Genomic DNA, 47,380 nt, shown 5'->3' on the forward strand with positions numbered 1-47,380 from the left:
CCTCGCTTGCGGTATCTGTGAAGTCAGAATCCCTGAGATCCCACACATCAAATGGGCTTTTGCCTTGACACAGTTTCACAAGAGCGGTATTCTGGGTTGAATTCGACAAACCAAATGTGACGAAGGGCACAGAAATCACCGTAGGAATGGCACTATGGAGCAGATTTCGGAATACTTCTCAAAATATATCTCAATAATGACTGCATTGGTCACACCAATTATCGGAGCAATAGTGGCTTACATTGCGTATCAGCAATATCGAATCAGGCGTTATGAAGTTCGCATGTCGATGTATGACAAACGCTATGCAGTGTTTGAAACTGTGATGGAATATCTCGCTAGCGTAGTTGAGCACGGCAAGGCCGATGCTGATAAGGCAAGGCTCCTTCTCCGATCTGCCGCAGAGGCGCAATTTCTATTTGATGAAGAGATTGAAAAGTTCATAAAGGACGTATACCATCATGCGCTTGAAGATAACACGCTTCAATGGCGCTTTGATAAGGCACAGACTCCAGAGCTGAGAGATCCCATAATCGAAAAGCAGAATCAAGTTCTCGATTGGTTCGAATGTGAACTACACCACGCCAAGTTGCTTTTCGATCCATATCTCAAACTGGGGAGATTCTGAGTCATCCCAAGCTGTAGCGGAGGTTCATTGTATAATGCTTGATTTCTTCAAGAGAAGACTGTTCCGAAAGATGATTACATACGTAGATGCGGTGAAAGTCGCAATCTATGCGAAGCTGAGGTCAGAGCTTGAAAGTCAATATGATGGAGAACAAGCAGGAAGACTCTCGGCTGCTGTTGTAAACCGGCTGTTTGCGAGCGACAGATCGCCCGTGCATGCAGATTTATCTGCAACGCAGATTGAGAAACTCGCGATGGACTTCCTTTGCAACGAAACAGACAAGGATATACATTGTAGTATCGTGATGTCACTGCGGACTCTCATGACTATCGAAACCGATGCCGGCAATACAGAGGCAACAGACAGAATAACAAATGCCGTGCAGTGGATAAAGACAATAAGACCCCTTCCCCCTGAAGCTCCTAACCCCAAAATGATGGCAGATTTGGCCACATTGCTGCAGGCACGATATTGTGAATAGTCAGCGTGAGCCGTCACGCTCTCCGACCACGGTTCGACGAAAGCAGTGTAGGTCAAGGCCCAGAGCGAGGGCGCCTGGCCGCGATCACTGATCGCGGTTCGATGAAGTCGATTCAGTTTAGATGCCGAAATCACAATGGTTTGACCTGCAAAGCCCCTAACACCACCATAACGGCGTATCCTGCGGTCGTTATTGGACTTATCCGCTTTCCCCATCGCTTCATCCATCGTGTAGCACACTTACATCCTCTCAATGTGGCCTCCCAACGCCCCATTGTAAGCTTACATTGCTGTAATGTAAGTTAGCATTGCTGCGATGTAAGTTAGCATTGCCGCGATGTATATTCGCACTGTCACGGTGTAGACTGACATTCCCCCAATGTAAGCTTGCGCTGCGTCGATGCTAATTTACATTGTCCAGCCGCGTGCCCGTGATCTCTGATCGCGGTTCTGCGATGTCGACTGCGGCGTGGGAACCAAGCTGTCAGGAAAGGATTCCTGACAGCGCGAGAAGCAGGTCCTACCACGGCGGATTGCAGCAGTCTGCTGTCGGGGCAGCACCGTTCGTAAAGATATAAAACAGCACGTACACTACATCATCAATATCAGTGCCCCCGCTGCCGTCCGCATCGCCGATACATGCCCCGGGATACAGTGCGTCGCCTCCGGTGAATATGTAGGCGATGAGATAGACCACGTCATCGATGTCGACCTGCCATGAATAATCGGCGTCACCGCAGCGATGGTTATGCCTAATCATGAGCGGATACGGATCAGAGTTGTCGCCTCCGGGAATACTATATGGCACATCGCCGATACCGTCGTCGTCGCCGTCTTCGCCTGTATAGCCAAGCCAGTAGTTGCCGCCGCTCGGATACCCGTCATCCCATGTATTGTCGCCTTCATCAATCGCCGACTCTCCGTTGGAGAGGAAATCATTATGGAAGATCTGGTTATCGGTTGCCTCCGGCATCACATGCAAACCGTAGACGGATGCAAATGAGATTGTATTTTCCGTGATGCTGTTGCTGACAGCATATGGCTCAATGACTATTCCGTAGTCGCACATTTCTATCGAGTTGCTGTTGATAACATTCCCCGAGCTGCCGCCTCCGAGGAAAATGCCGACATCGTTATATGACAGCATATTTCTCTGGATGTAGTTCGAGGATCCATCGAGACAGATGCCACGGGTGTTCTGCAGAAATTCGTTATCTTTAATCGTGTCACTTATTGCACAATCTACTCCGCAGAAAGCATTCCTGATAATGAAACCTGTCACTGTCACGCCTTGAGATGCAATGTTGATGACATATAGTCCTCCGCTCCCGTCAATGGTAGGGCGGCGCCATCCTCCATCTCCAACGAGCCAGATCGCTTTGTCTATGACGATGTTTTCGTAGTACGTGTCCCAGCCTACATGAACTTCATCACCCGGCTGAGCGACGTTGATCGCCTTTTGGATGGTCGGGTAGTCAGTGGGCACCACGATAACGTCGGCTGAGCACACTTGCACAGCAGCCAGCAATGCGAAAAGCACAAAGACTGTTTTCATCGCTCTCCTCCTGGCAGACGATCTGCAGTTCATTCTATTTACCACGGCGGATTGCAGCAGTCAATCACCGGCACGGGTCCCTGAATAAAGATGTACTCGATAAGGTACACGACGTCATCGATGTCGACGCCGAAACTGCCGTCAGCGTCCATGTGGCAAATTAGTCCCGGACCGGGGCCGGTGAATATGTAAGCTATGAGATACACAACGTCATCTATGTCAACCTGACCACTGACGTCAGCGTCTCCACAGACAGGGTTGTAGCGACTCATCAGAGGATAGTGATCCTGGCTTGTGCCGCCGGGGATGTCGTATGGCGTGTCGCCAATCCCATCACTGTCGCCATCGGTACCAGTGTAGTCGCTCCAGTAGTTGCCGCCGGGGGGGTAGCCGTCATCCCAGATGGACGCGGAAGCGTCGATCTCCAGTGCGTTTCTCAAGCTGTTAACAAAGTCATTGTGATAGACTACATGCGGCTCCATTCCCAATGACTGGGAGATTTCGATACCCCTGGAGTTGCCCGCAATCATATTGTCTGTTATCTGTGTACTTTCGCTGTAATCGGCATTTATGCCCAGCATATTGTTGGTGATCACATTACCGGAGATCGTATTATTTCGAATGAAGAGCGACATACCGAACAGCCAGATTCCGGTGCCATTCCCTCTGATTATGTTTTCCGAAATCGCATTGCATTCTGTGTATGGATCGCCTGCAGCAGCACCTCTGGCTCCGCGAGACGATAGGGGGGGTTCTGCCGAGTCCTTATCAAAGTCCTCATAGAATACGCCGACTATGAGACCGGTGCCGCAGTCGTGCAGAATATTGCGTGAGACATCACAATTCGATACCGAGGTCATCCACAAGGCTATTGTAGAGCCCTTGAGATCGAATCCGCGTACTGTGACCCAATCGGCGTCAATCTTCACAGCAGACCAATCATCGCCGCGTACTATCGCTCTCATCTCCTGCACCGCTAAGAGCGAAATGCTCTTGCCGATGACTACGCTTTCATAGTATGTGCCCGAAGAAACTTGAACCGAGTCCCCGATTGCCGCCGCATCGACCGCTTCCTGAATCGTGGGATAATCTGCCGGTACTTCAATGGTCCCGCCTATTCCGACCGATACGACCAGGCTGGTTACCAATGCTACAAGGACTGTTCTCATCGCTCACCTCTCGTTTTGTGGCGCGAGTACAAAATCTCTCTCCTCAATAGGAGGCTGAATCATTCACGATGTACTAAGAAAGGGGCTATTGTTAGTTTAAGGATATAGCAGAAGTTTGTCAAGGCATAAATTGAGCAGTCCATCTATCTTCAGACAGGTCGGGTGGAGCACCGAAGTTACCTTGCGAGTGCTTCAGGGTTGAGTGCATAACGCGGAAGCTCACCTCGCAAACCCGCCAGGAGACTCTCAGCAGCCATCACAGACATCCTATCCCGCGTCGCGACAGTCGCGCTGCCGATGTGCGGCACTATGATGCAATTGTCAAGCGTCAGGAGCTTGTGGTCGGGCGGAACCGGCTCCGGGTCGCAGACGTCGAGAGCCGCATAGGCAATCTCGCCATCTCTCAGGGCGTCATACAATGCGTCGGTGTCGACCACCTGCCCGCGTGCGGTGTTGATCAAAATAGCAGTTCTCTTCATTTTGCGGAACGCACTCGCATCTATCAACTTATCCGTCTCAGATGTAAGTGGCACATGAATGCTGATGAAATCGGATTCCGCAAGCAAGGCATCGAACGTTTCGATTCTGCGAGCACCGGCAGACTCAATATTTTCCTGAGATGCATGCGGATCATAGCAGATTACATTCATGCTAAAACCGCTGGCGCGTCTCGCGACCGCACCGCCGATCCGTCCCATGCCGATCAGCCCGAGAGTCGCACGGTGGACATCGTGACCGAGCAGCAGCATCGGCCCCCATGTTTTCCATTTGCCGCCGCGAACAAAATCGACACCTTCGTTCAGCCGTCTTGCAGCCGCAAGCAACAAAGCGAATGCCAGGTCGGCCGTCGTTTCAGTCAACACATCGGGCGTATTGCAAACGAGAATGCCGCGCTCGGTGGCGGCGGCCAGATCGACATTATCGAAACCGACGGCGTAGTTGCTGATGACCTTGAGTTGTGGACCGGCAATATCCATCAGCGGGGCATCTATACGATCGCTCAGCAGGCTGAGCACCCCATCAGCACCGCGAATCTTCTCCTCCAGAATCTCACGCGGGACTGCGCGATCGTCCGACCAGACTTCCGCATCGCAGGCGTCGAGAATCATGTTCATGCCCGATTCGGGAATCAGCCGAGTTATGTATACTTTTGGTTTGCTCATTCTTCCTCACCTCGATCTTTATCGACGCCAGCGTTCAGGATTATGGTTGAAGTATCACTCAAAGCAGTCTTAGGGATCAGGCCCGAAATTCGTACTGATTCGCAGGAGCATAGCTCCTGAGTACGCATGTAAACTTGCAGGCTATTCGACCCTGCTCTTCAACTCCTCGATCTGGCCGAGAAGCTTCTTGTAACCATCCGGATCCCATTCAGGCATCTGTTCCGCTTTCAGCTTATCCTCTGCAATGACAAGATGTTCCAAGGCTGACTTGAAGTTCTTGTTTATGATGTCAATCTCTCCGAGCTCTTTATGCGACCAGCCGACAAACTCTGCATTTTCAATCCGTTCGCACCAAGCAAGCACCGGACGGAGCCACTTTGCGGCTTCATCATAATTGCCAGCCAAACGGTAAGCATGCCCTACCGCCCAGTCGGCAATCATCTTGTTAGTCTCGGTACCATATTGCCAGTGGTATTCACGCGCCTTAATGTATGCGTTTAATGCATCATCGTAACGCATTAAAGTTTCATAGGTTGCCCCGAGATTATTCCAGAGCGGACCGAGCCATCCGGTGACATTGCCAGCCTCAGCCTCTTTGATTCCTTTCAGCCCCCATTCGACCTGCTGTTCCGGCGATCCGGTGATAGCGACCATGTGCGCCGCATCGATCGCGCGGTCATGCAGCTTTTGTCCGGAGCAATATTCGTACATCTCTTTGAACGTGGCGGTAGCCTTTTCGAGCTCTTCATCCTGCCACTCGAACCGCCCCCTGACGCCGAGATAGCGAGACCATCCGAGAGGTTCATCAGGAGTGGCGATCTCGGCGGCTTTGGTGATCCATACACGCCCCTCTTCCTTCTTGTCGGTGATCAGATAACAGCGGGCGATCTGTGAGTAGCTTTCGGTTAGCTCAGAGTTCTGCCCATCCTCCGTCGCCTTCTCCATTGCTTTCATGTAGATCTCGCGCGACTTATCATACTCGCGGGACTTGAACAGCTTGTCAGCTTCTGTGATATAGTCATTAGCCATAATCTTGAACTCTACTTTGTAAGCCACCCAGCATTCCACTGGACGCTCTCTGAGAATCGCAGGAGACCATCTCCCCCAATACGCTGCTTGGATAGCAGCATCTTCAAATCCGGCTCCCTGGCCTGATTCCTTTTCTATAACTGCATCTACTACTTGACCTGACGTATCAATCATCACCCTCAGCCAGACAGTTCCTTCGATTCCCGCCAGCAATGCGCTATGAGGATATTCAGGTTCCGGTATATGAATGGGATCCGGCACCTCCTCTACAGCTACGAAATCATCAGCTCTGAGAGATGGGACTGCGGACTGTTTATCGCCAGCGTCCGACTGTGCCAGCGTTATTGCGTCGAGAGATGTGACGTTCTTGGCGGCCTGGTCAGCAAGTGAGTTCTGAAAGAGCAAACTGGCGAAAAGGCCGGCGAGCAGCACCAGGGCTGGAACTACTGCATTAGATACTCCTCTCATCATGCAACCTCCTACCATCGTCATTCTGATACCTATCGCATGAACAAAGCCCCTGCGTTCTATCGGGGACTCTGTCTATTATGAACGAGTCCACCTGCATTGTCAAGCGGAATATTGACCGAATAGGTACTCAATCGACAAGCCCACCACTATAACGGGCGTGTTAGCGGTGAGAGAGCTTATGAGAGGCTCACATTCGAGCCGAATATTATCTACTTCAATCGAGACTGAAGACAACCGTATACGACACCCAGCACATGACCGGATTGTCATTGACCAGCGCGGGAGTCCATTTTCCCTTGAGGGCTGCGTCAATCGCAGCTTGCTCGAAACCAACATTTGTTGATGACGATTTCATAATGACGGCTTTGATAGGATTGCCTTCGACATCCACCAGAACTCGTATTACAAGTGTTGCCTCAAATCCCGCTCTCCGCGCCATCTCAGGATAAACCGGCGTCTCAAGATAGATGTGCTCAGGGTCCCTGTCCACGTAGAAGAAGCTGTCAATCGGAGGTGCCAGCCCAACTCCAGGTATGCGAACGTCAATTGACCCATAACCGCTGCCACCGTCACCGCCCGGTCCGACAATGATTCTGTCAAAGATCTGAATATCGGCAGATCTGGCAAGAGCCCCGGGGTCCACCGCGTCGCCGTCGAAGTCATCGACCGGTTCAGGTATGCCGATCAGCGGTATCGTAGGACGCGCAATTTCAATCGGCCCGATAATTGGATCAGACGGCGCAGTTGGAAATGTCGGCAGATCAACTGGACCAACGTGGATGACAGGTCCACCAACAGGAGGCGCGACGACCTCCATACCTGACAAGAACAAGTATGAGCCCAGTGCCGACAGATGGAGCGTGACACCGACCAGCAGCGCGATCACCATGTTCTTCTGGTACGATTGCTTTAGATACAGCGTACCCTGAATCGCCGAGTAATTCATATTGCTAACCATGACGCTCCTCCTCTCCAGGTGCGAGACTGCACAATTCCGGACGGTTGGCAGAACCACTACGCTACGGGATTCTGCTCTGCCTCCTACTTCAATACAACGCAGAGGCTCTGATATTCCATGATGTCGAAACCACAGGGGTTTCAACCTACGGTTCCAAGCGGGGATGGTTGACTTTGGCGGTTGCGACGTGCCTCAGAGTGTCAAAACCGCAGGGTCTTTGACCTACGATACGAAGACGGATGAGACTGCGATATGTTCAACTCACGCAATAAGAAACGCCGGGGTGAATACCCCGGCGTGTATATTTCGACTGTCTAAACGACTGCTTAGAAGATAAACTCAACCTTGTAGGACACCCAGCACGGTACCGGCTGGTTGTTCTGCATGGCGGGAGTCCACTTGCCCCCAAGAGCGGCCTTCTTGGCAGCCTCTTCGAATCCGGCGTTCGAGCCTGATTCCTTCTCAATGATAGCGTCGCGCACATTGCCTTCTTTATCGACAAGCACACGAATCCAGACTACGCCCGTGATACCCGCCTTGCGAGCCATCTCAGGAAAGTCCGGCTCAGGGATAAAGATGGCGGACGGAATTTCCTCCACCGCCACGAATTCATCTGAGGCCGGGAAGAAATCTTCATCGCCGATCTCGATCACCATACCGTCTCCGTCAGAGCCATCTCCCGTGCCAACGTCCGGCTGGGAGATATCCGCAAGCTGGTCCTGAGTCGCGAGGACAACGTTTTCCTCGGCTTCCTCATCCGGTACAGGCTCGGGAATACCGATCTTCGGTGCAGCGATTTTTGGAGCGTCGATCTTGACCGCCGGCGGCTTCTTGACAAGCGATGGCGGCGGAGCCAGATCGGAAATGTCCTTTATCCGGATCACGTTTGTGGTCTCCGGCATAGGATCAGTCAGAATCCATTTGACACTAAACCAGGCACCCATCGCGAGCAGATGCAAGCCCGCGCCGAAAAGAATCGCGATTGCCATGTTCCGTTGGTAGGTCTTCTTCAGCTCAAAAGCACCATAGTCAACCTTGATTACGCCAGTTCCCAGCTTCATGAGCCACCCCCTCCCAATAGCGAACCAGACTTAGCCTTCTCTATCTTAGCGTCGTCCTTCGGGTCCCACGGCTTTGTCGAATAGCGATACGAGAACGTTGCGCTCTCAGCCAGCACATCCTTATTCGCCTCCCTATAATACGCGACAAATTCTTCGTCTTCTCGGAGAACATATTCAACAACTTCGATCTCATCGAGAATGTTAACGAAGTCATTGTATTTCGCGTCAGGATGAATGACAATCAGTGTGCTAAGCTTAGGATTATCCTTGTTAGTGGAATAAAACAGCGTACGCAGAGAATCCTCCTTGAACTGAATGGGCCCGTCCTCGCATAATGACCACCAATAACCGTCAGCGCCGTCGACATGAACGATCAGAAGATCACATTTCTTTATCTTGATCGGCTCATCTGAATCCTCCGGCAGATTGATCTCCATCGCCTGCGGTGCAGCGAAGACGGTGGTGACCATATAGAAGATAAGCAGGAGGAACGCGATATCGACCATAGGGGTCATATCGATCCTGATCCCTATCCGTCTTTTTTTCTTTTTTCCTTTTCCACCAGAATCCGCTTTTTGCGGAGTGTCAACTGCTCCCATCTATCTCACCACCTCTCCTAAATATCCGCTTCAGATTCGAATTCAGTCACGATCTGAAATGTCCTGAGGAAGTTCTTCTTGAGAGATTCCATTATCGTTTCCATTGTTCCGTACTTGGTGTTCCTGTCGGCCTTCACAATCAGCATCGCTCCCAGCAACCCCTTCTTTGTACGAACCCACTGCACCGTCTCCCCGACTTGTGAGGCCATAACACTCTCGTCGACGAAGACCGGTATCACTACGGGCTCACCATCGACGATGGTAGTATCCTTCACAACATACTCGAGGAACACCGAATCATCTTCAGTCACGGTGACGAGGATCTTGCCCTTATCCGGCAGATTGACCTGCGAATGCGAAGTCGGCAGTGTGACCTCCTTCTTCTCCGGAGGCTTGAACTGCGTAGTGGCCATGTAGAAAATCAACAGCAGGAACGCGATATCGACCATAGGCGTCATATCGAGTGTGATGTTGACTCTACGTTTCTTCTTAATCTTCATACCTTACTTCACCTCTTTAGCTTTGATAAGCTGCAGAATCTCGTATGAAGCTTCATCGACCGTGTAGTTGAAGCTGTCGACCTTGTTCACGAAAAAGTTGTACGCTACAATACCAACGATGGCGTTGAAGAGACCACCGGCTGTATTGACCAGTGCCTCGGAAATACCGGTAGCAAGACTTGTGGCGTCGATAACACCGCCCGATGCGTGACCGGTGGCGTTGAACGCGCGGATCATACCAATGGTTGTTCCAAGAAGCCCTACCATCGTGGCAATCGATGCAATCGAGGAGAGCACGATCAGGTTACGTTCCAACAGCGGAACTTCAAGAGCGTTTGCCTCTTCGATGGCTCTCTGCGTCTCTTCGAGTTTTTTTTCGGATGTTATACCGGAATCCCTTATCTGGCCATAACGATCGATACCTGCACGGAGAACATTCGCGCAGGATCCTCGCTGCTTGTCGCAGGCCGCGAGCGCGCCACCGAAGTCGCCTTCCTGAACAAGCGTGACCACTTTCTTGAAGAACGATTGAATGGATGCTCTTCCCTTTGCCTTGCGCAGGGATATCAGTCTTTCAGCAATAAACGACAAGAGCATTACTGACAATGCAATCAGGATTGCAACGAGCGGGCCACCCTCCTGCAAATAGGCTGGCAGCTGAGTCCAGATGATAAAGCCTGTTGCGAGCGAGACCACCAAAACGATCGTTACGAATACAGACTGTTTCACGATTTATCTCCTCCAGAAACTACGTGAATTTTATTCCATTACTAAAGCCCACCTCGCCTACAAATCGTTCGACTTGACGCAATTAACAATCAAGCTCGCAAAAGTAAGCCAAAGTGCAGGCTGAGCAAAGGCCCAGAAAGTTACGATGTTGAACCGCGGTCCGAGCCCGCGAACCATATAGATGTTCGAAATCTCCTCTCCAAACGGAATTGTAATGCCCACGATAAGGTAGGCGAAAAGTCCAAACCAGGCTATTAGCGGAAGATACTGCCAACCCAGAACGTGCTTCAAACGAGACAGTCCGGCTTCTCTGTCCTTGGAAGGCATGTACAACATCACAAGTGTCAGAACGCCGAATAGCACGCTCGCTACTGCTAACCCCGTAAATACGTAAACCAGAACTGCGAACATGCCAGAGAAATTAGACAGAACCCCCATCAAATCCGAGATTGCCGAGAAAGTAGTCACCCCCACGATCTTTCTATCTCCGTAGATCGAGCTGACCGAGAACCAGGGCAAAAGGCTCCCGGCTATCAGTCCGAGGGATGTCAGTGTCAGGACAATCTTGTTTGAGGTTGGCAGAAGATTCTTGGCTACTTCGGTGCCACTGCGTATAGACGAGTAATGGGACTTACCGTAGTCCTCCACCGCCTGTTCGTGAAGTTTCTTCTCCTCCTCAGACTTAAAAAACTTCTTGACCTTAGATCCATAGACATCGAACCCGATGTACTTGTACCTGAGATCAGAGCCTTCCGCTGATGATTCCTTTGATTCGTTTTGTACCATAGATGATTCCCAAGTTTCACTTAGTACGCGTCCAGAGCCTCCTGAACGCTTGGTTTTAATTCATTCAGAGTTTTGGAATTGGGATCACAACGCAATCCCTTGTTTATCCAGTTCATTGATTTCTCATATTGTTTGGCTAACGCATATCCCTGCGCGATCCACGTCACCACATCCTTGTCGTCACAGTCCGCCATCTCAAACGCCATCATCTGGTTGTATGACTTCATCAAATGAGTGACGGCACTGTTCCCATCCGGCGGTTTTGATACAAGATATGTGAATCCGATCCACTTCTCAGCTTCGTATGTGGTCGAATCGCAGGCTCCCCACTTCTCGTAAAACTCACGGCTCTCGTCGTACTTCTTCTGCTGCGAAAGACTCGAAGCGATCAGCTTGTTGACATCGCAGTTTTCAGGGTCAAGCGCAGTAACTCTCTTGAGATAGTCCGCCGTCATTCCCCAGTCTTTCATTCGCATGTAACAGTACGCTGCATTAAGCCAGGAGCGGGCATTTGTGGTATCCAGCGCTATTTTCCTCTCGAAAGTCGCGAGCGCAGGCACATAGGCAGTTGAGTCAAACTTGCCGAGATAGTAATAGTTGAATCCGATATCATTCAGCCAGGAAACATCACTGGAATCGAGTGACCAGGCTCTTTCAAAATCTGCCGCAGCCTCAGTCCTCGACAGCGAGTCTGACATTCCGGCATATGCTTTCGCCCTTTCATAAAACATAGCGGCGTCATCCTTGGTCCACTCGTAACCAGGATCCTCAGCGAGCAGGTTCTTTTCATACTCAAGCAGTCTCTCGACAGCCTTGTCAAACTGTCCCGCCTTGGCATACATCTTTCCGACATCCAGAGCGAGGTCGCCACGTACATATCCTGCCGTCATAGCCGATTCGAAATGCTGCACTGCGCTGTCGGCATAGCCGAGCGCCTGGAATGCTTTGGCAATATAATACTCAGCCTCACCAGCTTCATCGGTCAGCCCGATAAACTTCCGGAACATCCAGATTGAACTCGTATACTTCTGAACTGCCGCCTGCTGATCTTTTGAAGACATCGCAGCAAGTATGTATATCTTTCCGGCGAGATTGTATGCTTCCACATATCCTGAATCAAGCCTGATGGCATTGCCCAAATCACCGAGAGCCTTGGTATATTCTCGTTGTGCAACATATGATTTGCCGAGCCGGAAGTAGAGCTTTTCGTTCAGCGAATCGCACTCTGTCAGCACTTTTGTATAGGAAGTGATTGCCAGTGCATATGCGCCTTTCTCGTAGTTTGCATCGCCAAGATGCATCGAGTATTCGCAATTTCCAGGATCGAGAAACTGAGCGGTCCGGAATTTCTTGTCCGCCTGGCTGTAGTCCTTCAAATAGAGGTAATAATATCCGAGCCCGTCCTCGAACATCGCCTTCTCTTCGTCCTTCTTGGCCTTACTCAGCCCTGTTTCGAAGTACCCTTTCGCCTCTTCGAGTCTGGTAGAGTCCTTGACGACGAGCATGCCGAGGTTGTAGAGTGAAGGAAGGTGCTTATCTTTGATCTTAAGTGCCTTCTTGTAGAACTCTTCGGCTTTGGCGTTTTTGAGCATCTTCTCGTAGCAAGTGCCGATGAAGTATGGAAGGTCTGCGTCCCTCTTCTTCTTCTCCATCTGACCGGTTGCTTTCTCGATAGCCTCATTGAGCTTGCCCTGCTCATAAAGCTGGGTCAGCTCTGACGGCACTCCCGCCGACTTAGCAGAAATAGGCAGAAACACCAACAACGCGGTTACAATAGATATTATCCTGAAGGCTCTCATTTGGTTTCCTCTGCTGATCGCTTGCGTCAAGCGGATGTCACACTACACAGAATAATATGTATATGCAAACTGTTCCGCCAAGTCAAGCGTTTTCACAATCCATATATGCTTCCGCAGTTTGTCTAATCCTCGCCTGTGTCCCGATACCTGAGCATCGATCTGGGCTTTGATTTGTGAGTCATTATCTTCACCCTGATAATCACATACAGGGCGATCACGATCCCGATCCCGATCCTCATCTTCAGGTCGAACTCCAGAAAAAGCCCGCTTACTATGGCAATTCCGAAAAGCAGAATGATCGAAATCGCCACGTATGAGATTATACGACCAGGGTCAATCATTTTTCACCTCCTAGGGATTATACACGCCGCATGGCCTGCTATTCCCGGAGCGATGCTCTACTCCATCAACGTTATCCAAAAAACGTGCCGGAAGCCAGCGCCAATTCACTTAGGTTAAGTTATTACAAAACAACATATTACAATATAGCCATGAGGCCAGCCGCAGATTTGCGCAGGATTGCCGCGCAGATCCTGCGTTTGACAGGGAACTTCCACGGCTAAATTCCTCAGGATGCTTAAGATCACCGCGTGTTCCTTGCGCTTCATCAGGTGCCCTGCAGGAAATCGACCGCGTTTTCCACCTCCTCCCAGGATGACGCTATCTCGATCTCGGATGGGACCGAGTTAAGGAATACCTGTCCGAACGAGGATTTCACAAGGCGGTTGTCAGTTACAATAATCACTCCCTGATCAGTGCTGGATCTTATGAGTCGTCCGAAACCCTGTTTGAATCTCAAAACCGCCGATGGAAGGGAGTATGACACAAACGAATTGGCTCCCTTTTTCTCAACGAGTTCCATCCGCGCAGAATCAATCGGATCGCCCGGCACCGAAAATGGTAGCCGCGTGATCACCAGCACTTCAAGTAGCTTGCCGGGAAGATCTACTCCCTGCCAAAAACTTTCGGTACCGAACAGGATCGCCGGTCTGAGCTGCACGAAATCGTGGAGAGCCTTATCAGCCGAATCGGCCCCTTCCTGAACCAGTAGTTTTGGAAATTGGCCAGCCAGATCACGCACGGTCTGCTGCAATGTCTGATAGGAAGTGAACAGCACCAATGTATTCGTCTCGACCTTACGGAATAGAGTTCGGAGAAAGCCGGATAGCTTCTTCTGGTAGTAATCGCTCCGTGGAGAGGGCAGATATGCACTGCACACAAACCTGACCTGTGACCGAAAGTCGTACGAGCTTCCAAACACGGCTGTTCTCTTTGCTTCCGACGGTATCCTGTCAAGGCCGAGACGTTCCTCGATATATTCAAAACTGCGCTCTACCGTCATGGTCGCCGACGTCAATAGGAGTCTCTGATATTTTTCGTAGACCAGTTTGTTCAGCATCTCTCCGATTTCGACAGGCGCAATCTTGACCGAGCACCACCCCGACGGCGTTACCTCCAGCCATCGCACCCATTTATCATCCTCCCGCTCGCGCAGGTTGTCTATGTGAGCGCAGAACCCGCGAACAGACGCAATCACATTCTGAATCGATTCCGCTTCGACTACCTCATCAGTCTCGAGCTCCGATGGATCGAGTTGCTGCAGCAATCTTGTCATTGTCTGCTCCAGATTCCGAAAGACATCGTGGAGCTCTGAGAGAATGGGAATGATCTTGTCGAGAAGCGGGTGCTGTGCGACCAGCCTGTCTCTGCGCGAATACCCGGATGGAATAAGCCTGTAATCAGCTACATACTTATCAATTGTTATGAATAGCGAGTTGATTGCCGAATGAGCTTCAGCAATCAGAGCACTGCAATCGGAGCCTGCTTTCTGAGCCGTCTTGACAGCAGTTTCATCATCAGTCGCGCGGACGATCATGCCCGTCACAGTCTGTAGCCGGTCCGGCATCGCCGGATCGCGCGATTCGAGCGGATCGAATATAGACGATAGTGTCGAGCGGGAGAGTTCTCCCGTGAGGCTGTCCGTGGCAACCCGTTCTATCTGGTGAGCTTCATCGAATACGATCACGCTCGGTTTGCCGAGAATCTCCGATTCAGATAGCAGATCCGAGAAAAAGAGAGCATGGTTAGTGACGATTACGTCAGATTTGGCTGCCGCCTTTCGCGCTCTGAAAAAGAAGCAGTCGCGATAGTGAGCACACATTGGCCCGGGACAGAATCCAGCATCACAATCAACCTCTCTCTTAACCTCGCGCGACAAGCCCCCAAGCTCGGAAAGATCGCCGGACTGCGAAAGGTCCTTCCAGATCAGAACAGACGCCATCTCCAGGAGTTGCCTTGAGTCGAAGAGGCGCGATGCATTCGCCCGCGCAATATGCATCTTGAGAAGGCAAAGGTAGTTCGAGCGACCCTTGAGAAGCAGTGATGAGAAGCTCGTATTGGTCAGTTTCTCTGCCTGCACGAGGTCTTTGTAGTAGAGCTGGTTCTGAAGATTGCGTGTGTGTGTGGAGACCACAACTCCGGCCAAATGTTGCAGACTGTAGAGAAGTGATGGGATGAGGTACGCCAGCGACTTCCCGGTGCCCGTGCCCGCTTCTGCAAGAAAACATTCATCACTGCTGAGCGCGCGAAGGAACTGCCGCGCGAACTTCACCTGTTCGGGACGGCGCTCATAACCGGGGATGATCTCGGCGGCACGCCCCTCTTGCGAGAAAATCGATACGACAGACTTGTCAGAGAAATCTATGGATTGGCCTCCAGCATCTCGATCACCGGTTCTGATATTGTCCGGCAGACGGTAGATCTCATCCGTACGCCGCACCGCAACCCGGCTCAGCTTGCCGAGCCATTCAGTCACCGCGGGCATCTCCATCGACAGTAGCATCGCCACATCCTGTTTCGACTTCAGTTCGAGAGAGGCGACGAATGTCGACAGATCGCGCAGCACTATCGCAGCGGGATCGTCCGTGAAGGAATCGCCGGCAGGGACATAGATACTCAGGAACTCCAGCAGCTCGGTCAGGTTGCGAAATGTCTTTCCCGGAATGAAGAGCCGCACAATTTCCGATATTTCGAGGAGACGCCTTCGGTTGTTTGTGTGATAAGTTTCCAGTATGTCGGTCGGCCAGAACTCTTCGAGCTCCCAAAAGGAGAACATTACCAGTGATCCGTCTCCCACAAGCTCCGTGAATTTATCCCACTGCGGCCTGTTCTTGACACTGTCGCGGCCAGTGAGGCGAGTCAAGGTAAACGACCGCTTCTCTTTCGCTGTCATGTGATGATAGACCGTGCATGTCAGTGTGTAGACTTCCATCCTCACGCCAAGTTCGACACTGCGCTTGAGAGAAGCCGTTACAAGATCGGAATACTGAATACTCATTCGATTTAGAAATCTATTCTGCCCGGCACCGGCATGAAGCTGTAGTCGAGAGTGATCCTGCGATCATCGCCGGTCCCGGAGAAGCCTTTCACAATAATCTTGGCATATTGTCCCGAGGAAGTCTTCAGCAGACAACTTCCTCCCTTTTTCGCTCTGATCTTATCGGCTCCCGGACCTTGAGGTTCTCTTATACGGTCTTTCAGAGACGTAATACTCGATGAGAGAAACTCGACCGAAGGCAGAATCGCATCGATTCGGGATGGTGACACCAGATAGTCCTCACCCTGAATCTGCGTGAAATAAACCTGATTGTCGAGAGCATCGGTCGCCACATATTCCTGCCTCGCGAACGAGTAGCCATCCCGTTCTCCGCTGTAGCTTCTGTTCAGGGTGATCTCTCCATGCGGATGACACACAAACTTGATGGCATTCGATGGCTTGCTCTCCTTGTCGCCCGGGAAGACTATCGTGACAGCGGCGAAATACTTGACGCCATCTTCGAGGTCATTAGCGTCAAATGTTTCGAACTCGATTTCCGCATCGGTATCGCCGGGATACGTGTCTGGATTGAAGGGCACCGCTCCGGCTGCTATCATCGCACTGTCGTCACCGACTGGATTTCCTGATGCGATGTAGATATTGTATCCCCTGATCGGCACGTTGCCGCGGTTTGTTTTCCATGTCAGGAAAGCGTAGTTGTGATTGACATCTACGGTCAGATCAGTTGGAAAAACATCCACGTACTTGGATACGTCAATGTCAATCTGTTTGGATGGAGCGCACGAGAGCAAAGTGATCGTCGCACCAACGAACAGTACGAATACGATTCTTCTATCGACATGCATTACTAACGCACCAAATCCACTGAGAGATGTTCAGGACCGCACCGCAGCCAGGATTACACGTCTCGTCTTTGCGGTCCGGTATATTCGGAATTCGTATCGCCGAGTTTGCGCATCGGGCGCTGGGTTGTCCACTCTTCGAATGCGTGCGCGATCAGGCCTGCGGTTCTGCTCATTATGAAGAAACCCTTTCCGAGTCTGTAGTCGAATCCCATATCCGACACAACCGCAGCAATAGCACCGTCGACATTGATCGGCAACCGTTTGCCGGTCTTAGCTTCCAGTGCATTCTCGATCTCCTTGCACAGGTCAATGTGCCGCCCGCTGAAATCGAGTCGATCAGCCTTCTCGAACAGCTTGATTGTCCGCGGATCAGTCGTATGTAATCGGTGCCCGAACCCGGGCATTCTGACTTTTCTGGCGGAGAGATCCTCCACAAGCTGCGCCGCGAGTTCCGCAGGACTTCCCTCTTTACCGGCCCATTCCTGCATGATCTTTGCCGAACGCTCGATTGCGCCGCCGTGGACATCGCCGATAGAAAGTACTCCCGCGGCGACGGCGGCATTCAACTGATTACCTGCCGAAATACTGTTACGCGCGCCGAGCACCGATGGCGGCGAGACGCCGTGGTCTACAGAAGACACGAGAATCGCCTCGAACATCTCCGCTTCGGCGGGATTCGGAAGTTCGCCCTTGAGCACCAGGAAGATGGTCTCTGCAAAAGTCTTCTTCTCCATCAACTGCTCAATCGGATAACCCCGGACTTCGATCTTGCCCGGTCCGATATTGGTTATACTCGTCGTCCAGCTATTCTCCATCATCTTCCTGCCTCTGCTGTGCTTTGATCAGCGCCGAGTCCGGCTGCGCAAGATATGCAAGCGTCGATTTCCATTCATGCGCCAGTATTTCAAGGCTTCTCTTGGTAGACATCATCATAGCACCGTGCAACGACATATCCCGCTTGAGCAATCCGAGGAGGGGCGCCGAGCCATAGTTCTTTGTCAGAAATCCGATGAACGATGCCGCCTGTTCTCTGCGTTGTTGATACGGCTGCCTTAGGTAGAAATCGTTGTTGACCAGACTGTCGATTTCGAACGCGGTCCCATTCTCGACGTGCTGGAGCACATTTTCATGATAGTTCTCGCCGGAGAAGTCGAGCAGCGTCGGGAATCCCTCATTGACAAAGGCATACTGCGAGCCCTCCGGAGCAACGCGCTTCATCATCAGCTCTGTGATTGGCGCACCGATAGGTGCGAAAATCTCATAGAAGATCGTGTCATTGGAAACAAACGGCACCTGTCGCCCAAACAGTCCTTCAGCCTCGACCTGGTTGTCGAATATCATCATGTAGACGGTCTCAGGAGGTCTCATCCTCAGCATTTGAGACAGCAGAGCCATGATCTGATCGCACTTGTTGCCGATATCAGGGGCCCGTTCTCGAAGATCTTCTCTCGGGGGATACCTGAGCTCGAAAATCTGACTCCTGTACTTCAGCCAATCTGCGAAATACTCGCGGCTGTATGCCTTGGATTGATCAGCGGCACCAGCCTTCTCATCGTTCTTCTCACCACACCCAGTCGACACGGCCAAAACAGCTATCAGGAAAGCACAAATAAGAATAGATGGCAGTGTCGATATGTGGAAGGTTGAAAATCTCTTGAAATTCATAAGTCCTCGCTTATATACGTGTTTACAGATCATTTTAGTTCTCAAACTGTTATAGGTTTCATCTGTTAAATATAATTTTGCTGCGCAGAAGTGTCAACCACTTTGATAGTGACAAATTTCACATAAAACTTGACTTCGATCATCTCATAAATATATTTATGTTTGTTGAGTCTTGTGAAATTGAATGGAGTCCCCTTATGGTTGAAATCATCATCCACGGTCGCGGAGGCCAGGGAGTCGTGATAGCGTCGGAGGTCCTTGCTTCAGCCCTGTTTAAAGAGGGCAAACACGTGCAGGCATTTCCTTCCTTCGGAGCGGAACGACGAGGCGCAGCCGTGGCAGCCTATCTCCGGTTCGATGACGAACCGATACAACTCAGATGTCAAATCTATCATCCCGATCACGTTATCGTACTCGATGAAACCCTGCTCGCAGATCAGGCAACTACCCGCACTTTGAAGGAAGGCGGTTCTGTAGTTGTCAACAGCAGGAGAAACTACGATGACAGCAAGTTGAAGAAGAAGTTTGCTGTGGCGACTGTCGACGCGATCACGATTGCGGTACGACATCGTCTCGGGAGCCCATCCGCACCTATAGTCAACACCGCCATCCTGGGTGCATTCTCAAAGGCAACAGGTTTGGTCAGTCTCGACTCAATCGAGAAGACAATCGAAGAATTCGTTCCGACCAATCAGGCGGATAATGTGGCGGCCACGAGGGCTGCCTTCAACTTGGTCAAGTTTTAGGTAGCATATGTCTAAGAAAATCACATACAAAGGTGAAAAGGAGATGCCGCCATTCGCCATCTCCGAAGGACACATGAACTGGAACAAGACTGGAGCGTGGAGCTATGTCAATCCGATTCATAAAGACAATCTCTCTCCATGCAATTATGCTTGCCCTGCCAGGGAAGACATCCAGGGATATATCCAGCTTGTCCTCAAAGAGAAGTATCGCGAGGCGTGGGAGAAGATCAGGGAGACAAATCCCCTTCCCTCCGTCTGCGGCCGTGTCTGCTATCATCCCTGTGAGCATAACTGCAACAGGAAAGAGTATGACGAGGCGGTGTCCATACACTATATCGAGAGATTCATCGGTGACTGGGGTCTCAAGAACGCGAAGATCAAGCGCCTCAAGACCGACCCATCGAAAGGTGAGGTAGCGGTAATAGGCGCAGGACCAGCCGGACTATCATGTGCATATCACCTTATTCGTGCCGGACACCCGGTTACGATATTCGATTCCATGCCCAAGGCAGGCGGAATGCTCAGAATCGGTATTCCCGAATACCGACTGCCTCGAAAGATTCTCGACGCTGAAATCAAGTCCATCCTCGACCTCGGAATAAAGTTTGTACCCAGGACAGAAATAGGAATCGACCTTCCTTTCTCCGAACTCAACAAATTTGCTGCGACATTCATCGCGGTCGGAGCGCATAAGAGCAAGCGAATGGGCATTCCCGGTGAGGACATATCCGGCATCCTGCCGGGGCTGACATTCCTCCGTGATGTCAACTTTGGTAAGAGGCCAAAACTGCGAGGAAAGGTCGCTGTCATCGGAGGTGGTAACACCGCCATCGATGTTGCACGGTGCGTGCTGCGACTTGGCGGCAAGCCGCTGATACTATACCGGAGATCATACGAGGAAATGCCGGCAATTCGCGAGGAGATCCATGAGGCAGAGCATGAGGGCATCGAGATTCAGTTCCTCACAGCGCCGTTGGAAATTCGCAAACGCGGAAGGATGCTGTCGCTGACCACTCAGAAAATGAAACTCGGCGGAAAGGATTCTTCGGGAAGACGGCGTCCGGTTCCGGTGAAGGGATCGGAGATTACTACTCCGTACAGCATGATTCTTACCGCGATTGGTGAAGACCCGAACATCGCATTCCTGCCGGAGGATCTCCGCCATGAGCGGTGGGGAATTGAGACCGACGAAGCCCAGCGGACATCGATGGATGATGTCTTTGCAGGGGGCGACGCAGGAATCGACAAGCGCGCGGTAACCGACGCCGTCGGTGCGGGACATCGCGCCGCGACCGCAATCAGCCAGCACCTCGCCGGCAGAGATGTCGCAATCCAGGAGATCGATCTGGCCGTGACGCATTTGAACGATCTCCGTCTCGATTACTTCGACACATCGCGTTCGGTCAATAAGAAAAAGATTTCAGACACGGTTCGACCGAAGTCTTTTCGTGAAGTGAATATCGGGCTTGGAGAGCGTGATGCTGAAGCCGAAGCTAATCGCTGTTTCTCCTGCGGAGTCTGCAATAGCTGCGACAACTGCTGGATATACTGCCCCGATATTGCAATTTCGCGCTCCAACGGCAAATACACTGTCAATTATGACTACTGCAAAGGCTGCGGAATCTGCGTCAACGAATGCCCTCGCAGCGCGATACATCTGGAAGTCAAGCAAGCCGATGGCAAGGAAGTCAAATAGCTCAGTGAGGTTAGTATGTACAAAGTAATATCCGGAAGTCACTCGGTGAGCCATGCGGTCAGACTTGCACGCGCCCAGGTCATCACGGCGTATCCTATCACACCGCAGACTTCTGTCGTCGAAAAGCTGTCCGAATTTTGCGCTGACGGTTCGCTTGATGCCAAGTTTATCAAGGTTGAGTCTGAGCATTCGGCAATGGCGTCGTTGATAGGAGCCTCGGCTGTCGGCGCGCGATGTTTCACAGCTACGTCATCGCATGGTCTTGCGCTGATGCACGAGATGCTCCACTGGGCAGCCGGTGACCGTCTTCCGATAGTCATGGCAAACGTCAATCGTGCAATGGGTGCTCCCTGGTCGATATGGGTCGATCATTCGGACAGCCTGTCGCAGCGCGATACCGGCTGGATGCAGCTATATGTCGAATCGAATCAGGAAATCATCGATACGGTTATCCAGGCATTTAAAATAGCCGAAACCGTTCATCTGCCGATTATCGTGAATCTCGATGGGTTCTTCCTTTCGCACACGGTCGAAGAAGTGGACATTCCCGAGCAATCAGATGTTGACTCTTTCCTGCCTCCGTACGAAGCAGAGCACAAGCTTGATGTCAACGATCCGAGATCGATCGGCAATCTAACGACTCCGGACCATTTCTATGAATTCCGTCACATGGCTCATGACGCCGCTCAGCGTGCTTTGAAGTTGATCGAGGAGGTCGGCGCGGAGTACGGCGAGAAATTCGGAAGGCGCTACGGTATCATTGATTCCTACATGATGGATGATGCGGAGATCGCGCTCGTGGCTTACGCGACAGCGGCATCTACGACGCGGGCCACAGTCAAAGAGATGCGTGCCGAAGGCAAAAAAGTTGGCATGGTCAAGATTAGATCGTTCCGTCCATTTCCTGCCGAAGCTCTGATCAGCGCACTCAGAAATGTGCCGAAAATAGCTGTGCTTGACAGAAATGTCAGTATCGGATCAACGGGCATCTTCTGTCAGGAGGTCAAGGCCGCTTTGTACGATGCCAGCCTTCACAACCAGATATTCGGCTTCGTAGTCGGACTGGGTGGCCGCGATATCACTCCGGACGTTGTCAGGAATATCACTGCGCAGGTCGAGGGAAAGCAGGCTCCCGAGTCAGCAATATATTGGGAGGGGTTGAAAGTATGAATACGCAATCATTATTCACAGCACCTGACTGTGAGTTGGTTGAGTGTGGACATCTCGCCTGTTCCGGTTGCGGCGAAGCGCTCGGACTGCGGCTTGTCCTCAAGGTACTCGGCAAGCGCACGGTTATGGTGATACCGGCGTGTTGCGCGACTGTGGTTGACGGTGTGTGGCCGCATTCATCGGTTGATGTTCCACTTCTACACACCGCATTCGAAACCGCGGCAGCGACTGCCGCTGGGGTTCGGGCTGCACTCGATCACAAAGGTGAAAAGGATGTGAACGTACTTGCATGGGCAGGCGACGGCGGAACGTTCGACATCGGCATTCAGGCACTCTCCTCGACAGCGGAGCGTAACGAGAATTACATATACATCTGCTATGACAATGAAGCCTATATGAACACTGGAATCCAGAGGTCTTCCGCGACACCCCTTGGCTCCTGGACCACCACCACACCCGTGAAGAATCCGAAGACTGAGCCGAAGAAAAATATCATAGATATTCTCGCCGCCCATCGCGTACCCTACCTTGCGACAGCGACCGTCGGGCATCCGGACGATCTACTAAACAAGGTGAAGAAGGCGAAGAAAACCAAGGGGTTCCGTTTTATCCATTTTCTGTCACCCTGTCCTCCCGGCTGGAAATCCCCAGCGGACAAATCGATTGAATTGTGCCGTCTCGCAGTCGAGGCGAGAGTTTTTCCACTGATCGAAGTCCACAATGGGCGGAAATACGTGCTGAACTATGAGCCGAAGAAACAGGTGTCTGTGGAGGAATACATCCACCTTCAGGGACGGTTTAAGCACTTGAAAAAGCGTCAGATAGCGACAATCCAGGACAATGTGGATCGCGAATGGGATTTTCTGTTGAAGAGAGTCGAGTTTTCGCGCGGATTATGAGCCACAAAAAAGGCAGAAAAATAGCGGGAAACCAGATAACTTTGGAACAAATTTAGTAGTTGCAGGTTAAAAAGGATGCAAGGCGTTATTCGCTGAGCGATCCTTCTTTTCGTGCGTTTCATGGGCTCCGGGCTTGTTTCAGGCCCGGAGTTAATTTTTGGGGTAATCACACGTTTCCAAATCACACCACAAAATTCTGATCGCAACCACTTCAATTTTCTATCAATCCTCCGAAATACACATTATAGAGAGCCGATCATGCTGTCAGTATAAGTCTCAACACCTTTTCGCACATCGACATCCAATCTGACGGCTGAGAAAGACGCTATCAATAATCTGTATTTTCTAATAACGGAGGAATTATGCTCGCGAGAAATCTCAAAGGTAGGCAAGGTTTCACTCTTATCGAACTGGTCGTAATTATCGTAGTGCTTGGCATCTTGGCGGCGATTGCGATTCCGAAACTGTTCAGCGTGACCGAAGAAGCCGAGAAAGCGACGGTGGCCACAATGGTCGCAAATCTCGAGTCTTCATTGTCGATTTACACTGCCAAGCAATTCGTCAACGGCTCGCCGATTGCAACTCACAATCCATTTGATGATCTTTCAAACGTACCGAGCAATTACAAAGGACCGAACGATCCGGTGACCACTGCAAACACTCCGGATGGAAACTGGTCATGGAGACCGACCGGCAACTGGATCATGTACAATCCGAGAACGAATGTCTCGGGCGGGTGGCTCAACGGCGGCGAAAGATTCATTATCTACCAGGTGCAGGCAGTAGTAGAGGGTACCGACACAGTTGGTCTTCGCCTAACGACGACGCCGGCATACGCGTATACCTGGTAGGTTTGACAAGAATCTGACAGAAATCCTGTGGGGGTAGATGGTCTCAGGACTCCTGAGTTTCGAAGGATCTGTCCCCAACCGCATTCCGATTGAGGGCGATGCATATAGCATCGCCCTTTGCATATTGCACCCATTATCACACCCCCTTGCCGGAAGACATATAAACTTGACATAGTCCCGCCTGGCACGTTTTGTTGATTAATATCTACAATGCGAAAGGCATCACTGTGGGATTCCGGAAGAGACCGTTTCTATTCTCGGCTATTGTCGGACAAGAGAAACTCAAGACGGCATATCTCGCCAATATCGTCAATCCCGGCATCGGCGGCCTTCTGATATCTGGACCAAAGGGCACCGGCAAAAGCACAGTCGTGCATTCAATCACCACGGTATTGCCGGACTATGACGCTGTCGAGGACTGCGATTTCAATTGCGATCCCGACAGACCGGACAGATTCTGCACGCTCTGCCATGAGAGATCAGACGACTGACATGTCAGTAGCCGCCCGCAGATCGATTCTCGCCAGGGAATACTCCTGCCCCGCCAACGCTGTGTTTGCGAACACGAGAGCGATCAGGGACACTATAAGACACAGTACACGTAGGTTCATCTCGAAATCCTCCTAATCATGTCTGGTTAGACCTTGGGCGGTAACGATAGCCAAGCACTCAGAAGTATAAGACGGACAAACTTGTCAATTGTTGCAAGAAAGGCGAGGCAGGCAGGATACTACTTCTGGAATCCACAGTTTACGGACATTGGCCTGAATAGCGGCATAATTGTCTGCGCGGCTTGAGCACCGGTCACGCAGTGGTGAAATGCCTGTGTGGATCACCTTACTGCACAATCCTTGCCTCTTGAATTGTCTGCTAAAGGGCATACATAACCAAGGGAAAGAGCACGAATTGAGTCCATCAGCAATCTCCGGCTCGCCTCGCGCATATCAGAAAAAGTCAAAAAGATCGTTGAGCGACACAGCTGTGCTAACTGCTGATACCAAGACCATGATGATTACAGCTATGTATTCTATGGCTAAATGGACTTCACCAAAAACAAACATCACGAGCTGCTGGACTAAGGGAATGTGGGAGCCTGTCCCATGGAGCAGTCCATAAGTCGCGAGACTGAGAATAATGCCTGAAGCAAGCGGTCCAGCCAGTCCTTTGACGAGGAGCAGTCCTGCAAGAAGCAATCCCGCTGAGAAGAAGTGCCAAAAGTGCCCATTGTCAGAGGAAAGCAGAGCGTACGTAAGGCAGCCCAGGAATGCAACCCCAGCCGATAGGGTCGGTATCGCCATCCTGTCTTTCACTCTGGCTACCATCAGATACCAAATCGCGAGAGTGATAATCACACCGTATCCCAAGATTTCGAGCGCGATTAACATCGCATGGTCTGGACCGATACTTGATCGGAGAATCCACAATATGAATACGTATATAAAATAAGAGGCCGTACTCCACCGCACAGCCAACCTCGCCGCGTTGCTGTCTCCGAGGTTTACATGGCGCATCGCCGCTCTTCGATAAGAATACGGATCCCGTTGTATTGGTAATGTGACTGGAATGTCCTCAAACTTCGGCAAAGGCAAAGAGGGTAAATCAAAGGATGTATCTCTGAATATCGGCAGGGAGGGCAGGGAGGAAGGCACTTTTGGTTTGATGTGAGGTGTCTCCTTGTTTGCTCTCCAGTACTTCAACTCTGAATGCAACCAAATGAGTGGGATAAGCAAGATTACAATCAGGATCACGATCTCCATCTCTGGTGGAGGAGGCGGATACGTTTTTAGCAAACGCACCAGGATGACCACCAGCAGGATTGACAGTAATCTGAGACTCCAGATCCTTGTCCGGTCAGTCATGATTCTTCCAGCCTTTCGCCTCTCTCACGCCCTCAGCTCCTCCACCGGCCCGTTGAAGGCCGCCTACAGCAGAGAATTCGGCGGTCGTTCTCGATCTTCTCCATCTGCCCGCAGTGCCTTCTTGATTCTAGCAATTGAGTTCTGTAGTTTCGACCTGTCTTTCTTCCAGCCAACAAGATTTTCAGCATGTCTGTCAGTCAATAATGATGCCCGGCTGTTCTGCCAGTCAAAAAGATAACCATCCAGGTTCAGGGGAATCATGGCGAGTGTCTTCTGGTTTCGCTCCTTCCATAGTTGCTCTTCTTTCCTTAGCGCTTTGTCGATCTCCGTGTTGACCCAGTAACTTTCCAGTGACGATTTGGAGCAGCAAAGAATCACCTTGTCCCACCTGCTGATGCCCCTATCTATCTGATCTCGAATGTCGTCGCCCGGCAGTATCTGGTGCCTGTCTAGCCAACATCGAATGCCTTCGTTCTGCAGGGCATCAAAGAGATGAGTAGCGAACTCCTTGTCATCGTGACTGTAGCTGATGAAGCAGGAGTAGTACTCGCTGGCCTTGGTGTGCAGGAGTTTGTACCAGTCGATCAGGCTGTCCGGAAGGCCGCAGCCGCGGAGGAACACATCGGGAAGCCCCTTGGACTTGATCAGTGTCTGATAGTCTACAGAGCTCGCTGACATGTGCTTGCACATATCAAGTCCAAATGCATCGGTTAGGTTTACTGACAGGAATCGTGCTTGATAGAGGTAGGCTCCTGTGAAATCTGCTCCAGTTAGATCAGTCGCAGAGAAAATCGTCCCAGTTAAACCGGCCTGTATTAGTACAGCGCCGAACAAGTCGGCTCCTGAGAAATCTGTGAGATAACAGTGTGATTTGATGAGTCGAGCATTCCGGAGATTTGTAGAGTGAAATTCCGCTTCCAACAGAAATGCGCTGGAAAGGTCGGAATTGCTTAGATTCGCCGCCTCGAACTCCGTGCGCCCCTCGACAAAAGTGAGCCTCTTGCCAAAATGCGCAGCAGTCAGTATTGTTGACTTCAAATTCGCGTCAGATAAGTTGATCCCCTGTAGGTTCCTTCCATTTAGATTTGCGCCATGCAATTCGTAATTGTCTGCACCAAAGTCTGGCTTCAGCGTCGGATTCTCCTTCCTCCACTTATTCCAAGCTTCAACGCCCTGCTTCAAGATCTTCACATGCTCTTCATTCGCCATTGTCTGCTATTCCTCCGCTGCCCGCCCCACAAAAAAACTCCCAGCCCGTAATCTCCTCGAGCTTCTCAATTCCGATCTCGTAATCGTAGGGACTGCCCGGCAAAATCTCCGACTGATTCTGAAAACACATTGTACGGTTGTATCGAACGGATCCATGGTCTCCCCTTTAGCTATCATCAACATACACTCAGAGCTACAGTCTGTCAACTGGAAACCCAACCAACTCGGTCGCCGCAACCTTCAGCCGTACCAACGCGCCGAACTTGCCCTCAAGCTGGAAGATGTTTTCAGGGAGAAGGCGAAAGAGAATCAAAAGGTTCATGGCGGGACAGCGCCAGGCCGAACACTTTCGCAGATATCGGCAGAACCGATCGACACACGATCCGAACTCGCCCGAGTCGCTGGCGCATCCCTCACTCAAATCTCTGCAATTACTTTGATATGTCCAAATCAGCAGTCGGGAAATTCATCGCCGTTCGAGTCTCCCGGTGCGGGTCCTCCTGCAAAGATGTATTGAATCAAGTATAGAACGTCATCGACGTCAATCGCGCAAAAACCACTCGTGAAGAGAATTATCTCTTCAAAGACAGATGAACTTTATCCTTGACTAGTCAGCGACTGTACGTTTTCAGACAAAGTGGACATTCTGACTTGAAAGTCAAAACACAGTTTATCTCATGGAAATCAGTCTCCAGCTGTCCCGGCTCCAGAAGAATCCGGCATTGACTGATAGAATGATCCGATCACTACTCAGGGATCACGCCTTCAGTGTATTTGTCTGTGTCACTTTCTGTGTCAGTGCTTTCTCTCGTCAACTTGCGGGATGATGATTGTGAGGCAGCAGGCAGCACATAAACAATCAGGCGGCCGAGAGAACCCGACCGCCTGTGTCGCGAGAAATCTGGGGAGATGATCTATTTCATGAGCACCATCTTTCTGGCGTCAGTGAAGTCGTCCGCCGATATCGTGTAGAAATAGATACCGGATGATACCGGCTCGCCGTCGTCGGTCGTACCATGCCATGTGACATTGTGCTCTCCGGCCTGCATGATGTCGTCGACGAGTGTAGCGACACTCTGGCCCATGATGTTGTAAACTGCGAGCGTGACGCGCGAGTCCTTCGGCAGGCTAAAGCTGATCTGTGTTGTCGGATTGAACGGGTTGGGATAGTTCTGATTGAGTGCGTAACTACCCGGTATCATACGGCCCTCGGTCTGCCTGTTGAGTTGCGTTTCGAGCCTGCCGCCGCCCTCGGCGACAGCGGCCGAATTGACAAGTTCCAACTTACCATCACCTTCGTATGAGATACTGATGATGTCGATCCCACCTGCGGGGATCATGTTCTGACCGTAGATGTCGATCAACCCAACCTTGAACATACCGTCAGTTTCGCTGAAGAAGACGCCAACACCATCGATTAGACTTCTTGCCTCCAGTTTCGAAACATCTCCGGAGGCCGCGAACTCGAACTGGGCAGCCTGCACCTCTCGATCTGCATCCAGCGACAGCGTAAACGAATTTCCGCCGTCGTGGCCATCACTCATGACCACTCCGACGCTGCCAACCACTGTCTTGGGTGGTGCGGACTTGCCACCACCGCAGTCTCCCGGTGCCGGTCCACCGGCGAATATGAACTCGATGAGGTAGACTACGTCATCGATATCGACTGTGCCGGAGCAGTCAGCGTCACCAGCCTCGTAGGGAATTGGCGGCTGGCCGCCTGCGAAGATGTATTCAATCGAGAAGACGACATCGTCGATATCGACAGCACCGTTGCCATCGGCGTCGCCATCCACGTAAGTACCTTCGTATACAGCATCCCAGATCGACTGGCCAATAATCGGAGGAACAGTCGAACCATCCTTGTACGTTATTCCGGCAGGCGTCATGCTTGTCGACGTAACCGGGACGCATGCGGGCGATCTAGTGTATTGATCATAGTTAACACTGACAGACCCCCAGTTGAGATTCCAGCTAGCTGTCAAGTCGATAAGATCGACTGACTGACCCGGTGTCAGATGGAGCGGATCGGCGTTTGATCCGTCAAAAGCGCGAATGAGGAGAATACAATTTTGTTCAACACTCCCTTGAGTCGAGATGTTGCGAACTGTTGTGGACGTTCCGGGAGCAGACAGTCCGTTGCTCCACGTATAGCTGATGGAACCCTGAGATCCCCCGACGATGGGCAGTTCAATCGGGATTGTCACCATCCAGACATACATATCGTCCCAGGTGTTGTTTCTCAGACGAATCGTAACCGTGCTGGAGCCACTTCCTGTCGCCGTTATCGGACTGGGAAACAGGACTTGAAGACCGGATTGACTCGGCACCTCAACCGGATGAGGAACTGTCAGGAGTTGGTCTATTCCCGATAGGAAATAGAGGCTGAATTGTAAAGCATCGCCATAGGTCGGTTGGCAGGAGAAGAAGGGATTCGCCCAGCCGTCATACTCCCAACTGGCTGTAACAGAGGAGGGGACAGGCTGGGGGTTGTTGCTGGTAAGGTAAGATATCATATAGACCAGGTCTGCAACAGACAGCACCAAGCCATCATTGTTCGGATCCCACTTGTGGCCATTGAAGCAACTCGCTTCGCCGTACAAATTCGACATAGTCAACTGGTCAACGAAACTCAGCATTTCACGCTGTCCAATGACGTCCTGAAAATACTCGTACGGAGGCAATACATCAATTGTTGGGAGGCCGTTCTTACTGAATGCGTCATCATTATAGTGCATCACCGACATGAAGTCGTACGGGCCGAACATGAAGCCTACCCATGTCGAGTCGGGCGAGTGAATGTAGAAATTGGATTCTCGACCCGCTTCGATGTTTCCCCAGTTGATCTGCACGAAATCATCGCGATCTTCGCGACTCTGTTCGTGCCAGAGTCCGAGCGCATGTCCGAGCTCATGTGTGATGATGAATTCCCAGGTCCAGTTGAAGATGTTAACAACCTGCTCTCCCCCGATACAACCGACAAATGAGTTGTTACCGGTTGAACTCTGAATATGGATGTAATCGGCCTGTGTAGTTCGAGGAATGAAATCTACTCCAGAGACTTCCTCCCAATTTGACATCGCCTGGAGTGCCCTAGTCCGATTCGTCGAGTTTACATTTGCGTCGAACTCGTAGGGTACCACTCCATTGACCCACAACTCGTTGTACATACAGCCGAGTGTCATCTGATCTTCAAAATCGATGGGAACTATGATGTCCCCTTCTATGATCTTGCATCCCTCAGGGACACCGTCGATTCTCTCGCCGGAACCGGGGGTTCCGCCTGCAAATGCAATGCATGTCAGCAGCGAAATCATTGTCGCAACGACAATCATCTGCCTGGTAGTTGTTGTTACGAAGTTCATTTTTTCTCTCTCCCATTCAAGTCTGTTTTGTGAATTGTCCAGGAACTGTCGCCTGGATTGTCTGTGCGGTAATATATTGCCGCACTGTGCGTTTCCTCTCCATCCTGTCTCCTTCCCTCTTGCTTGATAGTGATTCTCTGTATCCGGGTTTCTCATCTCTAATCTCCACTTTATGTCGTTCACTTATCCCAACGATCGGGGATTGCTTTTTCGGAGATGATGGGGAGAATTTCGTGAGATGTGCACTCAGGATGGGATATTAGTGTAAGCGGGGAGCTTTGTGCAGTATGAGGCTACAACTGGGCACCCGCGCATACAGAAAGGCCCGCATGCAATGCTTGCGAGCCTTTGTATCTTTGTGCCGAAGGGGGGATTTGAACCCCCACGCCCGTAAGGACACTGCGCCCTGAACACAGCGTGTCTACCAGTTCCACCACTTCGGCATCTCAGGTCGTACAATATAATCTGTCGGCACAAAGTCGCAAGATTTTTCTGGATTAAACGCCCCTTTTCGGTTAGCCTTATATCAGGAGTGAAGTCATTCCCTCGACATTCTGTTAAACAGGTGGAGGGTGTAAGCGTCTCTAGTTCGAGATTAATTGCGATCCGAAAAGCTAATAACGGGGGAGGAATGCCGTGAGACTAGTGCACGTGCTGATCATAATCGCTGTCACGGCATCAAACCTCATTGCCGCAGATATCGGCGTGATCGGCGCGAAAACCTGGACGGATGATGCTGACATTGGTGATCCGGAAGGGCTGGGAATTTTCGTCACTGATCGAGTTTCCGAACATTTCAGACTTCAGCTCGAATACCGCTATTTCCGTCATGAAAGGGAGGTCCTGGGATGGATCACCAGCCAGTGGCAACCGGTCTACGGTGATCCAGAGTTGCTTAAGAGCGTCACTACATATAACGCATTCGATGCCGATGTGCTGGTGGAAATTTGGCGGCTCGGCAGATTTGGAATCGAATGCGGACCCGGAATCAGCATGAACAACGTCAGCCTCAAGAGGATAAGCACCGATGTAAATCCTACCAGCGACGATAGGTCAGTAAGCAGGTTGGGTCTATCATTCACGACACGGGTCTCAACGCGACCTGTGAGCACTTCACCATTCCGACTTAATCTGTCTTTCAAAGCCAAGCACATACGCGCGGACAAGACTCAATTGCAGGACTCCTGGACCCCCTACGAAGACGGCCTGGGCATCTATGAGCTAAGCATCGGGCTTGCATACATCTTCGACTGATCCAATCTCAACCGCTCCGAAATACTGAATCACAAAAAAAGCCTCTTCCCTGTCTCAAGGGAAGAGGCTTTGTATCGTCTTTAATACATCCTGCTACTTCATCAACACCATCTTCTTCGTGACTGAGAAGTCACCAGCAGAAACCCGGTAGAAGTATATGCCGGATGCAGCATCGCCACCGGTTTCGTCAAAGCCGTCCCATATCACAGAAACTTCTCCGGCCGCGCTGGATCCCTTGTAAGATCGGACTTTCTGGCCGGCGATGTTGTAAATCGTGACACTCCAATCCGATGCATGCGGCAAGGAGAGGAGTATCTCGGTCACCGGATTAAATGGGTTCGGGAAGTTCTGAGTGACCGTGAATTGGGTCGGCAGCACGATGTCCTTCACCAATACAGTCAGATCATTGCCATAGTAATCGACAACTTCATGGCCGATCAGTTCCATATCACCGTTAGAAGTAACTGTCAGAATCTCATTCTCACCCGCTGCAATCCGGTTGCCTTTGAGGCTGTACACCAGCACTCGAAGCTGACCGTCAACAACGTCTGAAAGCACGGTCATGCCGTCGACATCATCAGCAACCCTCACTTCGACTGCCTCGGCTGGATCATTGAGGTCGAATACGAATCGCGCAGCACCTATATCGACAATCGATTTTGCTGTCAGGCTATACACATCAGCGGATCGGCCAACATTCAACTCAATACCATTCGCATATGGCGTCAACTTGGCAATCGGGAGAGCATCGCCGGTGATGATTCTGATCAGGTAGACCAGGTCTCCTACTGTCAGGATTCTTCCGTCGTTATTAACATCCGATGCAGCTATTTGACCCTCAGGTCTCACCGTGAATACCGAAAGCCCATATATGAAGTAGTTGGTGTAGAGAACACCATCGGCGATTTCGTTGGCAACATCATTGAGGTTAAGGTCACCGCGCGCATCGATCGAATCTGCACAAACGATGTCGATTCCGCCGAATTGGAATTCGAGGAATCGGATCGCGCTCGGCTTTTCCGGATCCGGGTTGAGACAGTAGTCACGAGCGCCCAGTCCGATTGGACGAGCATCTTCCGGGAATTGATCGTCATCATCCTCGTCCCAGATCAGACCAATGTCGTAAGCGTAAATCCTGGAATCGATGTACAGCACATCACCATCAACGCTCGATATCGAGTTATCACCACAGTCGCTCCAATAGAACTTGATCGGAACGTATTGACACTCAAAAGACCGGTCGTTGGTGACATAGAACTTCATCACCACTAATTCATGCGGATCCGTGTCCGGAGGGCCAAAGCAGTCGGGATGATTCGGGCCGTTGTTTGTCTCGGCAAGTGCGACTATGCGCAACAGACCGGATGGGCAGGGACCTTCACAGTTCCCCTGCACGCCGAAACGATATGTGAAGTACTCCCAGCCGCAATCTTCAAGAAGTTGACCCGGCAGCGCTTCCATAGGCGTCAATGCAGAGGCGTCGTACGTAATCAGGAAATCGAACCCACCCATTTGGATCGGGTTGTTTCCCAGAGTTATAGAAACATACTCGTAATGCCCCTGATAGGTGTCATGGGTCTTCTCAATCGTCACTACAGGCGGGATGCAATATATTTCGTCAATAACGAACTCGATCTGGAAGCTCTGCTCACAGGTCTCCCCGCAGGCATCGGTGCACAGCATGGTGACATTCACTGTTTCACTACCTGTTGGAGTGTAGTGCCAGAATCCTCCCACAAGATCGCCCGGGCTCCCCCCCACCAACGCGCATGAGGTAAGGTTGTTGTCCACATCAGTTCCATAGGCCTGCAAACTCACAGGGGTAGGCTCACATTGACCTATCTGCGTGTAGGTCGGCAGATGGCAGACTGGAGCTGAGTTGCGTGTAACTTCTATATTAACGGTGCCGCCGCAAGTCGCACCGCATTCATCCCCACACTCGAATGTACCGGAGTACATGCCTGTTGCTGCGGCTGTGAATGTCCAGGTGGAACCGTCAAACGTACCGGGCCCTGACACCTTCGAACAGCCAACCAGGTTGCCGTCTGGATCGATCGCCGAGATTGGGATATTGAATGTCGTATCACCGCAGATGAAATAGCTGGCGTCATCGGGCAGATCGCACGAAGGTGCAGCATTGTAGTGTACGGTCATGGTCGCCGAACCCGTACACGTCTCACCGCAGGCGTCCACACATTCGAACGTCGCACTGTAGGTGTTCGATTCCGATGTTTCGAATGTCCACGTCGAGCCATCGAATGAGCCGACACCCGACATCATCGCGCAGCCAACAAGATTACCATCTGGATCAACCGCCAAGATGGGAAAGTTGAACGTCGTATCACCACAGACGAGGAATGTCTGATCTCCGGGGATTTCGCAAACAGGAGCGCTATTGAGTTCAACGGCAATAGTAACCGTACTTGTGCAACTGGCGCCGCATTCGTCCGTGCACTCTATGTCGGCGCTATATACACCCGGTCCGATCGTCGTGAATGTCCATTCGCCATCCGCATAAGCACCCGGACCGGAAATCAACTCGCAAGCCGCGAGATTGTCGTCAGCATCAAAGATTGCAACCGGCAAAACAAATGTAGTGTCTGAGCAGATGAATACCGTGCCCAAATCAGAATCAGTGCACAGAGGGGCATCATTCATGTCGAAGATGATTGTGAAAACACCCTCACAGGTGGCACCGCAATCATCGACGCAAACAATCGTCACGGTTACAGTATCATTTCCCGTTGGTGTGTAATTCCAGTTCCCTCCAACAAGATCACCGGGACCGGAGTCTATCGAGCATTCTACAAGGTTATCTTCTGCATCGGTTGCCGAGACCGGCAAAGAGATCGGGGTCGGCACACACTGGAATATTGTCATATCTCCCGGCACACTACAAACTGGGGCGCTGTTGACAGCGACTGTGATAGTCACCGTACCACCGCAGGTTTCGCCACAGGCATCGACACACTCGAATGTACCGGTGTATGTGCCTGTTGCTGTGGCTGTGAATGTCCACGTAGAACCATCGAATGAACCGTCACCTGAAGTCATCGTGCAGCCGACAAGATTAGCGTCAATATCTGTAGCTGAAACCGGGAAAGCGAATGTCGAATCACCACACACGAAGTAACTGCCGTCTGATGGAAAATTGCAGACCGGAGCAGTGTTCTCCTCGACTGTGATAGTCACCGTACCACCGCAGGTTTCACCACAGGCATCGACGCACTCGAATGTACCGGTGTATGTGCCTGTTGCTGTGGCTGTGAATGTCCACGTAGATCCGTCGAATGAGCCATCACCCGAAGTCATCGTGCAACCGACAAGGTTACCATCGACATCTGAAGCAGAAACCGGGAATGCAAATGTCGTGTCACCGCAGGCGAAGTACGAATTATCGCTTGGCAGAGTGCAGACCGGGGCGCTGTTATAGCCAACGGTGATGGTGACCGTCCCGCCGCAGGTCTCTCCACAGGCATCAACACACTCGAATGTTCCGGTATATGTCCCCGGACCGTTGGTGGTAAATGTCCATGTCGAGCCGTCGAACGAACCGTCACCGGAGGTCATCGTGCAGCCGACAAGATTGTCGTCGGTCGCAGAAATCAGATAGCTGAATGTAGTATCGCCACAGACGAAGAAAGATGCATCGTCAGGCAGATTGCAGACCGGAGGCACGTTATAGTCAACCGTAATCGACACTGAACCTGTGCATGTCTCACCGCACTCATCGATACATTCGAAGCTCGCAGAGTATGTTCCCGGACCGGTCGCTGTGAACGTCCAGTTGGAACCATCAAATGAACCGTCACCCGAAGTCTTCGTACAGCCCACTAGATTGCCATCGGAATCTGTAGCCGAGACTGGGAATGTAAAAGTCGAATCTCCACAGAGGAAGTAAGTTGCATCGTCCGGAATGACACAAACAGGGGCGCTGTTCTGTGTTATGGTGATGCTGGTAGTTCCTCCGCAAGTCAGACCATATTCGTCAACGCATTCGAACTCAGCAGTATAAACGCCGGGACCGCTAGTGGTAAACGTCCAGCTGCTGCCATCGAAGGTACCGGGACCGGAAAGCACTGAACATCCAACGAGATTATCATCGGGATCAGTCGCAGAGACCGGGAAAGTGAACGTTGTGTCGCCACAAAGGAAGAACGATGCGTCACCAGGGATGTCGCAAACCGGCGGCAGATTATAGATGACTGCAATATTGACTGTGCAGCTCTTAGTATCCGTTGCACCGCACTCATCAACGCATTCGAATGTAGCCGTATAGACTCCGCCCGGATAGGTCGATGTGAATGTCCATGTGCTGCCATCAAATGTACCGGGACCGGAGAGCATTGTACAACCTACCAGATTGCCATCGATATCGCTAGATATGATAGAGAAGTTAAATGTCGTGTCTGCCCCAATGAAGAATGTGGTATCATTCGGTACTACGCACACCGGAGGAGTATTGTACGTGACAGTCATATCTACCGTGCCGCCACATGTCGCACCACACTCATCGATACACTCGAAGGTCGCCTTATATAGCCCTGGGCCCGATGTTGTGAATATCCACGTCGAGCCGTCGAATGAACCGTCACCTGAAGTCATCGTGCAACCGACAAGATTAGCGTCAATATCTGTAGCTGAAACCGGGAAAGCAAACGTCGAATCACCGCATATGAAATATGAGCCGTCACTCGGCAGATTACAAACCGGCGGAGTGTTCTCCTCGACTGTGATAGTCACCGTACCACCGCAGGTCTCGCCACAGGCATCGACACACTCGAATGTACCGGTGTATGTGCCTGTTGCTGTGGCTGTGAATGTCCACGTAGAACCATCGAATGAACCGTCACCTGAAGTCATCGTGCAGCCGACAAGATTACCGTCAGCATCTGTTGCTGAAACCGGGAATGCGAATGTCGAATCACCACACACGAAGTAGCTGCCATCGGAAGGCAAGCTGCAGACCGGTGCGCTGTTCATTACAATCGTGACGTCAATGCTGCAGGTGTCCGCCTCGCCGCACTCATTCGTGCAAATTAGAGTGATGGTATTCAACCCTGCTGTCGGTGTGAAGCATACAGAATTGCCGTTCAGGTATCCGCCAAGCACAGTAGCCGTATGTGTACAACCGAAACCGGGGAGACATATCTCATTGAGATTGCAGACGAGAATGGTGGTATCATTTGGACAGGTAGCCACTGGCGGGTCACAGCAGTTACCCACCTGAAGCTCCACAGTTTTTTCGCTACAGCAGTAATCGCCAGGGCAGCCAGATTGATCATTGCAGGCGTACAGACTGACTGTGACATATCCGCCGTAGGCAGCGGTGACCGTGTAAGTGATCGAATTCGTTCCCTGACCACTGACGATTGTCCCGCCAGTCACCGTCCAGTCATAGCTGGTGGCGCCGGTATCGGCCTCGCATGTATAAGTTGATCCAGTGCAGACCGTGTCAGATGAGCATGTAATGGCAACGTTGGGTGGCGTGCACAGAGCGGTATTTTGGATGCTCCGATCCATTCCGCCTCCGCCGCCACCATCGAGTTCAAGCGCTCTCATGTGATATGAAGCGCCTCCTATTGAGCCGGAGCCATTGCCTGTTCCCCATGTATCTGAGGTGCTCTCCGCGAGATGGCCACCCCAGAAAAATCCGACGCTGCCAGTGCTTCCGACCGTGAAGTAGACTTTTACGTTGAATTCATAATTGGGATCGCTGCCCGTGAACCAGTAGTCACTCAGTGAATCAATGGTGACATTGTAAGCCTGAAGGTTCATCGGCGTGTCGAGGCCGAAACCCGATTGGAAGAAATTCGCGGGCAAAGCGCCGGTGTAATTGGCTGGATTTGTTGGATCGGGAAAAGCGAATGACTCTGTCGGTGAGGTGCATCCCGGTGGAGGTGAAGTGGAGATTGTGCCACACACGCCTCCGGCACTTGCAATGCCATCCGCTTCGGAAATGTCGTAGTCGGCGAAGTAATCATATGCGTGCAGGCCGTTCTTGGTCCACTCACACTGAATCGTGAAAAAGTGCTCAGTGCTTGCATCCGTGCTTTTGATGAAATAACGGAACGGAACCAGTCTTCCCTCGCTGTAGCATGAATTGGACGAATTGATGTTCCCATTTGACCATGAAGGGCCTGTCGTGCTTGTACCGTTCTGCAGTTGATTTAAATAAGTCTTGAGTCCCAGAGTCACGGTCGTGCTTGGTACCGGTTCCTTGTCTGGCACCACTCCCTCGATCAGCATCGTGTCAGGAATAATGGCGTCTATTGGAATTTCCCACGATGTTGTGAAACTGCCGTATTGATCGGCAGTAACATCCCATGGCTCCAGGTCATGTGCACCAAGCAGAGGCGTGATTTGAATAGTTACAACTTGATCGGGCTGGTATCCGGAGCCCGAAATTAGAGCAGTGTCGCCTGGAGCATAGTAGGAAGTGTCGGTCACCACCTCCGCACCAAATATGGCTGACGTCAATGATGCAAGCAGCAATCCTACGAATCCCATCAACAGTAGAGTGCGTTTCATAGAATCTCCCGGTATACCATGACATGAAATGAATAGTAGAAATTTCTGTTAGTATCGATTCCGAGCGTTACGGAAAGTGCGATCACACCTGGGATGCATCAGATAGAGTACAGCCGATGGCGCCTGGAACAACCGCACAAGTACATCGCTCTCCCCCACAAGAGAGCAATTCAGCCCACGTATAGCTGCCCCGTGTCATACCGAAAAAAACAAATCATGCAGGCATAAAATCCCTGCGTGTTAGATGAGTAAATAATCTATAAGAATGTACCACGTTCACATCCCATTGTCAAGTTGTTTCTCGCGTCGGAAATGACTAAAGTGATTGAACGGGAACACAATAGGCCATGTTTGTCCGGATATTGTGGCCTCACATACCCAATATAAGTGGGTGAGCGAATATTCTGGGAGTTGAGCGGCAAGTTTGTGCTCGGATTCCCAGCCCTCACCATGTTATATTGTGGGATTTTCAAGACTTGAATCGGGAGCGGCGTCACGACTACTTACACCGGAGAACTTGCAGCCCTCTTGACGGCTTTCCTGTGGGCATTCACAGCCATATTTTTCACGAGCGCATCCAAACGCATCGGTTCGTTCATTGTTAATATGATACGCATCCCTATGGCGTTGATAATCATAGCTACCACCCTCGCATTTACGACCGGAAGGTTGTTCCCTCACGTGGACTCATCCGGTCAAATATACTGGCTTGTTGCGAGCGGCATTGTTGGGCTTGTTCTTGGCGATACATTCCTGTTCAGGTCATTCATCATCCTCGGCCCTCGCCTCGGTTCACTCATATTCGCGAGTTGGCCGATAATGACCGCTGTCATGTCCTGGTTCTTCTTAACCGAAATCCTCAGCCCTACTGCAATAGCTGGCATAGCCATCGCATCCGCAGGCATTGTCTGGGTGACAAATGAACGGAAGACAGAGTGGCAAACCGAGATGGTCTCAGCAGATGAAGGCTCCAAGAAACTTGGCGTCATATATGCACTACTCGGTGCGATTGGCCAGTCTTCGGGGCTTGTGATGGCAAAATACGCCATGGGGGAAACTCTTGAACCTCTAGAAGCAAGTTATGTGCGTATGATTGCCGCTTGCATCGCGATATGGATATATGGGGGACTTGCCGGGCATTTGCCTGCAGTCGTGTCGGCAATGAGAAAAGGCAAGGCGATGATGTACGCTCTCGGCGGATCGATCTCCGGCCCGTTTCTCGGAATCTGGATGTCGCTTGTTGCTGTGAAACATGCAGAAACCGGAGTCGCCGCCGCAATAATGGCCTCGGTACCGGTGGTGATAATCCCAGTGACGATTTTTGTCTACAGACAGAAACCCTCAGGGAGGGCAATGGCCGGTGCTATTGTGACAGCAGCTGGAATTGCGCTGCTGTTCATGCGCTGACTCTCTCCTCCGATATCTCCGGAAATGCGGTCAATCATTCAACGCATACAAGCCGTCTGTCAGGATATATTCCGCCCTATGCAGCGTCTGTTCGGCGAATTCAGCCTCCAGACCTCCGCCGTAAACCGCCGCGCCTCTGTCGTTCGGTTCTGACCTCTTGTACTTGTGCCCCACACTGAATGCTACAAGCCCCCCCTCCGGAAATGCCCAGAGAATGCTGTCTACAAGCGCCCTCGCCAGGCGAGCCTGACCGAATTCACTCTTGACAATTTCAGCCTGGGTGGGGTTTGACACAAAGAGAGGTTCGAGCAGGATCGCCTTCATGTCAGTATAGTAGAGATTCCCATCACCCCGGCCTCCTGGCTCCGGTTGCAGCAAGCCGTCATCGCCACCGAGCTTGGTGCCAAACTCGAGGGCTACTCGCTTGGCATACCATCTTCCCCATTCGCAGGATTTCTTCGATGCATTTGATCCCACCACTGCGAGACTATAATCTGCCGACGGGTCCGTCCAACTGTTGAAGTGGTGCTCAACATAGCAGACAGCATGATCGTCATTAGCAGTCTCCTGTCTCTCGCGGTAATCCCCCTTGTAGAATCTAACCTCATATCGGTACATAGCCGCACCTCCTTTGCACAACTGACTCTGTTCGGATCTGAGGACTCTGACTGTATCACAAGGAAGTGGATCCCGACGTATTTGTCAATGCTTTCTGAAGAATCTCAATGTGAATAATGTGTCGCTGCGACACATTAACCGTGCGACAACTTTTTCATTGCAGCATCGCACTGCTGGCGGTATGTTGGATCCGAAGCCGCAACCGGATCGGAGATACAATCGGATGACCCATTTCATAGACCTGTCGCGTGAGTCACAAGAATGCGCCGCGGACGATGCACCGCTTGCCTCCTGCGAAGGGAAATTCGTTCAGATTCGAAATGACGCAGATGAGTACCTGGTTTTTGCTTCGAAAGGGCTCTGCAAGTATCATTCGCACATAGTGGAGACGTTCGCATCTCTTCGGAATATCGACGTCAGAGAGAACAGCAAAGGAGATGCGGTCTACTTCGTCGACCCGATGTGGGAAGTCGTTGGGGGCGGCAAGATGAAAATAGACAGAGACAATCGGTCTGTCGAACTCGCAGGATCGTCTCAGGCTTATGGCCCATTTGATACGGTCGGTTTGAAGTCGAGGCTGACACCATCATTTGACGGCTATACGATAAACGTAGCATGACAATCATCGCGGTGAATTCTGTGAATCGGATTGAGTGCACAGGCGTATCATATGATACAGGATGGGCAACGATCACAACGATATATCGACGAAGTGAACATAAAGGAAGATATCTATGCGGTACATTCTGATGACAATATTCTCTACCATACTCCTCGCAGGCTGCAGCGGAGATGGCAAGCCGTTCTTCATGGAAGGCAGGATGTCCGACTATTTCCCGATGCAAGTCGGAGACACATGGTACTACACTGCTGACGGGGAGACTATAGTCGTCAGAAGAATCGGTGACGAGATAGACCTTTCCGGCATCAATTGCATGCCCGTGCTGACAAGCCTTCCTCCCGTGGTGACAGATACTCTCGAAGAGTGCTGGGGAATCAGCGAAACCGCCTTCTCGCTGTACCTGATCGCATACAGATACTATCCCGACCCACCACTGATCGTGCCATTTGACCTGACTTCAAATTCCCCGTATATGTATGACTCGTTCGCCAAGAAAGACAACAATCCAAACTCGGGATTCCGAATCAAGGGGACGCTATCATTTGAAGGACTTGTGACCAGGACCGTCCCTGCCGGTACATTTAAGAACTGTCTCAAGCTGCGTTACGATGACGGTAGCGAGCCGTATGACGAATACTACGCTCCCGGCGTCGGCCTTCTCGACAACGGCGACATCATCCTCGATTCAGCAGTTGTCGGCGGAGTAAAGTACGGCGGGCAATAGGGATAACGACCCATAGAAAGCACATTGAGTTCATTACCCCACATTAATGATTGACATGGTCTTGCACATCCTGTAGTTTCGATGTGATGACACTGTGTGATCGGGAAGTCACATTGGACTTCCGAGCCAAAGGGGAAAACCATGTTCAAGTTACAGTGCAGGCATCGACGCCAGTTGGACTGGCATGTATTCGAACAAAAGCAATCAGGAGATTGGTTTCTGAGCTTGCTACCCGAGTATGCCGAGCTCTTTGAAAAACTGGAACCCGACCTTATGCGGAAAGCACGTTCGCCCTGGAAAGAATCATCCAGCAGAAAGGCAATGAATCTCGTCCTAAGTGGGCTCACCGATATTGATATCGAAAGAGTTGAGAGTTTCATCGGTGACTTCAAGCGACATGTAGTTCTCGGTGCGAGCAGACACATCGAACCATACTTCACAAACGAAGTAGACTTCTGCCTGGCTCTCGACTTCAATTTCGCATCTGTGGAAGAGGGGCGGTACACAGAGATTGGAAAGCTGGAGTACGTTGCCAAGTACCAAGGTTCGACATCAGCAGGAGATGAGATTGCAGAACGAATGGCATCCGCATTTCACCGAATTCCCGCAGCTGACAAGTCTCTGGACTGTTGTCTGACATATATACCTCCGTCACCCGACAAAGAATACTATCTTCCGAGATACCTGGCGGAAAAAATCATGTCTCATCCGGAAATGGTCTGCCGAATGCGAACGGTGAACCCGCTTGTAAGGGCCGAATTGCGAACGAAGAAACCGAATATCAAAGAGATCAGATTCATGCAGAAGATCAAGAAGTGCGAGAGGATATATTCTGTTGAAAACGTAAGTCTTTCAGCTCCGGTACGAGGGTGCTGTGTGTATGTGATAGATGATCTATATAAGTCGGGCGTATCCATCTGGTCATTTGCGAGATGTCTCAAAGATGCCGGCGCCAAATCAGTCATGTGCCTTGTCTGCGTGAAATCGTGCGGGGACAGGGATTCGTCATGATGCACGGAACTGCATATCTGCAACTGATGCTCGCCTATGGCATTGGACCGAAGGGAATCATGCGTCTGCTGGGCAGACTGCAAAGAGAGGATCGCTCGATCGAAGACTTCATCGATGCGCCGGTATCCGAGTTGACAACTGACTACGGACTCGGCTCAGACACAGCAGCCTCAATCGGTGAAATGCGGCAGGAGTCTGAATTGATCGCGCAGGAACTGGAAAGCAACCAAATTCACACATTGGTTAGAGGACTAGAGGGATACCCAATCAGACTCGAACATGTTCTTGGGCAGGATGCTCCACCAATAATCTTCGCGGCAGGCAATCTGAATATCATGGAGCTGAAGAGTGTCGGAATTTGCGGCGGCAGAAAAGCGACTGACCGAGGCTGCGAAGTCGCAAGGAAATGCGCCGAAGTGTTCTCCCGGGCAGACGTTAATATTGTAAGTGGCAATGCGCCCGGCGTCGACATATCGGCCCATTACGGGGCGCTGGCCGCAGGTGGCACTACGACGTTTGTTCTCGCTACCGGCATACTCCATTTCACAGCGAGGTCAGGATTTGAAGACGTTATCGGTGATGACAACTACTTGGTAATGTCCGAATTCTCGCCTCGAACCGGTTGGCACGCACATAACGCGATGCAGCGAAACAAGACCGTATGTGGGATGTCCAATGCTATTATTCTGGTTGAGCCTGCACTGAAAGGCGGGACTTTCGCCGCCGGGACAGCAGCACTACAACTTCAGCGTCCTCTGTTTGTTGTAGACTACGATGATGCGCGGAGTATCGCCAAAGGGAACATGTACTTTATCGACCGAGGCGCACGCACTCTCGACTCCGACAGAATCGGAAGTGAAGAGCTGGCAATAGTCGTGTCTTCGCTCGATACCAAACTCGATCGGCCGGTGCAGTCATCACTGTTTGACAGTCTTGACTCAAATGATCCTCAGACATGAGCGGATCAGAGAACTAGCTTCAGACCTGCCTCAGTCTTCCATCGTCGAGCGAATACAATTTGTCCGCGACATTCGCTACGAACGACCGATCATGACTGATTAGCAGAAATCCCCCGCGGAAATCCTGCAAGAGCTGCTCAAGGACTTCGATTGACTCGATATCCAAGTGCGATGTCGGTTCATCAAGAAATAGAAACTCCGCCTTCTCCAGAATGCATTTCACGATTGCAGCGCGCATCAACTCGCCATACGAGAAATTTCCGATTGGCTCGCAGACTTTTTCTTTTCGCAATAGCGCAGCACCGAGATACTGCCTGATTGTGGTTTCATCACACCCGCAGCTGTCGAAGTTGTCCAGCAGGTTCTCTTTCTGATAGAAACCAGCCAGCCCCTGCGGAACATAGGCATTCTTCACTCCGCCAGTGAGGCGACATTCCCCACGAGTCGGCTGCAAATCCTGCAAAGCCAGCGCAATCATCGTCGACTTTCCGGAACCATTGGTGCCCATCAGGCAGACTTTGTCCCTTGTTGATGCCGAGATACTTATCTCGTGAAGTAGGAAATCATCTCTGTCATCTTCGCCACTTGCACGAGTCTCATAGCGAAACGAGACATCCCTGAGAGAGAACACTTCACGATTCCGGACATCATACTCCGGAAAGTGGAGATTCAGCACTTTGGGAATGTATGGTCTCGTTTTCTCAAGTTTCTCGATTTGCCCGGTTGCCCGAGCCTGCATCGCTTTGGCGCGTTTGGCCATCTTCGCAGAGAGCCTGCTGATATGCCCTTTTGCACTACCTGCACCGATCTTGGACTTCTCTTTAGCGGCAGCCCAGCCCGCCTTCGCTCGCGCATCATTTTGCAGTTTCCGAATTCTGACTCTGATGTCTTTCGCTTGTCTCCGCCGGGATTCATAATCACCGGTCTTGATAGCCCATGCTGCAGTCGCACCACCTTCTGTATGGAATATCCCGCTCTTTGTAATGAAAACAGTCTGGTCAGCCAGCGTATCGGTCAACGTTCGATCATGCGTGATGAGCAACACCCCCCTGCCCTTCCGCTTCAGCCGTTCGACATGCCGCTCGAATGCGGTTATCCCGGCGATGTCGAGATAATTCGTCGGCTCATCGAACAGATAGAGTTCATGATCTCCAGCCAATGTGGTTATGATCGCTCGTTTCTGCAACTCGCCATCAGACAGCTTGTCCAATGGCCTTTCGAATGGAACGGCGCCGAAGTCACGGCAGAGCCCAGCCATGATCCGACGAGTTTCATCGGAGTTCTGCTTACTATCGAGTAGAATTCCCTCGTTGCCGCGAAGCATCTGAGGAAGATACGCAATATCGATTCCGGGCTGGACGAAGATGTCACCCTTCACCCTGAAATCGGGCAAACCGAAAGGTTCGCGTGTCGCCGACTGCTGATGCAGAATTAGCTTGAGGATCGTAGTCTTGCCGCAGCCGTTAGCGCCTACTAAAGCCAACAGCTTCCCGCCCTGTATCGAGAGAGAAAGTCCTTCGAAGAGCGGATTATCGTGGAGAGTGACTGTAACCTTTTTGAAATTAACCAGCATCCTGGGCATACCGACTCCTGGATTGGGATTGATGAGTTAGCTGCCACAAATATGTCCGCAAGCCGCCCACGTTTCAGGTTGGACAGAGGGCTTTGGTATGGCAACTCTTGTCGGAATTGGATACTGATTTACCTCATCGCGATCTTTCCGCTGAAGGTTTACACTTCTAAGATAATCAGTGAACAGATGTTGTAAACACCTTTTTCTAGTTCGCAGGCAGTCGATCTTATACGCTTGTTGGCGTAGTCCATGATCTCAATTAGTCTTGACACTCAAGAAGGGCAGTGTATATTTCAGGCAGAGAGTACGCCCCACCGCCGGAACGGAGCATTACGATGAAGATCACGTCATTGTGGATCACAGTGTTTGTGGTGGTTTCCTCTTTGGTCTATGCACAGGATACCGGTGTCATAGATACTTGCCGGATGTCATCGGGTGTGTGGGGTCTTGAGATACCCGATGATTCCTCATTCTCAGTTCCGATTCACGTATGGTCAGACGATCAGGTCATTGCGGCGACAATATGCCTCGCGCTCAACACCAGCGGGATGGGCTGGGATCATGCTCTCGATTCGCTGCTGACCGTAGACACGTTCATTGTCGACCCCGGTTTTGATGCCGGAACTTTCATTTTCAGGCGAAGCGTTATCAAGAATGAATTCTACGTCGGGGATCCGAACACGGATTTCAACTTCGGCTTCAACGGCGTATATCTCCTCTTCTTTGGTGGCATTGATCAGCCATCACTCTTCCCTGCCGGCACACCGATAAAAGTCGGTGACCTCGTGCTGAAAGTCAGGCATAGAGAGCGCATCCACTCCAGATTCACTATTGACATCGACAGCATCTTCTATCCTCCAGCAGGTTGGCTCAAATTCTCCGGAACACAGATGTCTCATGTGCCCGTGCTGGTCAAATCTGAGGTGGAAGTCATCAAGTGCACTGGTTTCATGTGCATGGATTCCGATTATGATTGCTATGGAGACCCGGAATTTAGCGAAGGCAATATCTGTGAAACTGATAATTGCCCCCAAGTCTTCAACCCATTTCAGGAAGATTCTGACGGAGATGGGATAGGCGATGCTTGCGATTTTCTGTGCGGCGATGCCGATGCAAGTGGGCATATCGATATTGATGATGTTGTCTTCGCGATAAGTTACATATTTGTCGGAGGTGATCCTCCGGTTCCGATCGCGAGTGGAGACGTCGATTGCTCTGGTGAGATAGACATTGATGATGTTATGTACCTGATCCAGTACATTTTTACTGGGGGGAATCAGCCATGCGACGCCGACAACGACGGCACGCCTGATTGTTGATCGACTGATCGCACAGCACCGTCAGAGATGGGGATTGATTCGGTGACTGACAAGCCATTGCATTGCTGGGAATACAACGATTGCCCTGAATCGCTCTGCGCCGAATGCCCGGTGTTTGTCGACAAGGCAATCAAGTGTTGGGAATACGAAGACACCCGCTGCTCGGCAATTCTCGGTTTTGAACCAGATTGCCGGAAGTGCCGCTATTATCGCGCGGCGGCAGAACCAGTTTCTAGACCAATCCGCAATAGCGCGGAAGACAAAACTGAGCAATAGCTGTTTCCGATATATGCACATGAGCCGGCGCGGAAATCCGCGGAATCAGTCGACACCGGTCATTTGAAGTTGAGGGCATTTCATGGGACACATGGTCGGAAAAGATGCGTTTCGCAAACTTGCGAAGAAAATCGATGGTCTGACAGTCCGGGTTCCATACAATGAAACTCTTCATGCCATACTTGTGGAGTTGTACACTCCCGAAGAGGCTGAACTGCTTGTCAAAATGCCTTACGGCTTGTCTACACTCGATGATATTGAGCGTGTGACAAAACAGGGGCGCGCCGAACTGCAGCGATTGCTGGACAGCCTTTCCTCCAAGGGATTGGTCATGGATCTGAATGTCGGTGGGGAGTATCGCTACATCATATCTCCGCTAGGAGTCTGTCGGAATACCCTACCTGGATTTCGAATTTATGTGGTTTAGATTTGTGATTTTGACTGGATTGTGGGATTTTTCGTTGGGAAGGTAAGTTTCAGCCTGATTGCACTTCGGATGAATCTCTCCCCGGCAGGC

General features: G+C 51.2%; 38 protein-coding genes and 1 tRNA gene. 16 read left to right on the forward strand and 23 right to left on the reverse strand.

Annotated elements, in window-relative coordinates; genetic code table 11:
- Positions 1 to 154 precede the first annotated feature (154 nt).
- Both KKH67_01130 and KKH67_01135 read left to right on the forward strand, forming a co-directional pair.
- On the forward strand, positions 155 to 628 hold the full coding sequence (locus KKH67_01130; protein MBU1317776.1) for a hypothetical protein: 474 nt from the start codon (positions 155 to 157) through the stop codon (positions 626 to 628).
- Between the two features lie 34 nt (positions 629 to 662).
- Entirely contained in the window at positions 663 to 1,109 is a 447-nt protein-coding gene (locus KKH67_01135; protein MBU1317777.1) for a hypothetical protein, read from the forward strand.
- Between the two features lie 519 nt (positions 1,110 to 1,628).
- On the opposite strand, the gene KKH67_01140 is transcribed toward KKH67_01135, so the two are convergent.
- The 16 genes from KKH67_01140 to KKH67_01215 form a co-directional block, all read right to left on the reverse strand.
- A complete protein-coding gene (locus tag KKH67_01140) occupies positions 1,629 to 2,663 on the reverse strand; it encodes a right-handed parallel beta-helix repeat-containing protein (protein ID MBU1317778.1) in 1,035 nt (344 codons plus the stop codon).
- Between the two features lie 38 nt (positions 2,664 to 2,701).
- Positions 2,702 to 3,832 carry a right-handed parallel beta-helix repeat-containing protein gene (locus tag KKH67_01145; GenBank protein ID MBU1317779.1) on the reverse strand — a complete coding sequence of 377 codons (1,131 nt, stop codon included), beginning with the start codon at positions 3,830 to 3,832 and terminating at the stop codon, positions 2,702 to 2,704.
- A 176-nt stretch (positions 3,833 to 4,008) separates the two neighbouring features.
- Positions 4,009 to 4,995, reverse strand: coding sequence for a D-glycerate dehydrogenase (locus KKH67_01150; protein MBU1317780.1), 987 nt, complete (start codon positions 4,993 to 4,995; stop codon positions 4,009 to 4,011).
- A gap of 141 nt (positions 4,996 to 5,136) precedes the next feature.
- Positions 5,137 to 6,495 (reverse strand): TonB family protein, encoded by a 1,359-nt coding sequence (locus tag KKH67_01155; GenBank protein MBU1317781.1) that lies wholly within the window; start codon positions 6,493 to 6,495, stop codon positions 5,137 to 5,139.
- A gap of 214 nt (positions 6,496 to 6,709) precedes the next feature.
- The gene (locus KKH67_01160; protein MBU1317782.1) at positions 6,710 to 7,453 is read right to left on the reverse strand and encodes an energy transducer TonB; all 744 of its coding nucleotides are present in this window, start codon (positions 7,451 to 7,453) and stop codon (positions 6,710 to 6,712) included.
- A 326-nt stretch (positions 7,454 to 7,779) separates the two neighbouring features.
- Complete coding sequence (locus KKH67_01165) at positions 7,780 to 8,514, reverse strand: TonB family protein (protein ID MBU1317783.1); 735 nt, start codon at positions 8,512 to 8,514, stop codon at positions 7,780 to 7,782.
- The gene (locus tag KKH67_01170; protein ID MBU1317784.1) at positions 8,511 to 9,113 is read right to left on the reverse strand and encodes a biopolymer transporter ExbD; all 603 of its coding nucleotides are present in this window, start codon (positions 9,111 to 9,113) and stop codon (positions 8,511 to 8,513) included. Before KKH67_01170 ends, KKH67_01165 begins: the two co-directional genes overlap by 4 nt.
- Before the next feature lie 17 nt (positions 9,114 to 9,130).
- The gene (locus tag KKH67_01175; GenBank protein MBU1317785.1) at positions 9,131 to 9,613 is read right to left on the reverse strand and encodes a biopolymer transporter ExbD; all 483 of its coding nucleotides are present in this window, start codon (positions 9,611 to 9,613) and stop codon (positions 9,131 to 9,133) included.
- A 3-nt stretch (positions 9,614 to 9,616) separates the two neighbouring features.
- On the reverse strand, positions 9,617 to 10,342 hold the full coding sequence (locus KKH67_01180; protein MBU1317786.1) for a MotA/TolQ/ExbB proton channel family protein: 726 nt from the start codon (positions 10,340 to 10,342) through the stop codon (positions 9,617 to 9,619).
- Between the two features lie 57 nt (positions 10,343 to 10,399).
- Positions 10,400 to 11,128, reverse strand: coding sequence for a hypothetical protein (locus KKH67_01185; GenBank protein MBU1317787.1), 729 nt, complete (start codon positions 11,126 to 11,128; stop codon positions 10,400 to 10,402).
- A 20-nt stretch (positions 11,129 to 11,148) separates the two neighbouring features.
- A complete protein-coding gene (locus KKH67_01190) occupies positions 11,149 to 12,927 on the reverse strand; it encodes a tetratricopeptide repeat protein (protein ID MBU1317788.1) in 1,779 nt (592 codons plus the stop codon).
- A gap of 122 nt (positions 12,928 to 13,049) precedes the next feature.
- Positions 13,050 to 13,268 carry a hypothetical protein gene (locus tag KKH67_01195; GenBank protein MBU1317789.1) on the reverse strand — a complete coding sequence of 73 codons (219 nt, stop codon included), beginning with the start codon at positions 13,266 to 13,268 and terminating at the stop codon, positions 13,050 to 13,052.
- A 266-nt stretch (positions 13,269 to 13,534) separates the two neighbouring features.
- Positions 13,535 to 16,264, reverse strand: a complete 2,730-nt coding sequence (locus KKH67_01200; protein MBU1317790.1) for a hypothetical protein — start codon at positions 16,262 to 16,264, stop codon at positions 13,535 to 13,537.
- Positions 16,265 to 16,269: 5 nt separating this feature from the next.
- Positions 16,270 to 17,109: a hypothetical protein gene (locus KKH67_01205; protein ID MBU1317791.1), complete on the reverse strand. Its 840-nt coding sequence runs from the start codon at positions 17,107 to 17,109 to the stop codon at positions 16,270 to 16,272.
- Positions 17,110 to 17,162: 53 nt separating this feature from the next.
- Positions 17,163 to 17,927 carry a citryl-CoA lyase gene (locus KKH67_01210; protein MBU1317792.1) on the reverse strand — a complete coding sequence of 255 codons (765 nt, stop codon included), beginning with the start codon at positions 17,925 to 17,927 and terminating at the stop codon, positions 17,163 to 17,165.
- Entirely contained in the window at positions 17,914 to 18,774 is an 861-nt protein-coding gene (locus tag KKH67_01215) for a hypothetical protein (protein MBU1317793.1), read from the reverse strand. Before KKH67_01215 ends, KKH67_01210 begins: the two co-directional genes overlap by 14 nt.
- A 197-nt stretch (positions 18,775 to 18,971) precedes the next feature.
- Here KKH67_01215 and KKH67_01220 point away from each other — a divergent pair, with 197 nt between their 5' ends.
- The 6 genes from KKH67_01220 to KKH67_01245 all read left to right on the forward strand — a co-directional run bounded on the left by KKH67_01220 (position 18,972) and on the right by KKH67_01245 (position 24,627).
- Positions 18,972 to 19,520 carry a 2-oxoacid:acceptor oxidoreductase family protein gene (locus KKH67_01220; protein MBU1317794.1) on the forward strand — a complete coding sequence of 183 codons (549 nt, stop codon included), beginning with the start codon at positions 18,972 to 18,974 and terminating at the stop codon, positions 19,518 to 19,520.
- Between the two features lie 7 nt (positions 19,521 to 19,527).
- Positions 19,528 to 21,216: an FAD-dependent oxidoreductase gene (locus KKH67_01225; GenBank protein ID MBU1317795.1), complete on the forward strand. Its 1,689-nt coding sequence runs from the start codon at positions 19,528 to 19,530 to the stop codon at positions 21,214 to 21,216.
- Positions 21,217 to 21,231: 15 nt separating this feature from the next.
- A complete protein-coding gene (porA, locus tag KKH67_01230; GenBank protein ID MBU1317796.1) occupies positions 21,232 to 22,386 on the forward strand; it encodes a pyruvate ferredoxin oxidoreductase in 1,155 nt (384 codons plus the stop codon).
- Entirely contained in the window at positions 22,383 to 23,285 is a 903-nt protein-coding gene (locus KKH67_01235; protein ID MBU1317797.1) for a 3-methyl-2-oxobutanoate dehydrogenase subunit beta, read from the forward strand. Before porA ends, KKH67_01235 begins: the two co-directional genes overlap by 4 nt.
- 362 nt (positions 23,286 to 23,647) lie before the next feature.
- Complete coding sequence (locus tag KKH67_01240) at positions 23,648 to 24,136, forward strand: prepilin-type N-terminal cleavage/methylation domain-containing protein (GenBank protein ID MBU1317798.1); 489 nt, start codon at positions 23,648 to 23,650, stop codon at positions 24,134 to 24,136.
- Positions 24,137 to 24,330: 194 nt separating this feature from the next.
- Positions 24,331 to 24,627 (forward strand): ATP-binding protein, encoded by a 297-nt coding sequence (locus KKH67_01245; protein MBU1317799.1) that lies wholly within the window; start codon positions 24,331 to 24,333, stop codon positions 24,625 to 24,627.
- 453 nt (positions 24,628 to 25,080) lie between these two features.
- On the opposite strand, the gene KKH67_01250 is transcribed toward KKH67_01245, so the two are convergent.
- From KKH67_01250 to KKH67_01265, 4 genes are all read right to left on the reverse strand, one after another.
- The gene (locus KKH67_01250; GenBank protein ID MBU1317800.1) at positions 25,081 to 25,995 is read right to left on the reverse strand and encodes a hypothetical protein; all 915 of its coding nucleotides are present in this window, start codon (positions 25,993 to 25,995) and stop codon (positions 25,081 to 25,083) included.
- Positions 25,996 to 26,058: 63 nt separating this feature from the next.
- Positions 26,059 to 27,204 carry a toll/interleukin-1 receptor domain-containing protein gene (locus KKH67_01255; GenBank protein MBU1317801.1) on the reverse strand — a complete coding sequence of 382 codons (1,146 nt, stop codon included), beginning with the start codon at positions 27,202 to 27,204 and terminating at the stop codon, positions 26,059 to 26,061.
- A 914-nt stretch (positions 27,205 to 28,118) separates the two neighbouring features.
- Positions 28,119 to 30,569, reverse strand: a complete 2,451-nt coding sequence (locus KKH67_01260) for a T9SS type A sorting domain-containing protein (protein MBU1317802.1) — start codon at positions 30,567 to 30,569, stop codon at positions 28,119 to 28,121.
- Positions 30,570 to 30,928: 359 nt separating this feature from the next.
- A tRNA-Leu gene (locus tag KKH67_01265) sits at positions 30,929 to 31,012 on the reverse strand.
- A 193-nt stretch (positions 31,013 to 31,205) separates the two neighbouring features.
- On the opposite strand from KKH67_01265, the gene KKH67_01270 reads away from it, so the two are divergent.
- A complete protein-coding gene (locus KKH67_01270; GenBank protein ID MBU1317803.1) occupies positions 31,206 to 31,823 on the forward strand; it encodes a hypothetical protein in 618 nt (205 codons plus the stop codon).
- Between the two features lie 93 nt (positions 31,824 to 31,916).
- On the opposite strand, the gene KKH67_01275 is transcribed toward KKH67_01270, so the two are convergent.
- Positions 31,917 to 38,354, reverse strand: coding sequence for a T9SS type A sorting domain-containing protein (locus KKH67_01275; protein ID MBU1317804.1), 6,438 nt, complete (start codon positions 38,352 to 38,354; stop codon positions 31,917 to 31,919).
- A gap of 528 nt (positions 38,355 to 38,882) precedes the next feature.
- Between KKH67_01275 and KKH67_01280 the strand changes: the two genes are divergently transcribed.
- On the forward strand, positions 38,883 to 39,761 hold the full coding sequence (locus KKH67_01280) for a DMT family transporter (protein MBU1317805.1): 879 nt from the start codon (positions 38,883 to 38,885) through the stop codon (positions 39,759 to 39,761).
- Positions 39,762 to 39,791: 30 nt separating this feature from the next.
- On the opposite strand, the gene KKH67_01285 is transcribed toward KKH67_01280, so the two are convergent.
- The gene (locus tag KKH67_01285; GenBank protein ID MBU1317806.1) at positions 39,792 to 40,379 is read right to left on the reverse strand and encodes an N-acetylmuramoyl-L-alanine amidase; all 588 of its coding nucleotides are present in this window, start codon (positions 40,377 to 40,379) and stop codon (positions 39,792 to 39,794) included.
- 223 nt (positions 40,380 to 40,602) lie between these two features.
- Between KKH67_01285 and KKH67_01290 the strand changes: the two genes are divergently transcribed.
- From KKH67_01290 to KKH67_01305, 4 genes are all read left to right on the forward strand, one after another.
- Positions 40,603 to 40,998 carry a hypothetical protein gene (locus KKH67_01290; protein ID MBU1317807.1) on the forward strand — a complete coding sequence of 132 codons (396 nt, stop codon included), beginning with the start codon at positions 40,603 to 40,605 and terminating at the stop codon, positions 40,996 to 40,998.
- Positions 40,999 to 41,113: 115 nt separating this feature from the next.
- Positions 41,114 to 41,725, forward strand: a complete 612-nt coding sequence (locus tag KKH67_01295; GenBank protein ID MBU1317808.1) for a hypothetical protein — start codon at positions 41,114 to 41,116, stop codon at positions 41,723 to 41,725.
- Between the two features lie 321 nt (positions 41,726 to 42,046).
- Positions 42,047 to 42,736, forward strand: coding sequence for a phosphoribosyltransferase (locus KKH67_01300; GenBank protein ID MBU1317809.1), 690 nt, complete (start codon positions 42,047 to 42,049; stop codon positions 42,734 to 42,736).
- Entirely contained in the window at positions 42,733 to 43,695 is a 963-nt protein-coding gene (locus KKH67_01305; GenBank protein MBU1317810.1) for a DNA-processing protein DprA, read from the forward strand. Before KKH67_01300 ends, KKH67_01305 begins: the two co-directional genes overlap by 4 nt.
- 19 nt (positions 43,696 to 43,714) lie before the next feature.
- Here the strand turns inward: KKH67_01305 and KKH67_01310 are convergent, their stop codons facing one another.
- Positions 43,715 to 45,277, reverse strand: coding sequence for an ATP-binding cassette domain-containing protein (locus KKH67_01310; protein ID MBU1317811.1), 1,563 nt, complete (start codon positions 45,275 to 45,277; stop codon positions 43,715 to 43,717).
- A 326-nt stretch (positions 45,278 to 45,603) separates the two neighbouring features.
- Here KKH67_01310 and KKH67_01315 point away from each other — a divergent pair, with 326 nt between their 5' ends.
- Positions 45,604 to 46,587 carry a hypothetical protein gene (locus KKH67_01315; GenBank protein ID MBU1317812.1) on the forward strand — a complete coding sequence of 328 codons (984 nt, stop codon included), beginning with the start codon at positions 45,604 to 45,606 and terminating at the stop codon, positions 46,585 to 46,587.
- A 358-nt stretch (positions 46,588 to 46,945) separates the two neighbouring features.
- Complete coding sequence (locus KKH67_01320) at positions 46,946 to 47,290, forward strand: hypothetical protein (GenBank protein ID MBU1317813.1); 345 nt, start codon at positions 46,946 to 46,948, stop codon at positions 47,288 to 47,290.
- Positions 47,291 to 47,380: the final 90 nt, after the last annotated feature.

This window comes from Candidatus Zixiibacteriota bacterium, from assembly GCA_018820315.1.
Lineage (GTDB): Bacteria > Zixibacteria > MSB-5A5 > JAABVY01 > JAHJOQ01 > JAHJOQ01.

Coding starts and splice junctions, on each gene's coding strand:
- KKH67_01145 (MBU1317779.1), bottom strand. CDS start 3,832: ATGAGAACAGTCCTTGTAGCATTGGTAACCAGCCTGGTCGTATCGGTC.
- KKH67_01235 (MBU1317797.1), top strand. CDS start 22,383: ATGAATACGCAATCATTATTCACAGCACCTGACTGTGAGTTGGTTGAG.
- KKH67_01310 (MBU1317811.1), bottom strand. CDS start 45,277: ATGCCCAGGATGCTGGTTAATTTCAAAAAGGTTACAGTCACTCTCCAC.
- KKH67_01175 (MBU1317785.1), bottom strand. CDS start 9,613: ATGAAGATTAAGAAGAAACGTAGAGTCAACATCACACTCGATATGACG.
- KKH67_01170 (MBU1317784.1), bottom strand. CDS start 9,113: ATGGGAGCAGTTGACACTCCGCAAAAAGCGGATTCTGGTGGAAAAGGA.
- KKH67_01205 (MBU1317791.1), bottom strand. CDS start 17,109: ATGCATGTCGATAGAAGAATCGTATTCGTACTGTTCGTTGGTGCGACG.
- KKH67_01250 (MBU1317800.1), bottom strand. CDS start 25,995: ATGACTGACCGGACAAGGATCTGGAGTCTCAGATTACTGTCAATCCTG.
- KKH67_01305 (MBU1317810.1), top strand. CDS start 42,733: ATGATGCACGGAACTGCATATCTGCAACTGATGCTCGCCTATGGCATT.
- KKH67_01260 (MBU1317802.1), bottom strand. CDS start 30,569: ATGAACTTCGTAACAACAACTACCAGGCAGATGATTGTCGTTGCGACA.
- KKH67_01295 (MBU1317808.1), top strand. CDS start 41,114: ATGCGGTACATTCTGATGACAATATTCTCTACCATACTCCTCGCAGGC.
- KKH67_01290 (MBU1317807.1), top strand. CDS start 40,603: ATGACCCATTTCATAGACCTGTCGCGTGAGTCACAAGAATGCGCCGCG.
- KKH67_01195 (MBU1317789.1), bottom strand. CDS start 13,268: ATGATTGACCCTGGTCGTATAATCTCATACGTGGCGATTTCGATCATT.
- KKH67_01225 (MBU1317795.1), top strand. CDS start 19,528: ATGTCTAAGAAAATCACATACAAAGGTGAAAAGGAGATGCCGCCATTC.
- KKH67_01155 (MBU1317781.1), bottom strand. CDS start 6,495: ATGATGAGAGGAGTATCTAATGCAGTAGTTCCAGCCCTGGTGCTGCTC.
- KKH67_01190 (MBU1317788.1), bottom strand. CDS start 12,927: ATGAGAGCCTTCAGGATAATATCTATTGTAACCGCGTTGTTGGTGTTT.
- KKH67_01210 (MBU1317792.1), bottom strand. CDS start 17,927: ATGATGGAGAATAGCTGGACGACGAGTATAACCAATATCGGACCGGGC.
- KKH67_01200 (MBU1317790.1), bottom strand. CDS start 16,264: ATGAGTATTCAGTATTCCGATCTTGTAACGGCTTCTCTCAAGCGCAGT.
- KKH67_01140 (MBU1317778.1), bottom strand. CDS start 2,663: ATGAAAACAGTCTTTGTGCTTTTCGCATTGCTGGCTGCTGTGCAAGTG.
- KKH67_01255 (MBU1317801.1), bottom strand. CDS start 27,204: ATGGCGAATGAAGAGCATGTGAAGATCTTGAAGCAGGGCGTTGAAGCT.
- KKH67_01300 (MBU1317809.1), top strand. CDS start 42,047: ATGAATCTCGTCCTAAGTGGGCTCACCGATATTGATATCGAAAGAGTT.
- KKH67_01315 (MBU1317812.1), top strand. CDS start 45,604: ATGAAGATCACGTCATTGTGGATCACAGTGTTTGTGGTGGTTTCCTCT.
- KKH67_01160 (MBU1317782.1), bottom strand. CDS start 7,453: ATGGTTAGCAATATGAATTACTCGGCGATTCAGGGTACGCTGTATCTA.
- KKH67_01150 (MBU1317780.1), bottom strand. CDS start 4,995: ATGAGCAAACCAAAAGTATACATAACTCGGCTGATTCCCGAATCGGGC.
- KKH67_01165 (MBU1317783.1), bottom strand. CDS start 8,514: ATGAAGCTGGGAACTGGCGTAATCAAGGTTGACTATGGTGCTTTTGAG.
- KKH67_01285 (MBU1317806.1), bottom strand. CDS start 40,379: ATGTACCGATATGAGGTTAGATTCTACAAGGGGGATTACCGCGAGAGA.
- KKH67_01275 (MBU1317804.1), bottom strand. CDS start 38,354: ATGAAACGCACTCTACTGTTGATGGGATTCGTAGGATTGCTGCTTGCA.
- KKH67_01135 (MBU1317777.1), top strand. CDS start 663: ATGCTTGATTTCTTCAAGAGAAGACTGTTCCGAAAGATGATTACATAC.
- KKH67_01320 (MBU1317813.1), top strand. CDS start 46,946: ATGGGACACATGGTCGGAAAAGATGCGTTTCGCAAACTTGCGAAGAAA.
- KKH67_01185 (MBU1317787.1), bottom strand. CDS start 11,128: ATGGTACAAAACGAATCAAAGGAATCATCAGCGGAAGGCTCTGATCTC.
- KKH67_01240 (MBU1317798.1), top strand. CDS start 23,648: ATGCTCGCGAGAAATCTCAAAGGTAGGCAAGGTTTCACTCTTATCGAA.
- porA (MBU1317796.1), top strand. CDS start 21,232: ATGTACAAAGTAATATCCGGAAGTCACTCGGTGAGCCATGCGGTCAGA.
- KKH67_01130 (MBU1317776.1), top strand. CDS start 155: ATGGAGCAGATTTCGGAATACTTCTCAAAATATATCTCAATAATGACT.
- KKH67_01220 (MBU1317794.1), top strand. CDS start 18,972: ATGGTTGAAATCATCATCCACGGTCGCGGAGGCCAGGGAGTCGTGATA.
- KKH67_01215 (MBU1317793.1), bottom strand. CDS start 18,774: ATGAATTTCAAGAGATTTTCAACCTTCCACATATCGACACTGCCATCT.